The 57,671-nt window shown below is 70.0% G+C and carries 46 protein-coding genes (1 of these 46 running past the window's edge); 27 read left to right on the top strand and 19 right to left on the bottom strand.

Translation table 11 applies throughout. The features are described 5' to 3' along the window. From ACIRA5_RS23225 to ACIRA5_RS23205, 5 genes are all read left to right on the top strand, one after another. Positions 1-14, top strand: the final stretch of a protein-coding gene (locus ACIRA5_RS23225) for a M50 family metallopeptidase (RefSeq protein ID WP_403693418.1). The gene continues 1,291 nt to the left of window position 1, outside the view; 14 of the gene's 1,305 nt are visible here — the last part of the coding sequence; the start codon falls outside the window, past its left edge; its stop codon occupies positions 12-14. Between the two features lie 174 nt (positions 15-188). Beyond that, entirely contained in the window at positions 189-1,346 is a 1,158-nt protein-coding gene (ispG, locus tag ACIRA5_RS23220) for a flavodoxin-dependent (E)-4-hydroxy-3-methylbut-2-enyl-diphosphate synthase (RefSeq protein ID WP_403693417.1), read from the top strand. A gap of 245 nt (positions 1,347-1,591) precedes the next feature. Next, positions 1,592-2,440 (top strand): GNAT family N-acetyltransferase, encoded by an 849-nt coding sequence (locus tag ACIRA5_RS23215; RefSeq protein WP_075031337.1) that lies wholly within the window; start codon positions 1,592-1,594, stop codon positions 2,438-2,440. 154 nt (positions 2,441-2,594) lie between these two features. Continuing rightward, the gene (locus ACIRA5_RS23210) at positions 2,595-3,164 is read left to right on the top strand and encodes a GNAT family N-acetyltransferase (protein ID WP_403693415.1); all 570 of its coding nucleotides are present in this window, start codon (positions 2,595-2,597) and stop codon (positions 3,162-3,164) included. A gap of 104 nt (positions 3,165-3,268) precedes the next feature. After that, positions 3,269-4,966, top strand: coding sequence for a proline--tRNA ligase (locus tag ACIRA5_RS23205; RefSeq protein ID WP_403693413.1), 1,698 nt, complete (start codon positions 3,269-3,271; stop codon positions 4,964-4,966). Positions 4,967-5,018: 52 nt separating this feature from the next. Here the strand turns inward: ACIRA5_RS23205 and ACIRA5_RS23200 are convergent, their stop codons facing one another. Continuing rightward, positions 5,019-5,465 (bottom strand): hypothetical protein, encoded by a 447-nt coding sequence (locus ACIRA5_RS23200; protein WP_403693411.1) that lies wholly within the window; start codon positions 5,463-5,465, stop codon positions 5,019-5,021. A gap of 33 nt (positions 5,466-5,498) precedes the next feature. On the opposite strand from ACIRA5_RS23200, the gene ACIRA5_RS23195 reads away from it, so the two are divergent. Genes ACIRA5_RS23195 through ACIRA5_RS23180 form a run of 4 tightly spaced genes read left to right on the top strand, consistent with a single transcriptional unit; the run spans position 5,499 to position 8,587 of the window. Next, a complete protein-coding gene (locus tag ACIRA5_RS23195; protein ID WP_403693410.1) occupies positions 5,499-6,479 on the top strand; it encodes an FAD:protein FMN transferase in 981 nt (326 codons plus the stop codon). Beyond that, on the top strand, positions 6,476-7,075 hold the full coding sequence (locus ACIRA5_RS23190; RefSeq protein WP_403693408.1) for a ferric reductase-like transmembrane domain-containing protein: 600 nt from the start codon (positions 6,476-6,478) through the stop codon (positions 7,073-7,075). The genes ACIRA5_RS23195 and ACIRA5_RS23190 overlap by 4 nt, the downstream gene beginning before the upstream one ends. After that, a complete protein-coding gene (locus ACIRA5_RS23185; RefSeq protein ID WP_403693406.1) occupies positions 7,072-8,349 on the top strand; it encodes an NADH-ubiquinone oxidoreductase-F iron-sulfur binding region domain-containing protein in 1,278 nt (425 codons plus the stop codon). Before ACIRA5_RS23190 ends, ACIRA5_RS23185 begins: the two co-directional genes overlap by 4 nt. Before the next feature lies 1 nt (position 8,350). Next, on the top strand, positions 8,351-8,587 hold the full coding sequence (locus ACIRA5_RS23180) for a ferredoxin (protein ID WP_403693404.1): 237 nt from the start codon (positions 8,351-8,353) through the stop codon (positions 8,585-8,587). A gap of 12 nt (positions 8,588-8,599) precedes the next feature. Here ACIRA5_RS23180 and ACIRA5_RS23175 read toward each other — a convergent pair whose 3' ends face one another. From ACIRA5_RS23175 to ACIRA5_RS23165, 3 genes are all read right to left on the bottom strand, one after another. Further along, positions 8,600-9,541, bottom strand: coding sequence for an aminoglycoside phosphotransferase family protein (locus ACIRA5_RS23175; protein WP_403693859.1), 942 nt, complete (start codon positions 9,539-9,541; stop codon positions 8,600-8,602). 90 nt (positions 9,542-9,631) lie between these two features. Then, positions 9,632-10,132 carry a ferritin-like domain-containing protein gene (locus tag ACIRA5_RS23170; protein WP_403693402.1) on the bottom strand — a complete coding sequence of 167 codons (501 nt, stop codon included), beginning with the start codon at positions 10,130-10,132 and terminating at the stop codon, positions 9,632-9,634. Beyond that, entirely contained in the window at positions 10,129-10,713 is a 585-nt protein-coding gene (locus ACIRA5_RS23165) for a hypothetical protein (RefSeq protein ID WP_403693400.1), read from the bottom strand. Before ACIRA5_RS23165 ends, ACIRA5_RS23170 begins: the two co-directional genes overlap by 4 nt. Before the next feature lie 262 nt (positions 10,714-10,975). On the opposite strand from ACIRA5_RS23165, the gene rimP reads away from it, so the two are divergent. From rimP to ACIRA5_RS23120, 9 genes are all read left to right on the top strand, one after another. After that, positions 10,976-11,482 (top strand): ribosome maturation factor RimP, encoded by a 507-nt coding sequence (gene rimP, locus ACIRA5_RS23160; RefSeq protein ID WP_067371250.1) that lies wholly within the window; start codon positions 10,976-10,978, stop codon positions 11,480-11,482. 2 nt (positions 11,483-11,484) lie between these two features. Then, positions 11,485-12,507, top strand: a complete 1,023-nt coding sequence (nusA, locus tag ACIRA5_RS23155) for a transcription termination factor NusA (protein ID WP_067371251.1) — start codon at positions 11,485-11,487, stop codon at positions 12,505-12,507. Positions 12,508-12,597: 90 nt separating this feature from the next. Beyond that, the gene (locus ACIRA5_RS23150) at positions 12,598-12,876 is read left to right on the top strand and encodes a YlxR family protein (RefSeq protein ID WP_403693398.1); all 279 of its coding nucleotides are present in this window, start codon (positions 12,598-12,600) and stop codon (positions 12,874-12,876) included. Between the two features lie 147 nt (positions 12,877-13,023). Then, positions 13,024-16,173, top strand: coding sequence for a translation initiation factor IF-2 (gene infB / locus ACIRA5_RS23145; RefSeq protein WP_403693396.1), 3,150 nt, complete (start codon positions 13,024-13,026; stop codon positions 16,171-16,173). A 236-nt stretch (positions 16,174-16,409) separates the two neighbouring features. Continuing rightward, positions 16,410-16,703, top strand: a complete 294-nt coding sequence (locus tag ACIRA5_RS23140) for a DUF503 domain-containing protein (RefSeq protein WP_099920380.1) — start codon at positions 16,410-16,412, stop codon at positions 16,701-16,703. 33 nt (positions 16,704-16,736) lie between these two features. After that, positions 16,737-17,192, top strand: coding sequence for a 30S ribosome-binding factor RbfA (gene rbfA / locus ACIRA5_RS23135; protein WP_054232827.1), 456 nt, complete (start codon positions 16,737-16,739; stop codon positions 17,190-17,192). After that, on the top strand, positions 17,189-18,094 hold the full coding sequence (gene truB, locus ACIRA5_RS23130) for a tRNA pseudouridine(55) synthase TruB (RefSeq protein ID WP_403693393.1): 906 nt from the start codon (positions 17,189-17,191) through the stop codon (positions 18,092-18,094). The genes rbfA and truB overlap by 4 nt, the downstream gene beginning before the upstream one ends. Positions 18,095-18,365: 271 nt before the next feature. Continuing rightward, entirely contained in the window at positions 18,366-22,040 is a 3,675-nt protein-coding gene (locus tag ACIRA5_RS23125; protein WP_403693391.1) for a trypsin-like peptidase domain-containing protein, read from the top strand. Between the two features lie 116 nt (positions 22,041-22,156). After that, positions 22,157-23,110 carry a bifunctional riboflavin kinase/FAD synthetase gene (locus tag ACIRA5_RS23120; RefSeq protein ID WP_403693389.1) on the top strand — a complete coding sequence of 318 codons (954 nt, stop codon included), beginning with the start codon at positions 22,157-22,159 and terminating at the stop codon, positions 23,108-23,110. A 111-nt stretch (positions 23,111-23,221) separates the two neighbouring features. Here the strand turns inward: ACIRA5_RS23120 and ACIRA5_RS23115 are convergent, their stop codons facing one another. The 8 genes from ACIRA5_RS23115 to eccE all read right to left on the bottom strand — a co-directional run bounded on the left by ACIRA5_RS23115 (position 23,222) and on the right by eccE (position 35,349). Beyond that, on the bottom strand, positions 23,222-24,232 hold the full coding sequence (locus tag ACIRA5_RS23115; RefSeq protein WP_403693388.1) for an ABC transporter ATP-binding protein: 1,011 nt from the start codon (positions 24,230-24,232) through the stop codon (positions 23,222-23,224). Beyond that, positions 24,229-25,248, bottom strand: a complete 1,020-nt coding sequence (locus ACIRA5_RS23110; protein WP_403693387.1) for an ABC transporter ATP-binding protein — start codon at positions 25,246-25,248, stop codon at positions 24,229-24,231. The genes ACIRA5_RS23115 and ACIRA5_RS23110 overlap by 4 nt, the downstream gene beginning before the upstream one ends. Next, entirely contained in the window at positions 25,245-26,168 is a 924-nt protein-coding gene (locus ACIRA5_RS23105; RefSeq protein WP_403693386.1) for an ABC transporter permease, read from the bottom strand. The genes ACIRA5_RS23110 and ACIRA5_RS23105 overlap by 4 nt, the downstream gene beginning before the upstream one ends. A 23-nt stretch (positions 26,169-26,191) precedes the next feature. Further along, positions 26,192-27,259 (bottom strand): ABC transporter permease, encoded by a 1,068-nt coding sequence (locus tag ACIRA5_RS23100; protein ID WP_403693384.1) that lies wholly within the window; start codon positions 27,257-27,259, stop codon positions 26,192-26,194. An 80-nt stretch (positions 27,260-27,339) separates the two neighbouring features. Then, positions 27,340-29,211: an ABC transporter substrate-binding protein gene (locus tag ACIRA5_RS23095; protein WP_403693382.1), complete on the bottom strand. Its 1,872-nt coding sequence runs from the start codon at positions 29,209-29,211 to the stop codon at positions 27,340-27,342. Positions 29,212-29,568: 357 nt separating this feature from the next. After that, positions 29,569-32,790 (bottom strand): SCO5717 family growth-regulating ATPase, encoded by a 3,222-nt coding sequence (locus ACIRA5_RS23090; RefSeq protein WP_403693380.1) that lies wholly within the window; start codon positions 32,788-32,790, stop codon positions 29,569-29,571. Between the two features lie 358 nt (positions 32,791-33,148). Further along, positions 33,149-34,015: a hypothetical protein gene (locus ACIRA5_RS23085; RefSeq protein WP_403693378.1), complete on the bottom strand. Its 867-nt coding sequence runs from the start codon at positions 34,013-34,015 to the stop codon at positions 33,149-33,151. A gap of 5 nt (positions 34,016-34,020) precedes the next feature. Continuing rightward, positions 34,021-35,349 carry a type VII secretion protein EccE gene (gene eccE / locus ACIRA5_RS23080; RefSeq protein ID WP_403693376.1) on the bottom strand — a complete coding sequence of 443 codons (1,329 nt, stop codon included), beginning with the start codon at positions 35,347-35,349 and terminating at the stop codon, positions 34,021-34,023. Between the two features lie 197 nt (positions 35,350-35,546). On the opposite strand from eccE, the gene eccB reads away from it, so the two are divergent. The 8 genes from eccB to ACIRA5_RS23040 all read left to right on the top strand — a co-directional run bounded on the left by eccB (position 35,547) and on the right by ACIRA5_RS23040 (position 44,621). Then, positions 35,547-37,076 carry a type VII secretion protein EccB gene (eccB, locus tag ACIRA5_RS23075; RefSeq protein WP_403693375.1) on the top strand — a complete coding sequence of 510 codons (1,530 nt, stop codon included), beginning with the start codon at positions 35,547-35,549 and terminating at the stop codon, positions 37,074-37,076. A 53-nt stretch (positions 37,077-37,129) separates the two neighbouring features. Further along, complete coding sequence (gene mycP, locus ACIRA5_RS23070; protein WP_403693373.1) at positions 37,130-38,344, top strand: type VII secretion-associated serine protease mycosin; 1,215 nt, start codon at positions 37,130-37,132, stop codon at positions 38,342-38,344. Positions 38,345-38,491: 147 nt separating this feature from the next. Next, entirely contained in the window at positions 38,492-39,922 is a 1,431-nt protein-coding gene (locus ACIRA5_RS23065; RefSeq protein ID WP_403693371.1) for a PQQ-binding-like beta-propeller repeat protein, read from the top strand. A gap of 298 nt (positions 39,923-40,220) precedes the next feature. Next, on the top strand, positions 40,221-40,691 hold the full coding sequence (locus ACIRA5_RS23060; protein WP_403693369.1) for a hypothetical protein: 471 nt from the start codon (positions 40,221-40,223) through the stop codon (positions 40,689-40,691). Beyond that, positions 40,691-42,502, top strand: coding sequence for a WXG100 family type VII secretion target (locus ACIRA5_RS23055; RefSeq protein ID WP_403693368.1), 1,812 nt, complete (start codon positions 40,691-40,693; stop codon positions 42,500-42,502). The genes ACIRA5_RS23060 and ACIRA5_RS23055 overlap by 1 nt, the downstream gene beginning before the upstream one ends. Positions 42,503-42,595: 93 nt before the next feature. After that, positions 42,596-43,801, top strand: coding sequence for a S8 family serine peptidase (locus tag ACIRA5_RS23050; protein WP_403693366.1), 1,206 nt, complete (start codon positions 42,596-42,598; stop codon positions 43,799-43,801). A gap of 109 nt (positions 43,802-43,910) precedes the next feature. Continuing rightward, on the top strand, positions 43,911-44,252 hold the full coding sequence (locus ACIRA5_RS23045) for a WXG100 family type VII secretion target (RefSeq protein ID WP_075031308.1): 342 nt from the start codon (positions 43,911-43,913) through the stop codon (positions 44,250-44,252). Positions 44,253-44,318: 66 nt separating this feature from the next. Continuing rightward, positions 44,319-44,621: a WXG100 family type VII secretion target gene (locus ACIRA5_RS23040; protein WP_075031309.1), complete on the top strand. Its 303-nt coding sequence runs from the start codon at positions 44,319-44,321 to the stop codon at positions 44,619-44,621. An 84-nt stretch (positions 44,622-44,705) separates the two neighbouring features. Here ACIRA5_RS23040 and ACIRA5_RS23035 read toward each other — a convergent pair whose 3' ends face one another. The 7 genes from ACIRA5_RS23035 to eccCa all read right to left on the bottom strand — a co-directional run bounded on the left by ACIRA5_RS23035 (position 44,706) and on the right by eccCa (position 55,636). Further along, positions 44,706-45,185, bottom strand: a complete 480-nt coding sequence (locus ACIRA5_RS23035; protein WP_403693365.1) for a hypothetical protein — start codon at positions 45,183-45,185, stop codon at positions 44,706-44,708. A gap of 145 nt (positions 45,186-45,330) precedes the next feature. Continuing rightward, on the bottom strand, positions 45,331-47,583 hold the full coding sequence (locus ACIRA5_RS23030; RefSeq protein WP_403693363.1) for a hypothetical protein: 2,253 nt from the start codon (positions 47,581-47,583) through the stop codon (positions 45,331-45,333). Further along, positions 47,583-48,101 carry a hypothetical protein gene (locus ACIRA5_RS23025; RefSeq protein ID WP_075031312.1) on the bottom strand — a complete coding sequence of 173 codons (519 nt, stop codon included), beginning with the start codon at positions 48,099-48,101 and terminating at the stop codon, positions 47,583-47,585. Before ACIRA5_RS23025 ends, ACIRA5_RS23030 begins: the two co-directional genes overlap by 1 nt. 314 nt (positions 48,102-48,415) lie before the next feature. Next, positions 48,416-48,730 carry a hypothetical protein gene (locus ACIRA5_RS23020; RefSeq protein ID WP_403693361.1) on the bottom strand — a complete coding sequence of 105 codons (315 nt, stop codon included), beginning with the start codon at positions 48,728-48,730 and terminating at the stop codon, positions 48,416-48,418. A 296-nt stretch (positions 48,731-49,026) separates the two neighbouring features. After that, complete coding sequence (locus tag ACIRA5_RS23015) at positions 49,027-51,024, bottom strand: hypothetical protein (RefSeq protein ID WP_403693359.1); 1,998 nt, start codon at positions 51,022-51,024, stop codon at positions 49,027-49,029. A gap of 71 nt (positions 51,025-51,095) precedes the next feature. Beyond that, positions 51,096-51,545, bottom strand: coding sequence for a hypothetical protein (locus tag ACIRA5_RS23010; RefSeq protein ID WP_403693358.1), 450 nt, complete (start codon positions 51,543-51,545; stop codon positions 51,096-51,098). Between the two features lie 131 nt (positions 51,546-51,676). Then, positions 51,677-55,636 (bottom strand): type VII secretion protein EccCa, encoded by a 3,960-nt coding sequence (gene eccCa / locus ACIRA5_RS23005; protein WP_403693356.1) that lies wholly within the window; start codon positions 55,634-55,636, stop codon positions 51,677-51,679. A 410-nt stretch (positions 55,637-56,046) separates the two neighbouring features. Here eccCa and eccD point away from each other — a divergent pair, with 410 nt between their 5' ends. Continuing rightward, on the top strand, positions 56,047-57,555 hold the full coding sequence (gene eccD / locus ACIRA5_RS23000; RefSeq protein WP_403693857.1) for a type VII secretion integral membrane protein EccD: 1,509 nt from the start codon (positions 56,047-56,049) through the stop codon (positions 57,553-57,555). Positions 57,556-57,671: the final 116 nt, after the last annotated feature.

The following is a 57,671-nucleotide window of genomic DNA, read 5'->3' as shown; positions in this document are numbered from 1 at the left end:
TGAAAATCTCCTAGACGGTCTCTTGGCGGGACACCGTTCGTGGCGGCCGGGCACCTTGGGTGTCCGGCCGCCATCCGTTGGGTGGGTTTAGGGGCGTGATGTGCTCGGGCGTGCGCCGGTGCCGTAATCTCGGAGCCTGGAGCCCACGATTCCGGGACCTTGATCCACAACTTGGGGTTGCACAGCAGATGACTGCGATTTCTCTCGGCATGCCGTCCGTTCCGACCAAGCTCGCCGAGCGTCGGAAGAGCCGGCAGATCCAGGTCGGAACCGTGGCCGTGGGTGGAGACGCACCCGTCTCGGTGCAGTCGATGACGACCACGCGTACGTCGGACATCGGCGCCACGCTGCAGCAGATCGCCGAGCTGACGGCCTCCGGTTGCCAGATCGTGCGGGTGGCGTGCCCGACCCAGGACGACGCCGACGCGCTCGCCACGATCGCCCGAAAGTCCCAGATCCCGGTCATCGCGGACATCCACTTCCAGCCGAAGTACGTCTTCGCGGCGATCAACGCGGGCTGCGCGGCCGTCCGTGTGAACCCCGGCAACATCAAGCAGTTCGACGACCAGGTCAAGGAGATCGCGCGGGCCGCGAAGGACACCGGCACCCCGATCCGGATCGGCGTCAACGCGGGCTCGCTCGACAAGCGGCTCCTCCAGAAGTACGGCAAGGCGACCCCCGAGGCGCTCGTGGAGTCCGCCCTCTGGGAGGCGTCCCTCTTCGAGGAGCACGACTTCCGGGACATCAAGATCTCGGTCAAGCACAACGACCCGGTGGTCATGGTCAACGCGTACCGCCAGCTGGCGGCGGCGTGCGACTACCCCCTGCACCTCGGTGTGACGGAGGCGGGCCCCGCCTTCCAGGGCACGATCAAGTCGGCGGTGGCGTTCGGAGCGCTGCTCTCCGAGGGCATCGGCGACACGATCCGGGTGTCCCTGTCGGCGCCGCCCGCCGAGGAGGTCAAGGTCGGTCTCCAGATCCTGGAGTCGCTGAACCTCAAGCAGCGGGGCCTGGAGATCGTCTCCTGCCCGTCCTGCGGGCGTGCCCAGGTCGACGTGTACAAGCTGGCGGAAGAGGTCACCGCCGGTCTCACCGGCATGGAGGTCCCCCTCCGCGTTGCCGTCATGGGCTGCGTCGTGAACGGTCCGGGCGAGGCCCGCGAGGCCGACCTCGGCGTCGCCTCCGGCAACGGCAAGGGGCAGATCTTCGTCAAGGGCGAGGTCATCAAGACGGTCCCCGAGTCGAAGATCGTCGAGACGCTCATCGAGGAAGCGATGAAGCTCGCCGAGCAGATGGAGGCCGCCGGCATCGCCTCCGGCGAGCCCTCGGTATCGGTGACGGACTGACCCACCTTGTGACGCAAGGGACCCGGGTGCCCCTCCGGAGGTGGCGCCCGGGTCCCTGCGTGCGGTGCTGCTTGGTATCTCCGGCTAAAGTACGGAGATCAGCAGACCGTGTGACTCCGCCCCGGGGGCTTCTCGCAGTGATGCGACGGTCAAGCCCTGACCGGTGCCCACAACGAGCACACGACGACGCTAACAGGGTGCGCGACGCGCTGTCGTTGCCCGCAAGGAGTGATGGAGTCGTCCCGTTGTTGACCCAGACCACCACCAGGGTCCTCGAACCGAGTGACCTGGACGCCGCGCTCGCCGTCCTCGACCGCGACCCGGTCGCGAACGCATTTGTCGCGTCCCGGGTGCAGGTCGCGGGCCTCGACCCCTGGCGGCTCGGCGGCGAGATGTGGGGCTGGTACGAGGACGGCATGCTGCGGTCCCTCTGCTACGCGGGCGCCAACCTGGTCCCGATCTGCGCCACCCCCCGTGCCGTCCGCGGCTTCGCGGACCGGGCGCGAAGGGCCGGCCGCCGCTGCTCCTCGATCGTCGGCCCCGTCGAGGCCACCGCCCAGCTGTGGCGGCTGCTCGAACCCAGCTGGGGCCCGGCCCGCGAGGTCCGCGCCCACCAGCCGCTGATGGTCACCGACCGCCTCCCCGCCGACATCGCCCCGGATCCGTACGTCCGCCGCATCCGCAAGGACGAGATGGAAACGATCATGCCGGCGTGCGTGGCGATGTTCACCGAGGAGGTGGGCGTCTCACCGCTCGCCGGTGACGGCGGCCTGCTCTACCAGGCGCGGGTGGCCGAACTCGTCGGCACCGGCCGTTCGTTCGCCCGTCTCGACCAGAACGGCAAGGTCGTCTTCAAGGCCGAGATCGGCGCCGCCACCCGGCAGGCCTGCCAGGTCCAGGGGGTGTGGGTCGCCCCCGAGTACCGGGGACAGGGTCTGGCGGCCCCAGGCATGGCGGCCGTCATGCGCTACGCCCTCGCCGACGTCGCCCCGCTCGTCAGCCTCTACGTCAACGACTTCAACACCCCGGCCCGGGCGACGTACCACCGCGTCGGCTTCCAGGAGATCGGCGCGTTCATGAGCGTGCTGTTCTAGGGCCTGTCCGGCGGATCATGCCGCGGACGCGGGGTGGGGAACTCCTCGACCGGCCTCAGGCCGACTCCCGATCGGCCCCCGGCCCACCCGCACCCGACCCAACGCCCCGTAGTCCCGGCGCAATCCGGCGAAGCGCCCGGGTAGTCTCCCCGGCATGCTGCGCTTTCCCGGTCAGGGCCCCCGCAACCCCGACGACGTGGTCGTCGGCCCGCTGGATCTCGCGGCGCGCGTCGACGAGGCGCTCGCCGTGCAGGCCCTGGCCTTCGGGCTCGGCGCCGACGAGGTCGCCGTACGCCGGCAGATCGTGCTGCGTCACCTCACCTACCCGGGAGCCCGCGCACTCGGCGCGACGACGGTCGAAGGACGGCTCGTCGGCTTCGTCTACGGCATGCCCAACGACCGCACCCACTGGTGGTCCACCGTCGTGGAACCGTATCTGCGCGCCCAGGGACGCGACGCCTGGCTCGACCACTCCTTCGTGATCACCGAACTGCACGTCCACCCGCACTACCAGAACCACGGCGTGGGCCGGTCCCTGATCACCGGCATCACGGACAGCGCCACCGAACCCCGCTCGATCCTCTCCGCCATCGACACCGACAGCCCGGCCCGCGGCCTCTACCACTCGCTCGGGTACGAGGACCTCGCGCGGCAGGTCCTCTTCCCCAGCGCACCCAAGCCGTACGCCGTCATGGGCGCCCCACTGCCCCTCCGCAGGCGCTGAGCGCCTGGGTCTGCCCTCCGGCCGGGCGCTAACCGATTTCCACCGGGATGGGCCGCCCGGCTAACCTCCTAGCCATCACCCTTACGCAGCAGGAGTCGAGAATCATGGCCCAGGTCCAGCGCATGTCCCGTTTGATGGTCAAGACACTGCGTGACGACCCGGCGGACGCCGAGACGCTCAACCACAAGCTGCTCGTCCGCGCCGGTTACGTGCGCCGCAACTCCGCCGGCATCTGGACCTGGCTGCCGCTCGGCAAGAAGGTCCTCGACAACATCTCCCGCGTCGTACGCGAGGAGATGGACGCCATCGGGGCGCAGGAGGTCCTCCTGCCGGCTCTGCTGCCCAAGGAGCCCTACGAGGCCTCGTCCCGCTGGGAGGAGTACGGCGACCTCCTCTTCCGTCTGAAGGACCGCAAGGGCGGCGAGTACCTGCTCGGCCCGACCCACGAGGAGATCTTCACGCTCATCGTGAAGGACCAGGTCGCGTCCTACAAGGACCTGCCGGTCATGCTGTACCAGATCCAGGCGAAGTACCGTGACGAGGCCCGCCCGCGCTCCGGGGTGCTGCGCGGCCGCGAGTTCCAGATGAAGGACTCGTACTCCTTCGACACGACGGACGAGGGCCTCGCGGAGTCGTACGCGCTGCACCGCGCCGCCTACCAGAAGATCTTCGCCCGTCTGGGCCTGGACTACCGCATCGTGTCGGCCGTCTCGGGCGCCATGGGCGGCTCGGCGTCGGAGGAGTTCCTCGCCCCCGCCGCGGCCGGTGAGGACACGTTCGTGGACTGCCCGTCCTGCGACTACGCGGCCAACACGGAGGCCGTCACCTTCGCCCTGAAGCCGGTGGACGGTTCAGGCGTCGGCCCGGTCGAGGAGCTGGACACCCCCGACACCCCCACCATCGAGACGCTCGCCGCGCACCTCGGTGTCCCCGCCTCCGCCACCCTCAAGAACCTCCTGGTCAAGGTCGACGGCGAGATCGTCGCCGTAGGCGTCCCCGGCAACCGCGAGGTCGACCTCGGCAAGCTGGGCGAGCACCTCGCCCCCGCCGTCGTCGAACTCGTCACCGCCGAGGACTTCGAGGGCCGCGGCGACCTCGTGCGCGGCTACGTCGGCCCGCAGGGCCTGGAGAAGGTCCGCTACATCGCCGACCCGCGGGTGGCCCCCGGCACCGCCTGGGTCACCGGCGCCAACAAGGTCAACACGCACGCGAAGAACGTCGTCGCCGGCCGCGACTTCGAGGTCGACGACTACCTGGACGTCGTCGTGGTGGAAGAGGGCGACCCGTGCCCCAAGTGCGGCACCGGCCTCAAGCTGGACCGCGCCATCGAGATCGGCCACATCTTCCAGCTCGGCCGCAAGTACGCAGACACCTTCCAGCTCGACGTCCTCGGCCAGCAGGGCAAGCCGGTCCGCGTGACCATGGGCTCGTACGGCATCGGTGTCTCCCGCGCGGTCGCGGCGCTCGCCGAGCAGTCGGCCGACGAGCAGGGGCTGTGCTGGCCCAAGGAGATCGCTCCCGCCGACGTCCACGTCGTCGCCGCCGGCAAGGCCCTGCAGACCGAGCTGGCCCTCGACGTGTCGGAGAAGCTCGGCGCGGCGGGCGTACGCGTCCTCGTGGACGACCGCGCCGGGGTCTCCCCGGGCGTGAAGTTCACGGACGCCGAGCTCATCGGCGTACCGAAGATCCTGGTGGCCGGGCGCCGCTCGGCCGAGGGCGTCCTCGAGCTGAAGGACCGCCGCACCGGCGAGCGCGAGGAACTGACCGTGGACGAGGCGATCGCCCGCCTGGCGGCCGAGTAGCAGAACCGGCCGAGTAGCCAAACTGCTTGAAGTCTGAAATCAAAGACGTCTCTCAGAGACTTCTTCCGAGGCGTAGGGCTGCCTCACAGACTTCTCTCAGGCTGCTCCCCGACCGTAGGACGTGACAGAGCGTCATTCGGAGGGGAGCAGCCATGACAGGCAGCGAGCGGGGGGCCGCCGCGGCGGTCCGCAGAGGAGCACGGCGTACGGCGGCCGCCGCGGCGGCGGTCACGCTGGCAGCGGCGGCCGGGGTCTTCGCCCTGGTCGGCACGATGCACGCGGACGCGGACACTACGGCGAGCGGCAGTGCGACGGGAACGGGTTCGTCGAGTTCGAGCAGCGGCACGGACTCCTCGGCGACCACCTCATCCACCTCATCCACGTCATCCACTTCGGCATCGACGTCATCGACGTCATCGACGTCATCCACTTCGTCTGCGTCGAGTTCCTCCTCGGACTCGACCCTCAAGTCGCCGTCCGCCGATCCCACGACCTCCAACGGTGGCTCCGCCGACTCCACTTCGGGGGCGTCGTGACGGCCACGGCGACCCACCGCACCACGGCCGCCGCCGACTGGCGCGCCCTCGGCACCAGCGTCCGCCTGGTCACCACCGACCCGGTCCTGCTGGACTCCTGCAACCTGCTGCTCGCCCGGCACCTCGCCGAGGTCGACGCCGCGTGCAGCCGGTTCCGTCCGGACTCGGAGCTGGTGGCCCTCGACCAGGCGCGGGGCCGCCCGGTCAGGGTCAGCCCGCTGCTCGCCGAGGCACTGGCCGTCGCCCTGCGCGCCGCCGCCGCGACCGACGGGGCCGTCGATCCCACGGTCGGCTCGGCCATCGCCGCCCTCGGCTACGACCGTGACTTCCGGCTGGTCCAGGACGACGGCCGTCCGATCCGGCTCACCGTCCGCCCGGTCCCGGGCTGGCGCGCGGTGACCCTGGACCGCGCGACCGACACGGTCACCGTTCCGGCCGGGGTCCGCCTCGACCTGGGCGCCACGGCCAAGGCCTGGGCCGCCGACAAGGCCGCCGACCTGCTCGCCGAGGCGGCGGGCTGCGGAGTCCTGGTGAGCCTCGGCGGCGACACGGCCGTGGCCGGCGAACCCCCGGCGGGCGGCTGGCGCATCCGCGTCCAGGACGCCACGGGCCCGGTCGACGAGACACCCGCGCCGGGCACGTACGCCACGGTCGCCATCCGGAGCGGCGGCCTCGCGACCTCAGGCACGACGGCCCGGCGCTGGCGCCGGGGCGTCCACGACCTCCACCACATCGTCGACCCGTACACCGGCCTGCCCGCCGAGACCCCCTGGCGCACGGTCTCCGTGGCCGCCGCGACCTGCGCGGACGCCAACGCGGCCGGCACGGCGGCCCTGGTCAAGGGCGAGGGCGCGCAACGGTGGCTGGCAGGGCTCGGCCTGCCCGCACGTCTGGTGGCGAACGACGGCACCGTGGTGACGACACCGGGCTGGCCGGCTTCCGCCCCGGCCTGGTCCGGACCCGAGGCCGCCGCATGAGCGACTCCTCCCTCCTCTGGTACGCCAACAGAGCGACCGGCGCGGTCAGCCTGGTCCTGTTCACCGTCGTCGTGCTCCTGGGCATCGCCGTACGCCTGCGCGGCAGACTCCCCGGCCTCCCGAGGTTCGGGACGGTCCAACTGCACCGCACCCTCTCCCTCTCCGCCCTCGTCTTCCTGGTCCTGCACGTCACGGCCGCGGTCGTCGACAGCTATGTGAGCATCAGCCCCCTCGACGTCCTCGTCCCGTTCGCCTCCACCTACCGACCCCTCTGGCTGGGCCTCGGCACGGTGGCCCTCGATCTGATGCTCGCGGTACTGATCACCAGCCTGCTCCGCGCGCGCATCGGGCACCGCGCCTGGCGCGCCGTCCACTGGCTGGCCTGGGCCTCCTGGCCGATCGCGCTCATCCACGGCATCGGCATCGGCACGGACACCGGCGCCGGCTGGATGCTGTGGCTGACGATCTCCTGTGTGGCCGCGGTCCTCACGGCCTTCGGCATCCGCGTCGCCCACGCGGCCCGCGCCTCCGGGCGAACCCCGTCCACCCTGCTCCGTACGGCCGAAGCCCGTACGCCCGAAGGAGCCCGCCCATGACCGCGACCACGACCACGACCACGACTGCGACCGTGACTGCGACTGGGACGACGGCCATGGCCGGCACCTTCGCGGACATCTACATGCCACCGCGCCTGCTCGCCCCCGGCGGCGCCCCGGCCGGCTTCACCACCCACGAGCAGCGCTACGGCCCCGTGGCGCACGGCGACCCGGCCCCACTGCTGCGCACGCTCGCCGAGTCCGGGCTCACCGGCCGCGGCGGCGCCGCCTTCCCCACGTACCGCAAGCTGGTCTCGGTCGCCGAGGCGGGCCGCCGCACCGGTCGCACCCCGGTCGTCGTCGCCAACGGCGCGGAGGGCGAGCCCGCGAGCGCGAAAGACAAGACCCTGCTGCGACTGTCGCCCCATCTCGTCCTGGACGGGCTGCAGTTGGTGGCCGAGGCGGTCGGCGCGGGGGAGGCGTACCTCGCGGTCGAGGACCACGCCACGCCCCTCGAAGCGGCGCTCGCCGAGCGACGTGACCCGCTACGGGTGCGCACCGTACGCGTCCCCAAGCGCTTCCTGTCCGGCCAGTCCTCGGCCCTCACCCAGTACGTCTCCGGACACGCGGCCCTGCCGCGCCACCAGCGGCCCCCGGTGCGCGAGCAGGGCGCGCACCGCGCGCCGACGCTCGTCCAGAACGTCGAGACGCTCGCCCACCTCGCCCTGATCGCCCGCTACGGCGCCGACTGGTTCCGCTCGGTGGGCACCCCGGCCGAACCGGGCAGCGCCCTGTGCACGGTGCATGTGCCAGGCCGCGAGGTACGGGTCGTCGAAGCCCCCTTCGGCATGCCGCTGCGCCGTCTCCTTCCGCTCGACGGCATGGGCGCGGTCCTGGTCGGCGGCTACCACGGCACCTGGCTCCCGGCCGCCGAGGCCGCGACCCGCACGCTGACCGTCGCCGACCTCGGCGCGGGCGTCCTCGCCGCGCTGCCCCTGAACCGCTGCGGTCTCGCCGAGACCGCCCGTGTGCTGCGCTACCTGGCCCTCGAATCGGCGGGCCAGTGCGGACCCTGCCTCAACGGTCTGCCCCGTATCGCCGCCGCTTTCCAGACCCTGGCCGCACCCGGCCCGCAGGGCGGCACCCGCGAGGACATCGCCCGTTGGGCCGGACTCGTCGAGGGCCGCGGCGCCTGCCACCACCCCGACGGCACGGTCCGCCTGGTGCGCAGCGCACTTGCGACCTTCGCCGCCGAACTCGACGCGCACGCCGCGGGCCACTGCACGGCGAGTGACCACTCCCCGCTGCTGCCCGTCCCCGCGAACAGGAACTGACATGGCCCGCCACGCCCACCGCACCGACCGCACGCACCGCCTGGATGTCGACTGGACCGCCTGCCAGGGCCACGGCCTGTGCGCGGAACTCCTCCCCGAACACATCACGCTCGACGAGTGGGGCTACCCGCTCCTGGGCGAGGCCCCCCTTCCGCCCACCACCCTGAAACGCGCCCGCAGAGCTGCCGCCGACTGCCCGCTACTGGCCCTCAAACTCACCACCGCACAGGGAGGTTAGGGGTCCGGGCGGTCAGAGCCAGCTCGCGAACTCCAGCAACAGCTCCGCGTCCTGCGGCCGCCCGACCCGCCCCGCCCGTACGCCGGACTCGACCGCCCGGAACAACGTCCAGCCCCGCAGCCGCTCCTGGTCCACCTCCAGGGACTCGGCGAGCCGCTTCACCCGTCGCCGTGTGATCGACGACCCCGAAGGGGACGCGATCAGGTCCTCCACCCGGTCCCGGACCAGCCGGGCCAGGTCGAAGGCGCACTCGCCGACCACCGGGTCCGGGCCCACGGCCAGCCAGGGCATGCGCTCACCGGCAAGCACCTTGCTCTGCCGGAAGGTGCCGTGCAGCAGCCGTTCCTCGGGCGGTCCGGCGAGGAGTTCCTCGCGGGCCGCGAGCGCCGCGTCGACCAGTGGCGCGACCTCGGTGTCGACGCTCGCCGCCGCCCGCATCGCCTCGGCCTGCCGCCCGGTCCGCTCGGCCACGGTCTCGAAGACATGGGTGGCGGGCGGTTCGACCCACAGCCGCCGCAGCGTCCCGGCGGCCTCCAGCAGAGCCTTCGCCTCCGGCAGCGAACGCACGGACAGATCGGGACGCAAGCGCTCCAACAGCAGTACGCCGTGGGTGTCGCCCTGCGCGTCCGCGGGGTTGAGGAGCTGTACGGCGCCCCGCCCGTCCCAGTGGGCGAGCGCGGCCCGCTCGCTCTCCGGACGGGCCCGTGGCGGCGCCAGCTTCAGCACGGCGGGCGTCCCGTCGGCCTGCCTGACGAGCAGGACAAGGCTGCTGCGACCGCCGGGTGCCTGCACCCGCTCCACGGTCAACTCGCGTAGATCGACCGCCTGTTGCGCCAGCACGGGCAGCGTGTCCAGCCACTCGCCCGTCCCGTTGGACCCGCCGGATCCGTTGGACCCGCTCCGCTGCGTCTCGCCGAGTGCCCGTACCAGGCGCCGCGGCGGTTCGAAGGCCATGCGCGAGTCCATTGCGCGAAGTGTTCCTTTCCAGCTGGTCCAAGTCGTCCAGGTCGTCCGGGTCGTCTCGTCCGGGCCGTCAGGGGCGCGTCACGAGGGCGACGGCGTCGCCGCGGCAAGGGTGGCCGAGGGGGCCGCACGCTCGGCGAGACCAGGGAAGGCTACGCTCTCGCCGCGCCAGCGCACCGCCCGCACTGCCGCCTCCCGCAGCGCCTCGGCGGCCGAGCGCCGCCGATCGCCCGTGGAGGCTCGTACGAGGTCGGAGTACACCCCGGCCACGCGTTCCTCCAGATCGGCAGCGAGCTGGACGGCCGCGACGGAGTCCTTCACGTCGAACGGCAGCGCGTACGCCGCCGCGGAGACCGCCGGCCTGCCGCCCAGGTCCCGTACGGCGCGCGCGAGTTCGTCGCGCCGCGCCCGATGGGCGTCGTACGCCGACCGGGCCTCGCCCCGGCGTGCCTCGTCGATCCTGCCGCCGACGACTCCGTACCCGTAGACGGCGGCGTGCTCGGCGGCGAGCGCGGCCTGCAACGCGCCGAGCTCGGCCTGCTCGGCGTCCTTGGTGCTTTTCGTGTCCTTGGTTGTGCTCACTTGGCACCCTCCGTCAGCAGGAACGCGTGTGCGGCTCCGGCCGCGGCCACCGAGGCGAGCAGCCTGGCCAGCTCGCCCGGGACCGTCAGCAGGTCCTTCGTCCGCTGGTCGGCCAGGGTGCGCTCGGCGGTCGCGAGGTCGGCGAGGGCGTCCTTCTCCCGGGCGGCCACGGTGGGGGAGGGGCTGGGGTGCGCAGAAGCAGAAGCAGAAGCAGAAGCCGAGGCCGAGGCCGAGGCCGAGGCCGAGGCCGAGGCCGAGGCCGAGCCGGAGGGCCGGCTGCCGGCGGTGCCGCTGCCCCCGAACGCCTGCATGTGCCGTACGACCTCCGCCCGCAGTGGCCTCAGCCGGGCCGCCAGCGGGGGATGGGCGGTGATCACGGCGGCGTAGCGTGCCGCGAGCGACTCGCTGTCGCGGGCCGCACGTGCGCGTGCGCGGTCCGCGGCCGAGGGGCTCTGGACCGTGGTGTCGGTGGACGGCTCGGGGGCGGAACAGCCCACGAGCACGAGGGCGCCCGCGGCGGAGGCGAGCAGGCTCCTTCGGCGCGGCCCCGAGGGGGTGCGCGGCGGCAGGGTGAACGGCACGGCAGACGTCCTCGGAAGGCTCGTACGAAAGGGAGGGCGGCACGCCCGTGATCACGGTACCCGTGCCCCACGCGATCGGCCCCCATGGGCTCGCCACCGCCGCTCGGCCCCGGACTCGTCGGGTGCGCGGTTCCCCGCGCGTCTTGGGAGAACCCCGTCGGGGGACGGGGAAGGTGGACGGCAACACCCTCCGCGACCGGATACCCTTTGACCAGACACACGACCAACCCACAACAGCACACGCGGCCGAGGAGTCACCCGGATGAGCACCACCCAGAGCGAGAGGCTGCGAGTACTGCTGGAACCGCTCGTCAGCTCTCAGGGACTCGACCTCGAAGAGGTCGAAGTGGACTCGGTCGGACGCAAGCGTGTGCTGCGTGTAGTCGTCGATTCGGACGAAGGTGCCGATCTGGACGCGATCGCCGATGTGAGCCGCGCGCTCTCGGCGAAGCTCGACGAGACGGACGCGATGGGCGAGGGCGAGTACACCCTCGAGGTCGGAACCCCCGGTGCCGAGCGCGAGCTCAAGGAGCACCGTCACTATGTACGCGCCACGGACCGCCTGGTGAAGTTCCAGCTCGGAGACGGCGGCGAGTTGGTCGCGAGAATCCTCGACGTGGACGAAGAGGGAGTCGATGTCGAGGTGCCGGGCGTGAAGGGGCGCAAGCCCACCGCCAAGCGACTCGTCTTCCAGGACATCGCCAAGGCCCGCGTCCAGGTCGAGTTCAACCGTAAGAACAAGAACGAAGAGAACGCAGAGGAGGCGTAGCCGTGGACATCGACATGAGTGCCCTGCGGGGCTTGGTACGGGAGAAGGAGATCTCCTTCGACCTGCTGGTCGAGGCGATCGAGTCGGCCCTCCTCATCGCCTACCACCGCACCGAGGGAAGCCGCCGACACGCGCGCGTCAAGCTCGACCGGGAGACCGGCCATGTGACCGTGTGGGCGAAGGAGGACCCCGAGGACCTGGAGGAGGGGCAGGAGGCACGCGAGTTCGACGACACCCCGTCGGGGTTCGGCCGGATCGCCGCGACCACCGCCAAGCAGGTCATCCTGCAGCGCCTGCGGGACGCCGAGGACGACGCGACGCTCGGTGAGTACGCCGGGCGTGAGGGCGACATCGTCACGGGTGTCGTGCAGCAGGGGCGCGACCCCAAGAACGTGCTCGTCGACATCGGCAAGCTGGAGGCCATCCTGCCGGTGCAGGAGCAGGTCCCAGGAGAGACGTATCAGCACGGGCTGCGGCTGCGCTCGTACGTCGTTCGGGTGGCGAAGGGCGTACGAGGTCCGTCCGTCACCCTGTCGCGCACGCACCCCAATCTGGTGAAGAAGCTCTTCGCGCTGGAGGTTCCGGAGATCGCCGACGGGTCCGTCGAGATCTCCGCGATCGCACGCGAGGCCGGTCACCGTACGAAGATCGCCGTCCGGTCCACCCGTTCGGGTCTGAACGCCAAGGGTGCCTGCATCGGCCCCATGGGCGGCCGGGTGCGCAACGTGATGGCCGAGCTGAACGGCGAGAAGATCGACATCGTCGACTGGTCGGACGACCCGGCCGAGATGGTGGCGAACGCGCTCTCCCCGGCCCGCGTCTCCAAGGTCGAGGTCGTGGACCTCGCGGCCCGCTCCGCGCGCGTGACCGTCCCGGACTACCAGCTGTCGCTGGCGATCGGCAAGGAGGGCCAGAACGCCCGCCTCGCGGCCCGCCTCACCGGCTGGCGCATCGACATCCGTCCGGACACCGAGCAGCCGTCCGACGAGACCGCTCGGCGCGGCGCGGACCAGCACCGGGAATAGTTCTGAGCCGTAGGTGGCTTAGATCACGACAACGACCGTTCGATTCTTGCCCCAAAGGGGTGAGGTCGGTGCGGGGAGGTAGACTTAAGAGTGTCTGGCCGGACGCGAGCCCGCGCATGCCCTGAACGCACCTGTGTGGGGTGCCGGGAGCGAGCGGCCAAGACTGATCTGCTGCGGACCGTGGCGGTCGAGGGCGAATGCGTCCCCGATCATCGCGGTACGCTGCCCGGCCGGGGCGCTTATGTGCACCCCGCCCTGGTCTGTTTCGACCTGGCGGTACGCCGCCGGGCGTTCCCAAGGGCGCTGCGTGCCCCGGGACCGCTCGACACAGCGGCGTTGCGCCTCTGTGTCGAGCAGGCAACACCGTAAGGAGCGTCGTACGGAACCCCCGTGCGGCCCTGGTACCCCGCGAGTTGGAAGTAGGTCGAGATTGCGATGAGCACTCGATGAGCACGCGATGAGTACGCCCATGAAGTAGCGACGGTCCGGACGCAACCCGGACCTAAAAGGAGCGAAGTGGCTAAGGTCCGGGTATACGAACTCGCCAAGGAGTTCGGGGTTGAGAGCAAGGTCGTCATGGCCAAGCTCCAAGAGCTCGGTGAATTCGTCCGTTCGGCGTCCTCGACGATCGAGGCGCCCGTTGTACGCAAACTGACTGACGCCCTGCAGCAGGGCAGCGGTGGCGGCAAGCCCGCCCCCGCACGTAAGGCTGCCCCGGCGAAGCCGGGTGCCCCCTCTCCGGCGCAGGCTGCCCGTCCGGCCGCCCCGCGCCCGCCGGCCCCGAAGCCGGCCGTGGCCGAGCGCCCCGCCGCTGCTCCGGCAGCTCCGGCGGCTCCCGTCACTCCGGCTGCTGCGGGTCCGCGCCCGACCCCGGGTCCCAAGCCCGCCCCGAAGCCCGCTCCGGCGGCTCCGGCTCCGGTCGCGGCCGAGTTCACCGCGCCCCCGTCGGCTCCCGCGGCTCCCGCCGCAGGTCCCCGTCCGGGCGCCCCGCGTCCCGCCGGCCAGGCTCCGCGTCCCGGCGGTGCCCGTCCGGCCGGTGGTCCCGGCCAGGGTGGTCAGGGTCGCGGCGACCGTCCCGAGCGCGGCGACCGTCAGGGCGCCCCGCGTCCCGGCGGCCAGGCCCCGCGTCCCGGCGCTCGTCCGGCCGGCCCGCGTCCGGGCAACAACCCGTTCACCTCTGGTGGCTCCACCGGCATGGCGCGCCCGCAGGCGCCCCGTCCGGGCGGTGCCCCGCGTCCCGGTGGTGACCGTCCCGGCGGCGCTCCGCGTCCGCAGGGCGCGGGTCAGGACCGTGGTCCCCGTCCCCAGGGCGGTCCCGGCGGCGCTCCGCGCCCGCAGGGCGGTCCGGGCGGTGCCCGTCCGACTCCGGGCGGCATGCCTCGTCCGCAGGGCGGCGCTCCGCGTCCCGGCGGTGGCCCCGCCGGTAACCGTCCCAACCCCGGCATGATGCCGCAGCGTCCCGCTGCGGGCAGTCCGCGTCCCGGCGGTGGCCCCGGTGGCCGCGGTCCCGGTGGCGGCGGCGGTCGTCCCGGTGGTCCCGGTGGCGGCGGCGGTCGTCCGGGTGGCGGCGGCTCCGCCGGTCGTCCCGGTGGCGGCGGTGGCGGTTTCGCCGGTCGTCCGGCCGGTCCCGGCGGTGGCGGCGGTGGCGGTTTCGCCGGTCGTCCCGGTGGTCCCGGCGGTGGCGGCGGTGGCCGTCCCGGCTTCGGCGGTCGTCCGGGTGGTCCCGGTGGCCGTGGTGGCACGCAGGGTGCGTTCGGCCGTCCCGGCGGTCCGGCGCGTCGTGGTCGCAAGTCGAAGCGGCAGAGGCGCCAGGAGTACGAGGCCATGCAGGCCCCGTCGGTCGGCGGCGTGATGCTGCCTCGCGGCAACGGACAGTCCGTCCGCCTGTCGCGCGGTGCGTCCCTCACCGACTTCGCGGAGAAGATCGGCGCCAACCCGGCGTCGCTCGTCGGCGTGATGATGAACCTCGGCGAGATGGTCACTGCCACGCAGTCCGTCTCCGACGAGACGCTGAAGCTCCTCGCGGACGAGATGAACTTCGTCCTCGAGATCGTCAGCCCCGAGGAGGAGGACCGCGAGCTGCTCGAGTCCTTCGACATCGAGTTCGGCGAGGACGAGGGTGGCGAGGAGTTCCTCGTCGCGCGTCCGCCGGTCGTGACCGTCATGGGTCACGTCGACCACGGTAAGACCCGCCTTCTCGACACCATCCGCAAGACGAACGTCGTCGCGGGCGAGGCCGGCGGTATCACCCAGCACATCGGTGCGTACCAGGTCACGACTCAGGTCAACGACGAAGAGCGCAAGATCACCTTCATCGACACCCCGGGTCACGAGGCGTTCACCGCCATGCGTGCCCGTGGTGCGAAGTCGACCGACATCGCGATCCTCGTGGTGGCGGCCAACGACGGTGTGATGCCCCAGACGATCGAGGCGCTGAACCACGCCAAGGCGGCCGACGTGCCGATCGTGGTCGCGGTCAACAAGATCGACGTCGAGGGTGCCGACCCGACCAAGGTGCGCGGTCAGCTCACCGAGTTCGGTCTGGTGGCCGAGGAGTACGGCGGCGACACGATGTTCGTCGACATCTCCGCCAAGCAGGGCCTCAACATCGAGGAGCTGCTGGAGGCCGTGGTCCTGACCGCGGACGCCTCGCTCGACCTGCGGGCCAACCCGGAGCAGGACGCGCAGGGCATCGCGATCGAGTCCCACCTCGACCGTGGCCGCGGCGCCGTCTCGACGGTCCTGGTCCAGCGCGGCACGCTGCGCATCGGCGACACGATGGTCGTCGGCGACGCGTACGGCCGTGTCCGGGCGATGCTCGACGACAACGGCAACAACGTCGAGGAAGCGACTCCGTCGACTCCCGTCCTGGTCCTGGGTCTCACCAACGTCCCGGGCGCCGGCGACAACTTCCTGGTTGTCGACGAGGACCGCACGGCGCGTCAGATCGCCGAGAAGCGCGCGGCGCGTGAGCGCAACGCCAACTTCGCCCGCCGGGGTGTCCGGTTCTCCCTGGAGAACCTGGACGAGGCCCTCAAGGCCGGTCTGGTGCAGGAACTCAACCTCATCATCAAGGGCGACGCGTCCGGTTCGGTGGAGGCTCTCGAGTCCTCGCTGCTCCAGCTCGACGTCGGCGACGAGGTCGACATCCGTGTCCTGCACCGCGGTGTGGGTGCGGTCACCGAGTCGGACATCAACCTGGCGACCGGCTCCGACGCGATCGTCATCGGCTTCAACGTCCGCGCTGCGGGCCGCGCGGCGCAGATGGCGGAGCGCGAGGGCGTCGACGTCCGGTACTACTCGGTGATCTACCAGGCCATCGAGGAGATCGAGGCGGCCCTCAAGGGCATGCTCAAGCCGGAGTACGAGGAGGTCGAGCTCGGCACGGCGGAGATCCGCGAGGTCTTCAAGTCGTCCAAGCTGGGCAACATCGCCGGTGTCCTGGTCCGCTCGGGCGAGGTCAAGCGCAACACCAAGGCGCGCCTCGTCCGCGACGGCAAGGTCATCGCGGAGAACCTCAACATCTCCGGTCTGCGTCGCTTCAAGGACGACGTCACCGAGATCCGCGAAGGCTTCGAGGGTGGTATCAACCTCGGAAACTTCAACGACATCAAGGTCGACGACGTCATCGCGACGTACGAGATGCGCGAGAAGCCGCGGGCGTAACGCAGTGGCTCGAGCTGGCCGACGGTGATTACTCATCGTCGGCCAGCTTGCCGTTTAAAAGATCGCGCAGTTCCCCGCGCCCCTTTCAGGGACGCGGGGAACTGCGTGAACGGCCCTCGCCGGTGCGGGGGCGAAACTCCGTCGAGCGAGCCAGGGGTTCGTTGTACGGTTCTGATGTCCCTGCCAAGCGCATTGGCAGGCCATCTATCCCGTACCGGCGGGACATCCGGTTACACATGTATGTGGGGACGCTGTCCTTCGATCTGCTCCTCGGCGATGTGCACTCGCTCAAGGAGAAACGCTCTCTCGTCCGGCCGATCGTCGCTGAACTCCAGCGGAAGTACGCGGTGAGCGTGGCGGAGACGGACAACCAGGACCTTCATCGCAGGGCCGAGATCGGCCTGGCGGTGGTCTCCGGAGACACCGAGCACCTCACCGACGTACTGGACCGGTGCGAGCGGTTCGTCGCGGCGCGACCGGAGGTGGAGCTGCTGTCGGTACGGCGCAGACTTCATACAGACGAAGACTGACGGAACAAGCAAGGCGAAGAAGGAGACGGACCAGTGGCCGACAACGCGCGTGCCAAGAGGCTGGCGGACCTCATCCGAGAGGTGGTGGCCCAGAAGCTGCAGCGTGGGATCAAGGACCCGCGGCTCGGCACCCATGTCACCATCACGGACACCCGGGTCACCGGGGACCTCCGGGAGGCGACCGTCTTCTACACGGTCTACGGGGACGACGAGGAGCGCGCGGCCGCGGCCGCGGGCCTGGAGAGCGCCAAGGGCGTGCTCCGCTCGGCGGTCGGCGCGGCGGCGGGCGTGAAGTTCACACCGACGCTGACCTTCGTCGCGGACGCCCTGCCGGACACCGCCAAGACGATCGAGGACCTGCTCGACAAGGCGCGGGCCTCGGACGCGAAGGTGCGCGAGGTCTCGGCCGGTGCCACCTTCGCCGGTGACGCGGACCCGTACAAGAAGCCGGGCGAGGACGACGAGACGGACGGCGACGCCGCGGAATGACGCAGAAGACCAAGACGCCCGACGGGCTTGTCATCGTCGACAAGCCGTCGGGCTTCACTTCGCACGACGTGGTCGCCAAGATGCGCGGGATCGCCAGGACCCGCCGCGTCGGACATGCCGGCACCCTCGACCCCATGGCGACGGGCGTGCTCGTCCTCGGTGTCGAGAAGGCGACCAAGCTCCTCGGGCACCTCGCGCTCACCGAGAAGGAGTATCTGGGGACCATCCGGCTCGGCCAGGACACGCTGACGGACGACGCCGAGGGCGACATCACTTCGTCCACCGACGCCTCTCGGGTGACCCGGGAGGCCATCGACGCCGGGGTCGCCAAGCTCACCGGCCGGATCATGCAGGTGCCGTCCAAGGTCAGCGCCATCAAGATCGACGGGGTGCGCTCGTACAAGCGGGCACGCGAGGGAGAGGACTTCGAGATCCCGGCCCGCCCGGTGACGGTCTCCTCCTTCGCGGTGTACGACATCCGGGACGCCGTGGCCGAGGACGGCACGCCGGTGCTCGACCTGGTCGTCTCCGTGGTCTGCTCGTCCGGGACGTACATCCGGGCGCTCGCCCGGGACCTGGGCGCGGACCTGGGCGTCGGCGGTCACCTCACCGCTCTGCGCCGCACCCGCGTCGGCCCGTACAAGCTCGACTCCGCGCGGACCCTCGACCAGCTCCAGGAGGAGCTGACCGTGATGCCGATCGCCGAGGCCGCCGCGGCCGCGTTCCCGCGCTGGGACGTGGACGCCAAGCGGGCCCGGCTGCTGCTCAACGGCGTACGCCTGGAGATCCCCGAGGAGTACGCGGGGGCCGGCGCGGTGGCCGTGTTCGACGCCGAGGGCCGGTTCCTCGCGCTGGTGGAGGAAGAGAAGGGCAAGGCGAAGAGCCTCGCCGTGTTCGGCTGAGGACGAGGCTGAGGCTCAGGCCGAAGCCCCTTCATGCTCGGGCGCCTGCCCGTGGAGCGGCGGTCACGGGGTTTCGTGCCCGCCGCTCCACGGTCCCCCCTCGGTTCCCCCACCCAAGGGTGTATCCATCCGCCCTGCCCTATTCACCCCTTCGGGCAGGCGCTCGGAGTGAACCGAGGGAGCAGAAGGGGGCGCGTTTCTCGCGTGATCTGTCCCGCTGATCATTTGGCGCCTACCGTCGGAAGAAAGAGCACGGCGGGGAGGTTCGAGCATGGCGGGACGGGGCCCGCGGACCGGGCACGAGCAGACACCGGACGACGCCCGCCGCGCGCGGGACGAGATTCTGGTGCGCGTCTGCGACCTGGCCGGACGTCCGCGCGGCACGGGTTTCGTCGCCGACCACCACGGCACGGTGATCACCAGCCACGAGGCCGTCGACGGTCTGGCCCGCCTCGTGCTGCACGCGCCCGGCGACCGCAGCTGTGTGGTGACCGCGGACGCCGTGACCCCGCTCCCCGAAACCGATCTGGCGCTCGTACGCACCGAGGGCCTCGGCCTCGACCCGCTCCCCGTCACCGTGCGCGAGCGGGTCGAGACCGGCACGTATGTCCGCATCCCCGCGGGCGGCTGGCGCGAGGCCCGGGTGCTGGGCAGCACGACTGTGACGTACACGGCGACCGATCGCTGCCATCTCCTCGACGAGGCACTGGAGTTGGCGATCGGCACGGCCGGCGCGGACGCGCTCCGGCTGGGCGGCGGGGCGGCCGGGGGGCCGGTCCTCGACGCCGCGACCAGAGCGGTCGTCGGAGTGCTCGGCACCGCGCTGCACACCGAGCACCGGGCCGCGGGTTTCGCGGTCCTCCTGCGCACTCCCGGCGTCACGGGTCCGCTCGCCGAACTCCTCGACCGCAACGCCACCACCGTCCCCGCGTACGGGGCCGATCTCAATCCGGCAGGCGTACTCGAACTCACGGCGACCTCGGTGGGCTCGGACGGCCCCGGAGCCGCGACCTCCCCGGGCATCGACGGCGCGTCACCCGCCACCGTCGAACGGGCCGCCGTCGTAAGGGAGTTCGCGGCCTTCGAGAGCGGCCCGGCCGCCGTCCTCGGACTCGTCGGCCCACCCGGCAGCGGCCGTACGACGGAGCTCGCGGCGCTCGCCGCCCGCCGCGCCCGCAGCGCCGAGCCGGCCCCCACACTCTGGCTGCGCGGAGCCGACCTCCTCGCCACGGACACCTCCGTCGCCGACGCGGCCACCCGGGCGCTGGAGCGGGCGGGGCGGATCGTGGCGGCCCCGGAGGAGGGGGCGCACCGGGAGCCGGGGGTGCTGCCCCCCGGCGGGTACGACGGAGAGCTCGGCGACATCGGTCCCGACCGGCTGGCCCGGCTGGCAGGGGCCGTCGGACGGCCCCTGCTGCTCCTGCTCGACGGACCTGAGGAGATGCCGCCCGACCTCGCCCACCGCCTGCCCGAGTGGACCGCGGGCACGGCCGAGTGGCTGCGGGCGAGCGGGGCGCGGCTCGTCGTCGCCTGCCGCGCCGAGTACTGGGAGCAGGCGGGGACCCGGTTCCCGGCGGAGTCGCTGCACCGGGCCGACGCCGACCCGGAGCCGTCGCTTCCGCCCTGCGTCCGGCTGGGCGAGCTGACCGAGGAGGAGGCGCGGCGGCTGCGGTCGCGGGCCGGGATCCCCGCCGACGCGCTGGTGGCCGCCGACGCGCGGCATCCGCTGACGCTGCGGCTGCTGGCGGAGGTGAGCGCCGCACTGCCGGACCCGCCGCCCCGACCACTCGACCGGGACGAGGTCTTCGCCGCCCATCTGGACCTGATGTGCCTGCGCGTCGCGGTCCGGCTCGCGGCGGCGAACGGACTGCGCGGCACGGCCGTACGAAGGCTCGCAGCCCAGGTCTCCGGCCAGGTGCACGAGGCCGCGCGGCGCTGTCTTGGGCCCGGCCAGGGCCAGCTGGACCGCGTGTCCTTCGAGGCCGTCTTCCCCTGGGGCCCTGCCCCGGGGGGCCGCCCTGGGCGTATCTCCGGCTGGGCCTCCGCCGTCCTCACCGAGGGCCTCCTGATCCCCGCCGGGAGCGGCTACCGGTTCGCCCACGAGGAGCTCGCCGACTGGATCCAGGGCACCCACCTGGACCTGGATCCGGCCCTGCACGCCCTGGTCCACCGGCGCCGCGAAGCCTGGCGTTGCGAACGGGTACCGTCCCAGCGCACGCCCTTACGCCCATCCGCCCAGAGCCGATCCGTGCCCGTCCCGCGCCACCGCATCGGCCCTGTCGTGCAGGCCCTCCTCCTGCTGGCCCGGCACCAGGGCGCCGGTGCGCTGTCCCGCCACCTCGAAGACCTGGTCGAGGCCGTCGAGGACCTGCAGGCGGAGGAGTCCGCCCCGACCGAGGACGGTGGCCCGGCCGAGGACGGTGGCCCGGCCGGGGACGGCACCTGGTGGGCCACCCACCTCCTCGCCGACGTCCTGGTGCGCGTGCCCGACGCGACCCCGTACACCCGGGTGCTGAGGCTGCTCGCCGAGCGGATCGTGGCGTGGCGGACCGAAGGCCGGGGTGTGCCGGCGGAGTTCGGGCCCTCCTTCTGGGAGGCGCTGCCGTTGCCGGAGGCGGAGCGGTTCGACCTGCTCAGGCGCCTGGTCGTGGTGGACGGGGCGCCGCGACAGGCGGGCCCGGCCGCGGGGTCCCGCACCACCTCCGGCGCCCACCGCCGCCGTCCCCCGCAGGCCCCGCGCTACCTGGACGCCGTCGCCCGGCTCCTCGCCGCCGACCCCACCGCCGTACAGCCCCACCTCACCCCCTGGTTCGACGACGACCGGCCGCTGCCCGCGACGCCCCACGCGACCGTGGCGACCGCCGCGCAGGCCCTGCTGTACGCGCACCGGCGGCGCGCCCTGGACGACCTCGCGGAGGCCCTGGTCGACCGCGCCCACCGGCGCGGGGACGAGCTGCTGGCCGCGCTCGCCGAGGAGGAGCCCTCGGCCGTCTGCCGGGCGGTGGACCGGTGGGCGCACGACGAGCGCCCGGCCCGGCGGGTGGCGGCGATGGCGTACGGGCTGCGCGCCGCGCCGCATGTGCGCACCGAGGCCGACCGCGAGCTGCTGCGGTACGCGGCGCTGACCCTGCTCGCCCGCCCCGCCGACTGCACGCTGCACGGCGGCGCGCTCGCCCTGCTCGTACGGGACCCGTGGACGCGGGCCCGGTACCTGCCGCAGGCGCTGGAGCGCTTCGCCGCGGGCGATCCGCGGCTGCCCGCCAGTGCGCTGGTCGCGGCCCTGAACACGCATCCCGACCCGGTGCTCGAAGCCTTCCGGGTCCGGCTGCGACAGCCGGGCGCGGACACCTCGGAGGCGCTGCGCACGCTCGCCGACGTCACCACGCCCGCGCTCGCCCGCCGCGTTGGTGTGCTGGTCAGGGAGGTGGTGGAGCTGTGTCCCGAGGCCGCCACGCACGTGGCCGCGTATGTCGACCGGCGCCTCGAACACGGTTCCGCGGCACGATCCGTCCTCTTCCCGCTGGTCACCGGTCTGCTGGTCGGCTGCCCGGCTCCGGTGCGGGCGGCCCTCGCGGCCGTCCTGGCGGCGCCGGGCAGCCGGGAGTGCGGCCCGTTGCGGCGCGAGCTGCTGGACCTGCTGCTCGCACACGAGCAGGACCCTGCCGTTCTCGACACCCTGCTGCGGGCCGCCGCGGACGGCGCGGCCCGTCGGGGCGAGGAACCCACCCGGGAGCTGGTGTACCGCACGGGCCTGCTCCTCGTCCGCACCCCGGCCGGAGCCACCGGATTCGACCGCTGTCTGGTCGAGCTGGCCCGTCGGGTTCCCGGCTTCGCGACCCTGGTGGCGCGCTGGCTGACCACCTCTCCCGACGAGTGGGCCGGGGTGGTCGGCCCGAGCACCCGCCGCATGATCGAGAACCTCGCCGGGCCACGGGTTCCGGCCTGAACCGTGCGCGATGCGTCACACCCCGATGCCGATGCGAACCGAGCGCACTCGGCATGGCACCCTTAGAGCTGCGAATGAGGCAATCACGGACACGGGTTCGACAAGGAGCGGTCACAGTGCAGCGCTGGCGTGGCTTGGAGGACATCCCCGAGGACTGGGGGCGCAGCGTCGTCACCATCGGTTCCTACGACGGGGTGCACCGCGGACACCAGCTGATCATCAAGCATGCCGTGGACCGCGCCCGTGAGCTGGGCGTTCCCTCCGTCGTGGTGACCTTCGACCCGCACCCGAGCGAGGTCGTGCGCCCCGGCAGCCACCCCCCGCTGCTCGCCCCGCACCACCGGCGCGCCGAGCTGTGCGCCGATCTGGGTGTGGACGCGCTGCTCATCCTCCCCTTCACCACCGAGTTCTCGAAGCTGTCGCCCGCCGACTTCGTGGCCAAGGTGCTCGTCGACAAGCTGCACGCCAAGGCCGTCGTCGAGGGCCCGAACTTCCGTTTCGGCCACAAGGCGGCCGGCAATGTCGACTTCCTGCGCGAGCAGGGCAAGACGTACGACTTCGACGTCGAGGTGGTGGAGCTGTACGTGAGCGGTTCCGCCGGGGGCGGTCAGCCGTTCTCCTCGACCCTGACCCGGCGGCTGGTGGCCGAGGGCGATGTGGAGGGCGCGCGCGAGATCCTGGGCCGCCCGCACCGCGTCGAGGGGATCGTCGTCCGCGGCGCCCAGCGCGGCCGCGAGCTCGGCTTCCCCACGGCCAACGTCGAGACCCTCCCGCACACCGCGATCCCCGCCGACGGCGTCTACGCCGGCTGGCTGCACGTCGAGGGCGAGGCGATGCCCGCCGCGATCTCCGTCGGCACGAACCCGCAGTTCGACGGGACCGAGCGCACCGTCGAGGCGTACGCCATCGACCGCGTCGGCCTCGACCTGTACGGCCTGCACGTCGCCGTCGACTTCCTCGCCTACGTCCGCGGCATGGCCAAGTTCGAATCCATCGAGGCGCTGCTGGAAGCCATCGCCGACGATGTGAAGCGCTCGCGCGAGCTGATCGAGGCGTACGACGGGGAGTGACCCGTCGTACGGGACAGGGGCGCCGGTGCTCTCCAAGGCACCGGGCGCCCCTTTTCGCGTACTGAGCGTCCGTCTTTCACGTACTGAGCGTCCGTCCCCGCGCCGCCCGCTTCACGTATCGAGCCGTGCCCAGTGGCACGCCACCTGTGCCTCGCCGCTGCCGTTCAGTACCTCCAGGTCCTCGCCTCGGCACGCGTCCGCGACGCCCGCCCGTTCGGCCTCTCCGCTCGCCAGGATCTGGCAGCGCGCGTGGAAGCGGCAGCCGACGGGGATGCGGGAGGGGTCCGGGGGTTCGCCGGTGAGGACCACGGGGTCGCCCGGGGCCTCCGGGAGGACGGACAACAGGGCCTGCGTGTACGGGTGCCGGGGCGCGGTCAGGACCTTCTCCACCTCGCCGGTCTCCACGATCCGGCCCAGATACATCACCGCGACCCGGTCGGCGATGTTCCACGCGAGCCCCAGGTCGTGGGTCACCACCAGGGCGGACAGGCCGAGTTCGGTGCGCAGCCGCAGCAGCAGGGCGAGGATCTCGCCGCGTACCGACGCGTCGAGGGAGGCCACCGGCTCGTCGGCGACGATGAGTTCGGGCTCCAGGACCAGTGCGCCCGCGATGACGACGCGCTGACGCTGGCCGCCGGACAGCTCGTGCGGGTAACGCAGGAAGAAGCGCTCCGGCGGGCGCAGACCGGCCCGGGAGAGGGCTTCGGCGACCGCCGCCCGCTCGTCGCCGCCGTACTTGTGGATGCGCAGCCCCTCGGCCACCGCGTCGTACACCGTGTGCCGGGGGTTGAGCGAGCCGCTGGGATCCTGCAGGACCAGCTGCACACGCTTGCGATAGGCCTTGAGAGCGCGTGCGGAGTAGTCGAGCGGCGCCCCGTCGAAGGTGACGCGGCCGTCGGTCGGCGGGACCAGACCGAGCAGGGAGCGGGCCAGCGTCGTCTTGCCGCAGCCGGACTCGCCGACCAGGGCGACGATCTCCCCGGGGCGGATATCGAGGTCGACCCCGTCGACGGCACGCGCGCGGGCGGCGCCGTGACGTCCGGGGAAGGCGATGTGCAGGCCCTCGGCCCGGAGCAGGGGAGCCGCGGTGACGGGGGGCGAGGTCACAGGGGTGGTGGTCATGGGGCGCTGCTCCTGGCTTCTTCCGCCGGGGTGCCCGGCTCGTGGACGGTCACGCCGGCGTGCACACAGGCGGCCCACCGCCCCGCACCCGCCTCCCGCAGTGCCTGATCCTCGGTGGCGCAGCTGTCCAGGGCCACCGCACAGCGGGGATGGAACGTACAGCCGGACGGCAGCGCCGACGGGTCCGGTGGATCGCCCGGCAGCCCGCGCGGCGCGAACCGCGAGGCGGCGTCGCCGATGCGCGGGAACGCCGCCGACAGCGCCTGGCCGTACGGGTGCCGGGCCGCCTCGTACACCTGCCGGGCCGGGCCCTCCTCGACGACACGGCCCGCGTACATCACCGCGAGCCGGTCGCAGGTGTCGGCGAGCACGGCGAGGTCGTGGCTGATCATGATCAGGCCCAACTCCTGCTCGGCGACGAGCTGTTCGATCAGGCGCAGGATCTGGGCCTGGATCATCACGTCGAGGGCCGTGGTCGGTTCGTCGGCGATGACGAGCCGGGGGTCGCAGGCCAGGGCCATGGCGATCATGACGCGTTGGCGCTGCCCGCCGGACAGCTCGTGCGGGTAGGCGTTCGCGCGGGCGGCGGGCAGACCCACGTGTTCCAGCAGCTCGCCGGTCTTCTTCTTCGCGCCCGTCGGGGTCGCCTTCTTGTGGAGCAGGATCGGCTCGGCGATCTGGTCGCCGATGCGGTGCACGGCGTTGAGGGAGTGCATCGCGCCCTGGAAGACGATCGAGGCGCCCGCCCAGCGGACCGCCCGCACCCGGCCCCACTTCATGGTCAGTACGTCCTCGCCGTCGAGCAGGATCTCCCCGCTCGTATGGGTGCCCGTGGGCAGCAGCCGCAGCAGCGCGAGCGCCAGCGTGGACTTGCCACAGCCGGACTCGCCCGCGATACCGAGCTTCTGGCCCGCGTCGAGGGAGAGGTCCACGCCGCGCACGGCGGCCGCGCCGCCCGCGTACGTCACCTCGAGGTTCCTGACCTCCAGCAGACGCCGCTTCGCCGGAGTGCTCATCGGGTCACCCCCAGCTTGGGGTTGAGGACCGACTCGACCGCGCGTCCGCACAGCGTGAACGCCAGCGCCACCAGCGCGATCGCGATCCCCGGCGGCACCAGGTACCACCACTTGCCCGCGCTGACCGCGCCCGCCTCCCGCGCGTCCTGGAGCAGTCCGCCCCAGGACACGACCGTCGGATCACCGAGGCCGAGGAAGGCGAGGGTCGCCTCGGCGAGGATCGCGGAGGAGATGATCAGGGTGGTCTGCGCCAGCACCAGCGGCATCACATTGGGCAGCACGTGCCGGGACATGATGTGCCAGTGCCCGCCGCCGAGCGCCTTCGCCCGCTCGATGTAGGGCCGTGACTCCACGGCGAGGGTCTGCGCCCGCACCAGCCGGGCCGTCGTCGGCCAGGTGGTGACGCCGATCGCCAGGATGATCGTGCCGATCGAACGCGACATCACGGTCATCAGCGCGATCGCGAGCACCAGCGTCGGCATCACCAGGAACCAGTCCGTGATCCGCATGATCACGGTCGCGTACCAGCCGCGGAAATGGCCCGCGGTGATCCCGATGAGCGCGCCGATCGCGACGGAGAGCACGGCCGCGAGCAGCCCGACGAGCAGTGAGACCCGGGCACCCCACACCACGAGCCCGAGCAGATTGCGCCCGAACTGGTCGGTGCCGAGCGGGAATCGGGCGCTGGGGCTCTCCATCGGGCCGCCCGGCGCGTCGGTCACGCTCTGCACGTCGGAGCCGACGGTCAGCGGCGCGGAAAGGGCGATCAGGGCGAAGAGGGAGAGGGCGGCCAGTCCGAAGACGCCCGCCCGGTGGGTGCGGTACTGCCGCCAGAAGCGGACGGCGGAGTGGCGGCGCCGCTGCCAGGCGAGGGTGCGCGGGCCGACTGCGGCCACCTGCGGGGTTGCTTCGGTTGTCATCGGCCCGTCCGACTCGGTCGTGGTCATCGGCCCACCCGTGGGTCCAGCAGCGGATAGATCAGATCGGCCAGGGTGTTCATCACGATCACCGCCGAGGCGAAGACGAAGAACAGCCCCTGGACCAGTGGCAGATCGGGCACGCTCAGCGCCTGGTAGAAGAGCCCGCCCAGGCCCGGCCAGGAGAAGACGGTCTCGACGAGGATCACTCCCGCGACCGTCCGGCCGAGGTTGATGAAGATGAGGGTGACGGTCGGCAGCAGCGCGTTCGGCACGGCATGCCGACGGCGGACGAGATCGTCCCGAAGGCCCTTCGCGCGCGCCGTCGTCAGATAGTCGCTGCCCATCTCGTCGAGCAGCGCCGAGCGTGTGACCAGCAGGGTCTGCCCGTACTCGACGGCGACCAGCGTCACCACCGGCAGGATCAGATGGTGGGCGACATCGAGGACGTACGTGAAGCCCTCCTTGCCCCCCGACTCCATGCCGCCGGTCGGGAACAGGCCCGGGATCGGCCCCATGCCCACCGAGAAGACGATGATGAGCAGCAGACCGAGCCAGAAGGACGGGATCGAGTACAGCGTCAGGGCCAGACCGGTGTTGAGGCGGTCGCTCCTGCCGCCGTTGCGCCAGGCGGAGCGGGTGCCGAGGAAGATGCCGAGCGCGGTGTACAGGACGAACGCCGTGCCGGTGAGCAGGAGGGTGTTCGGCAGCGCTTCGGAGATCTTGTCGATGACGGGGGCCCGGAACTGGTACGAGGTGCCCAGGTCGCCGGTGAGGGCCTTGCCGCAGTAGTCGGTGAACTGCTGCCACAGCGGCAGGTCGAGCCCGAACTCCTCGCGGTAGTGGGCGAGTTGCCCGGCGGAGACCTGACGGCCGCCCGTCATGTACTTCACCGGATCGCCGGGGATGAGCCGGAAGAGGAAGAAGCTGGTGACGAGGACGGCCAGCAGCGAGACGGCCGCGCCGCCCAACTTGCCCGCCACATACCGCAGATACGCGGTGGTGGTGCGCGCCCGTGGTCCGCGGACCGACGGCCCGGCCTGGGCCGGACCGTCGGTCGCCTCGACCAGCGAGGGTGTTGCCTCAGCGGTCATGAACTACTCATTCGCTCGTACGTTCATGGGGTCCCCGTGGGTGTCGGGCGACGGGATACGGGGACGGCGGACGGGGAGGTCTACTCGCGGTCCTCGGCCGTGGCGCGGCGTCGCATCGCGAAGAACGCCCCGACGCCCACGAGAACGACGACGCCCGCGACGATGCCGATGATGACGCCCGTCGAGCTCGAACCGTCGGAGGACGCACCGGAGGCGTCGGCCGGAACCGCCGACCACCAGCTCCAGTAACCGTCCTGGCCGTAGATGTTGCCCGCGGCCTTCGGCATCGTCTCGATCGACTTGATCTGGTCGGTGCGGTAGGCCTCGACCGCGTTCGGGTACGCCATGACGTTCATGTACCCGGTGTCGTAGAGCCGCGACTCCATCTGCTTGACGATGTCCGCCCGCTTGGCGGTGTCGTACTCGGCCAGCTGCTGGTCGTACAGCTCGTCGTACTTCTTGTCGCAGATGAAGTTGTCCGTCGCGCCCGTGTCCTTGGGGGTGGCGGGCAGCGCCCCGCAGGTGTGGATGGACAGCACGAAGTCCGGGTCCGGGTTGACGGACCAGCCGTCGAAGGCCAGGTCGTACGTGCCGGCCAGCCAGGGGTCGGTCACGTTGTCGAGGCAGTTGAGAGTGACGCCGATGCCGAGCTTGCCGAACCACTCCTTCACGTACTGCCCGACCGCCTTGTCGTTCGGGTCGGTGGCGTGGCAGAGGATCCGGTAATTGATCGGCTTGCCGTTCTTCTCGACGCGCTTGCCGTCGGCGTTCTTCTTGTAGCCCGCCGCGTCGAGGAGCTGGGCCGCCTTGGCCGGGTCGTACACGAGCTCCTGGCTCGCCGACGGCTTCCAGTAGTACGTGGAGAAGCGCGGCGGGATGTATCCCTCGCCCTCGACGGCGTGGCCCTGGAAGACCTTGTCGATGATGGTCTTCCGGTCGATCGCCATGAAGAGCGCCTGGCGCACCTTCTGGTTCAGCAGCGACTCGGCGCCGTCACCGAAGTGCTTGCCGTCCTTGGACTGGGCGCCGGGGTTGGTGGCGAGGGCGTAGAAGCGACGGCCCGGAGCGTCGTTGACCTTGATGTTCGGCTCGCCCTTGAGGGACGCCGCCTGGGCGGGGGTCAGCGCGGGGGAGCCCGCGACGAAGGAGACCTCGCCCTTGCGCAGGGCGGCCACCGCGGCGTCCTGGTCCTTGAAGTACTTGAAGACCAGCTCGTCGAACTTGGGGGCGCCGCGCCAGAAGGTCTTGTTCGGCTTCAGCCGTGCATAGCTGTCGGGCTTGTAGTCGGTCAGGACGAACGGCCCGTTGCCGACGATCGGGAAGCTCTGGTCGTTGTTGAACTTCGAGAAGTCCTTGACCTTCTCCCAGATGTGCTGGGGGACGATCGGCACATCGAGCGCGCCCATCGTGGCCTGCGGCTTCTTCAGCTCGATGACGAGCTGGGTGGGGCTCGGGGCGGTGACCTTCCTGAAGTTGGTGACGAAACTGCCGTTGGCGGTGGCCGCGCCCTGGTCCGTCATCATCTTGTTGAACGTCCATGCCGCGTCCGCGGCGGTGGCCTGCCGGCCGTCCGACCACTTGGAGTTCGAGCGGATCGTGTAGGTCCAGGTGAGCTTGTCGGCGGACGGCTCCCACTTGGTGGCAAGGCCCGGGACGGTGTGGTTGTCCGCGGGGTCGTAGTTGGTCAGGTACTCGTACATGAGCCGGTGGATGCTCGTACTGAGCAGGCGTGAGGCCAGGAAGGGGCTCAGCGAGTCGACGCTCTGCGCGACCGCGACGGTGAGGACCTTCTTGCCCTCCTCGGCCTGCCGGCTCCCCTTGGCCTGGGCCTGTTGAGGGGCCGGGTTGAGCGGGGTCGCGAGACCGGCGGTGACGGTGAGCGCGGCGGCGGCTGCGGCGGCGAGGAGCCGGGGGCGCAGACGTCCTCTGTTGGGCTGATCGTGTCTGTTCATGGGTCGGTGACCTCGCGTCATCGCTCGCACAGGGATGGCTGGTTGACCTACTGGATCAGGGTGATCGGGGGACGCCGGCGGGATTGATGTGTGTGTCTATCAGCGGCGGTCTCGGCGCGTCAACGGCGCGTGAACCCCGTGTGGCCTGCGGAAATAACGAGTTGGCGCGGATTTTTCGCTCATTGGTTCAGACCGGTGAAGCCCTCCTGGCCAGGGGGTGACGCCCTGTTTCGTGCCTGGACACGCGAAGGCCCGCACCCTGGGGGCAGGGCGCGGGCCTCGGCGAGAAACGGTGCCCCTGAAGGGCCCGATCGGGTTATTGATGTCCGGTTGTCGACGTCCGGCGTCGATGTCCGGTTACTGCTGTGGGGGTGCGGGCGGGGGAGGGGTCTGAGGGGGCTGGCCCTGGTACGGCGGATAGGGCTGACCCGGCTGCCCCATCTGACCCGGCTGACCGGGCTGGCCCGGGTGGAACTGCTGGCCCGGCTGCGGAGGCTGGGGAGGCCCCGGATGGTGCTGGCCGGGCTGCGGGGGCCCGGCATACGGCCGGCCCGGCTGCTGGGGATGGGGCTGCTGCCCCGGCATCGGTGCTCCTGGCACGCCCTGGCCCTGCGGGTAGAGGTACTGACCCGGCATCGGCGGGGCGGCCACCGGCGGCGGGTTGCCGTCGTTCGTCCACAGCCCGTGCGACTGCTGGTGCCGCACGATGTCCTCGGCGACCATCGCGGACAGGTTGAAGTACGCCTCCCGCACCTTGGGCCGCATCATGTCGAGGTCGACCTCGGCGCCCGCGGCCAGATGCTCGTCGAACGGCACGACCACGACACCGCGGCAGCGCGTCTCGAAGTGGCTGACAATGTCCTCCACCTTGATCATCTTGCCGGTCTCGCGCACCCCGGAGATGACGGTGAGGGACCGCGAGACCAGATCCGCGTACCCGTGCGCCGACAGCCAGTCCAGTGTCGTACTGGCACTGCTGGCACCGTCGACGGACGGCGTGGAGATGATGATGAGCTGGTCGGCGAGGTCGAGCACCCCGCGCATGGCGCTGTACAGCAGACCGGTGCCCGAGTCGGTCAGGATGATCGGGTACTGCTTGCCCAGCACGTCGATCGCGCGCCGGTAGTCCTCGTCGTTGAAGGTCGTGGAGACGGCCGGGTCGACGTCGTTGGCGATGATCTCCAGACCGGAGGCGGCCTGTGAGGTGAACCGCCTGATGTCCATGTACGAGTTCAGGTACGGGATCGCCTGCACGAGGTCGCGGATGGTGGCCCCGGTCTCGCGGCGCACCCGGCGCCCGAGCGTGCCCGCGTCCGGGTTGGCGTCGATCGCCAGGATCTTGTCCTGTCGCTCGGTGGCCAGCGTGGAGCCGAGCGCGGTGGTGGTCGTCGTCTTGCCGACACCGCCCTTGAGGCTGATGACGGCGATCCGGTAGCACGACAGCACCGGCGTCCGGATCAGCTCCAACTTCCGCTGCCGCTCGGCCTCTTCCTTCTTCCCGCCGAACTTGAACCGCGAGGAGCCGCCGGAGGGGCGACCGCTCTTGGCCTTCTGCTTCTTGTTGTTGAGCAGCCGGTCGGAGGACAACTCCACCGCGGCCGTGTACCCGAGCGGGGCGGCGGCCGGGTTGGTGGGCTGACGCTGGTCGTGCTGGATGGGCTGCGGCCAAGCCGCGCCGGTACGGGGGTCCACCGGCGGCTGGGGCTGCGCCTGCTGCGCGTCCGGCTGCGGTCCCGGGTGGGGCTGCTGCGGGAAGCCGTAGCCGCCCTCCTGGGGAGCGTGGGGAGCCGGAGGCTGGGGGAAGCCGTAGCCCGACTGCGGGCCGGGGGCCTGCGGCGCGGGGGGCTGGGGCGCGTTGGCCTGCGGTGGGGCCGGCTGGGGAGCGGGCGCGCCCGTCTGCGGGAAGCCGTAGCCGCTCTGCTGCGGTCCCGGCTGGGACGGGATGGGGGCGCTCGGCTGCGGGAACCCGTAACCGGTCGGCGGGGCCGGGGGGTTGGGCGTGACGGGAGCCGGAATCCCGGGGTGCGGGAAGCCGTAACCGTCCTGCGGTGCGGGCGGCGCGGGTACGGGAGCGTGGGCGACCGGAGGGGCCACGGGGCCCGGCGCGGGCGGCGTGCCCTGCGGATGCCACGCGGCGGGCGCGGGTTGCGGAGCCTGCGGCTGGAACGGCGGCTGCGGCTGGGCGACCGGCTGCTGCGGCGGGACCGTCGGCTGGGCGGGCGGCGGCCCTGGGTAGGGCTGCTGCTGGGGCTGCTGATGGGGAAAGCCGTAGCCACCCTGCTGGGGCGGCAGGGGCGGCTGTCGCTGCGCGGCGGTCGGCTGCGGCGGGATGGTCGGCTGTCCCTGCGCGGCCGAGGGCTGCGGCGGGACGGGTACCTGGCCCTGGGCGGGCGCCGGTTGCGGCTGCTGAGGGGGCCCGGGCTGCGATGGCACGACCGGCTGGGGGGAGGGCCACTGGGCTGCCGGGGCCGGGGCTGCGGGCTGGTAGGCGGGCGGCAGCGGCGGTAGTCCGCCCTGCGGCATCGGCGGGGGAGCCCAGGCGGGAGCGGCCGTCTGCGCGTCCTGCGGTACGTCGGTCCCGGCGTCCGGCGAGGTGTCCGGCGCGATGTTCTGGGGCCAGTCGTCGAAGTCATCGGCTTCTTGCGCCGCCGCGTCCTGGGACACGGGGGCGTCGGGAGCCGTCGCGGCGGCAACGGGCCGCTCTCCCTCCGCGTCGGCGGCATCCTCGGCGCTCTCGACGTCGCTGGCAGGGGTACCCGCGGGCTCCTCGAAACCACCATCGGCTGCGGCTGCGGCTGCGGCTGTGGCGTCCTCGGAGTCGTCGTCGCCCGCGTCGGCCGGAACCTGCGACGCCTCGACCTCGCCGTGCGGGCCGTCTTCACCACCGGTCGGGTCCGTCACGTCGGCCCCGACGTCCGCGGGCTCCTGTCCGTGTCCCGCGGCGGAGTGGGCGGCGTCGGTGGCGTCGCCCGCAGTCGCGGCGCCGGTGCCGTCGTGCTCGCTCGTGCCCGCGTTCGCGTCTTCCGCCGGCGAGGGCGCTTCCGCGCCCGCCGCGGCCTCACCGGAGGCCTCGGCGGACTGCTGCTCCCCGGCCGGCACGGCGGGTGCGCTCAGCTCGAAGTCACCGCCGGTCTTGTCCTCGCCGTCCGGTCCGTCACCGACCGGCGCGCCCTCGGCGACAGCGGCGTCCCCGGCCGGGCCTGTGGATGTTTCCTCGGCGGCTCGGGCCGCGGCCTCCCGCTCCGCGAACTCACGCTTGAGCGCGGCGGCGGAGAACCGCATGGTCGCGCCGCTCTCGATGTCACCGTTCCCGGGACCCGCCTCGTCGGCCGGTACGGTCGGCGGAACGTGCGCGGCCGGGTCGAACGACACCGGCGGAGCGGACGGCGCGGGGGGAGCCGGGGGAGGTGGGGTCGGCGAGGCCTGGGCCGAATGGCCCGACGCGTTCTGCGTGTACCAGGCGGGCGGCGCGTAGTCGATGGTGAACTCGCCCGTCGCCTCGACGGCGGACTCCGCGTCGGACTGGTCATCGCCGGGTGTGGCCCAGCCCCCGCGGATCCCGTCCCGATCGCTGTTCACAATTCCTCCTGGTGTGGTCAAGCACCCTCAATGCCGTGCTGGCGCGACCGTTCGCTTCGCGTCCGTCTTCGCGTCTCTTCGTGCGAAGCGCGGGCGGGTCCGTCGACGGGTGGGTCGAGGGATACGGGTCGCGCCCGGTCCCAGCCTAATCACCACGAGCGCCACGACGGCAGGCCCGTCCGCCCCTCCGCACGGGTCCGCTCCGTCACACCGTGCCCAGAAGCGGAGTACGCACGCGTCAAGGGAGTTAACAAACCGGGCAATCGTGGTGAACAAGCTGGGCGCGACAAGGGGGAAATCATTCCCAAAGGTCGAATTACGGACCGATGTTGAGTCGGCGATGCCCGAGGACGCTCGGTCAGTCCATCCTGCGCGGCGTACCGAACAATCCGGTCTCGGCGTCCGTGGGCTGAGTCATCACGTACTGCCGGTCGCGGTCGGCGCACCAGAGCGTGACCCCGTCGGCGAGCGTGGGCAGTGAGTCCACATCGCCTCGGGGCAGCGTCAACGCCCGCCCGATTTCGGCGGCTTCGTCCGGCGAGACACGCTGCACGCCGACGAGCCGCGCCTGCCGCAGCAACCGGGGAGCCACCGGGCTGAGATACGGCAGCAGCGTCAGCACCGACTGCCAGGGGCCGGAGACCACACGCCCGCGCGGTGGCCGCATCCCGCAGTCACGCACCACCAGCACCGGGTTGCCGGCCGAGGAGCCCTGCGGCGGTACCCGCCCCACGTCGTGCACGCTCATGCCGTTCTGCCCGCCGCCCATGGCGTGCACCATCTGCATCCAGGCCGGCGCGCGCCCCGTCTCCACGGCCACGCGCGCCCCGGTGGCCGCCGCTCGCAGCGCGAGCACCTGCGCGGTCCAGAGACCGCCGATCAGGACGACGTCGTACGCCGTCGGCCGGTTGAGGCCCAGCACGGCGGGCTGCCCCTCGGCGTCCACCCCGATGACGACCCCGTCGTCCCCGATGGGCAGCGCGAGCGAGTCGATCTGCTCCACGGACAGCGAGTGCCGTCCGTGCCGAGGCCCGAGCAGCCCGAACCCGCTGCGCAGACGCCCACGCCCCGGCTCCGGGACCGGGCCGGGGGAGCCGGCCGATCCGGCGCCCGAAGCTCCACGAGCTCCCGGATCCCCCGAAGCGCCGTACGGGCCCGAGGCCCCGAACCCACCCGGATTCCCGTTCCCGTACGCCCCCGAGGCGGTGGCTCCACCTGTGGTCATGGCCATCAGCGAACACCCCCGAGAGGCAGCGTGGCGAGCACACCGGGCAGCTGCTCGCGATCGAGCCGGGCCAGCCCCGTGCCGGCCTGGCGGGCGGCGTGCTCCAACGAGCGGCGCGCCGCGACCAGTTCGTCGTCGCTGCGGCCGGTCACGCGCATGTGCCCGCACAGCGACACCTCTTGGCGCTCTCCGCGCCGCAGCGTCAGGCTGAAGGTGGTGGCCAGTGCGGGCACGGCCGTGAGCAGCGCGACGAGTTGGGGCAGGGAGGGCCCGCCGCCACCGCCCAGTTGGGGCCAGCGCCGCACCCAGTACGTCGTGTGTCTGCGGTTGTCGCAGCGCCAGCTGCGGCCGGACTCCTCGGTCCGCCGCGCGGGCAGGTCGGTGCGTCCCGCCTCGGCCGTCACCAGAGGGTTGGCACACGCCGAGGTCGCCACCGCGGCCGTCAACTCCTCCTCATTGAGCACCGTGGTACGAAAACCCGCCCCCGTGAGCCGACTTGCGAGGTGGTCCGCGGCGCGCACGACGCACTTCTGCGCGCCGACGAGTCCACCCCCGCGTGCGGCCACCGCCTCCGGGCACAGCTCCGGATCGAGCTTCAACGCGATCCAGGTGATGCGCACGGCGGGTGCACCGGTCTGCTCCTGGAGCGGCGCGTAGTTGCTGACGGCCACGGACTGCTGTGGCAGGTGCAGCGCGGGCGCGGGCTGCGTGTGCAGCACGATCTGCGCCGACTCCAGATGGATGTCGTCCACGTCCAGCGTGTCCCGCACCAGCCTCAGGGGGAGCGGCTGCCGGCTCCGCTCGGCGCGCAGCGCGGTCGCGTCGGCCTCCACCTGAAGGACGGCGGTCACGAACGTACCGTCCCCGATCACGCCGACGGGCCGTCGGTCCCGTGCGCTGTACGCGGAGGTCCGCAGGCCCGGATCGCACTCCACGGCCGGGGCGAGACCGGGCTCCGTCCCGGGCGGTATCGGCGTACTCGCGGCGCGGCGCTGCCGCGCCCGCAACGCCCGTGCCGTGGCGAGCCATTCGGGCAACGAGCGGCCCCGGCGTCGCACGAAGGCGAGGAGGACGAGTGCGACCGCGACGACAGCGGCCGGCATCAGCGCGAACGGACCGACGATCCACCCGACGAGCAGCGCGGCGGCGGCGATTTCCAACAGAACGATCCGTTGCAACCGGAACGACCCCGACTGCCCGGGACGCACCTTGAGATGCAGCGCCCCCGTCTGTCCCTGCGCCCGCGCGGGCGGCGCGGACCGCTGCGACCGGGGTGCCGAGGAGCCCTGCTCCCGCGACCGGTCACGCGACCGGAACCGCGTTCCGGAAGCCATCACTGCATCCCCCCGTTTTCCTCACAACTCATGGGAACAACGCCACCACACAGGGCCCTTGAAGGCCCCGATACCCTACCCGCTCCACAAGACCGATCCCTTACCAGGCATAGTAGGGGGCCGGTCTGACAACGGAGGGCGGGGGACGGTGTACCCCCCAGCGTCGCCAGGCGATACACGGGGAGAAACAGGCACACATGGCATCTCGGCGGGACCAGCTCAACGCCTACACCTTCGCGAAGCGGCGCATGCTCGCGTCCTTCGTCCAGTCGTCTCCCGACGGTTCGGAGGAAGGGGCGCCGCGCCCGTTGCGTGCCGTGCTGCCGGGCACTCTCGTCGGCGTGATCATCATGGCCGCGTTCGGGGCGTGGGGGATGTTCAAACCGACCGCGCCGCAAGGCTGGAACGCCGTCGGCGAGAAGGTGATCATCGCCAGCAAGTCCACCACCCGTTACGTGGTCCTCAAGACCGACGGCAAGGTCCAACTGCACCCGGTCCTCAACATGGCGTCCGCGAAGCTCCTGCTCAAGACGGGCAAGGGTGACGTCGTCACCGTCGACGAGTCCATCCTCGACAGGGGCACCATCCCGCGCGGGGTCACCATCGGCATCCCCTACGCCCCCGACCGGCTTCCCGCCGCGTCCGAGGCGGGCTCCGCGAAGCGCTGGGCCGTCTGCGAACGCCCGAGCGCGGGCGGCAGGTCCATCCAGAAGGCCGCGTTCGTCCTGGCCGCACGCGACATGGGCAAGACCGAAGGCAGCAAGCAGAAGCTGGGGGGCGGCGAACTGCTGTACGTCGCGGGCCCGGACAAGACCCGCTACATCGTCGACGCGAGCGGAACGTCGTACGAGGTCGACAAGAACGACGAGTTGCTGCTGCGCACGCTGGTCGGCTCCGGCCGCGAACCACAGCGGGTGTCCAAGGAGTGGCTGGAGACCCTGCACCCGGGCGACCCCATCACCTTCCCGAAGGTCGAGGGGCAGATCGGCACCGCCGCCGGTGTCCAGGGCAGCCTGTCCGCCGAAGCGAACAAGGTCGGCATGGTGCTCAAGGCGCCCAACGGCGCGACCGAGCAGTACTACCTCGTCGAGCAGGGCAAGGTGGCTCCTGTCTCGGACTTCACCGCCAAGCTGCTTCTGAACAGCAGCGACCTGGTCGGCCTCGGCCAGGCCGGCACGGCTCTCGACGTCAGCGCCGGAGCCTTCGTGCCCAGTACGGCCGGGTTCGCCGCGGACCACACCTGGCCGAGCCGCATGCCCGTTCCCGTCAACGAGGCGGACGCGTCGGACGGGCACCGCAACACCGTCTGCAACGTCCTGCGCGACGTCGACAAGGGCAAGGGCGGGACGACGCTCAGCACTTGGGCGGGGACGGATTTCCCGGCCACCCTCCCGACCGGGTCCTCCAGCGCGTACGTCACGCCTGGCTCCGGGCAGCTCTACCGCCAGTTCCAGGGCGAGGAGACCTCGGCGGGCGGTGTCTTCCTGGTCACCGACACCGGACTGCGCTATGCGATGCAGTCCAACGACGACAGCGCCTCGAACGACGCGGGCATCGGCACCACGGCCAAGGAGCGCAAGCAACTCGAGCAGGAGGCCCATCTGGCCCAGATCAGCCTGGGCTACTCCGACGTGGACCCGGCGCCCATCCCTGCCGCCTGGTCCAAGTTCCTGCCCACGGGCCCCCGTCTGTCGACTTCGGCGGCACGCCAGCCGCAGGGCTCGTAAGGGGGGCCATGTCGTACGCACCGGCCGCAAGGCCTCTTCGTACCGCGGTCGTCATGGCCGCGACGCTGCTCGCTTCCACTGCCGGCGTCGCCCTCGCACCGCTCGCGGCGGCGGACACCTCCACGGACCAGTGCACCTTCCCGAACAAGAAGTACGCGGGCCGCCCTTGGGCGCTGCAACGTGTCCTGCTGGACGAGCTGTGGAGCCAGTCAAAAGGCAAGGGCGTACGGGTGGCTGTGATCGACACGGGTGTGGATGTGAAGAACCCGCAGCTCACTCACGCCGTGGACACGGCGGCCGGTCTCAACCTCCTCCCGAAGAAACTGAAGGACGACAACGGAGACCCGATCGCACGCGGCAAGGAGAACGGCACGACGGACACCGTCGGCCATGGCACGCGCGTGGCGGGCATCATCGCGGCCCGGCCCCTGTCCGGCACCGGATTCGTGGGCCTGGCTCCCGAGTCGACGATCATCCCCATCCAGCAGAACGACGCCGAGGGCCACGGCACGGCGGAAACGCTCGCCACGGCCATCCGGGACGCGATCCGGGCCAAGGCCAACGTCATCAACATCTCCCAGGACACCTCGAACGCGGTGAAACCGGCCCCGGACCTGAAACGGGCGGTGGACGAGGCGCTGGCCGCCGGCATCGTGGTCGTGGCCTCGGCGGGCAACGACGGCCTGGGCGGCAACGACAAGGACACCTATCCGGCCTCGTACCCCGGCGTCCTGGCGGTCGCCGCCTCGGACCGCAACAACGAACGCGCCTCCTTCTCGCAGTCCGGCGACTTCGTGGACGTGGCGGCCCCCGGCGTGGACATGATCTCCACCGTCCCCGACGGCGGCCACTGCTCCGACAACGGGACCAGCTTCTCGGCCCCGTACGTCGCCGGAGTCGCCGCTCTGATCAAGGCGAAGCACCACGACTGGACCCAACAGCAGATCGTGGCCCAGATCGAACAGACCGCCGAACGCTCGGTGGCGGGCCATGACCGTCTGGTCGGCTGGGGAGTGGTCGACCCGGTCCGCGCCCTGACGGAGGACGACCATCCCATCGAGTCCCCCGACCCTCACGAGGGCCTCTCGAAGGCCGAGGCCCCGACCCCGGCAAAACTGCAACTGGGCGAAACGCCGGACGAACGGAACGCTCGACTGGCTACGTATGTGGCTGTGGGGGCGGCGGTTTTGCTGGCGGGGCTCAGCGGGACGGCGGTGGCGGTGCGGGACGCGCGGCGGAGGAAGCGGCGGGTGGCGGGGGCGGAGTGACGGCCCGGCACATGGCTGTTCTCCACATCTCCGTTGCCTGGTCGCTGACTTGACAGACATGTATCGCGGTCATCGAAAGGACCTTTCCGCGTGAGCTTCGGCCCACCTCCTTCCATGTACACACAGTCCGCTCTGACAGCGGACGGCATGCAAAAGAAGCGCCGCCTGAAACTGTTCGGTGGCGTGGCAGCCCTCCTGATCGTCGCGCTGTGCGTGGGCAGTTGGCTCCTCTGGCACGACGACGACTCGGCCGTGGCAGCCGCCAAGCAGGCGGTCCCCGCGGAACAAGGTCCCCTGGACATCAGGGAGACGGTCGAGAAGCGACCCGCGAAGGTAGCTGGACGCATGGCCTTCAGGTTCTCCGCCGACGACATGCAGGCCGGCGAGTCGTACGCGATGCCGGGCATGTGGGCGACGGACAAGATCCTTGCCAAAGGCATCAACAGAACCCTCGTGGGTTTCAAGATCGGTGCGGATGCCCGCGCGGGCGACGAGGTCTGGAGCATCAGGTTCGCCGGACCGATCTGCGGCACGACGCGTCATGTGACTGCGGGGGACCGCACGGCGGTCCTCTTCCGGTCCGGTACCGGCAGCGACGCGGTGTGCGACCGTGTGGCCTTCGTCGGCCTCGACACGGGCAAGAAGCTCTGGGAGGCCCGGTTCTCCACGCAGCAGACCGCCTCCGCGGACGTCACTCCGAGTGTGACCATGTCGCGAGCGACGGTGGCCGTGGCGTGGGGCGGAGGCACGGGGGCGTACGACATGAACCAGGGGAAGAGCCTCTGGACGAACACCCCCGCTGATGGGTGCAGGGACAGGGGACTGGCAGGCGGGCGCGCCCTGCTCGTCCGGACCGACTGCTTCGACGCGAAGACCACCACCACCACCTATCGGATCCGGAAGGTCGACCCCCGTACAGGCAAGGTGAGTTGGACGTACCAGGTCGCCAAGGGCGTCAAGGACGTCAACCTGGTGTCCGCCGAACCCGCCGTCCTCGCCGTGGCGGCCGGCGACGTCGAGATCACCGACCTGATCTCCCTCGACGAACAGGGCAAGTACCGCGCCACGATTCGCGTCGAAGGTGGCCACTACGTCGCCAAGTGTGTCGATGAAGTGGACTACGGGGCGGTGGACGACTGCCCGTCGATGGTGGTCGGAGACGGCCAGGTCTTCCTGATGAGCAGGGAGGACCCCGATGGAACCATCGTGAACAACTCCAACTGGATCATCGGATTCGATCTGGCGACGGGGAAGACGGTCAAGAAGTTCGAGTCGGGCAAGGACCAACTGCTGTATCCCCTGCGGATGAGCGGCGATCAGCTCCTCGCCCTCCGCGAGAGCAGCGATCACATCGCGCCCATGGCGCTCGTCAGCCTGAACCCGCGGACCGGCAAGGAGACCCCGTACCTCTACTTCGATCTGCCCTCCGAAGCCTGGACGCTCACAGACCAGGAACTGAACGACATCGTCGTGCAGAACGGGCGGATCTTCTTCGGCGCGAAGCAGGCGAACGGGCCGGCCAATGCCAAGGAGAAGGTCTGGGAGTGGCTGGTCCTCGGGGTGGGGAGCGCGGGATAGGTCGTCAGGCGGCAGCCGTCTCTTGTGAGTTCGCAATGGCTACACAGCAACGCCGAATGAGTAGGAGTACTCAGGTCCGTCGCGCTGTGGGCCACGTAGTGTCGAGTGGCGGCACGGGCCCAGGCGAGCGCGAGGGCGCGGTGAAGAAGCGGTGAAGCTTCGCTGGGCGGTAGCACAGCTGTTGCATATAGCAGTTGGGGCCGTCATAGGAAGCGACTAGAGTGATGTCGTTGCGGATATGAACGCTTGAGGGGTGCAGTCGCCCGGAGCGGGCGACAAAACGGGGAGGGAAGGCGTCATGCTTCCTGCGGACATGACAGGTGGGGCGTCGCCCGGCACAGCTGCGGACCTGAAGGTCGGCGCCGGCGTGCTGATGACGTTCAAGCAGCGCATCGACAAGCTCTTGTCCGAGTTCGAGGACTCGGCGGGCAGCGCTTCCAAGGTGGGTGCGCACCGCGTCTCGCGGACCTCCCTCAGTGGGCACGGCACCCCTTTCCATGAGGCGGACGCCCTGTTCGCTCAGTACGAGCAGGTTCACGAGCACATAACGCAGCTCTCCAAGACGCTGGGTCTCCAGATCGAGGCCATGGGCATCGCGACGCAGGGCGCGCAGAACGGTTTCGACAACCTCGACGATGACCAGCGACGCCGTTTCTGGGAGATCCAGGTCGAGACCGACCGCCTGTACAGCGAAGCCCGGCAGGAGAAGTCCGGCGAGGGTGAGAAGAAGCTGAGCGACGCCAAGAAGTCCACGAAGGGACTCCAGTAGTGAGCGGGGACGACAAGGCGCCGAAGGAGCTCACTGACCAGCAGCGCGTCGACGCTCAGGTCGGCCAGGTCGACGCGGTGTCCGGGGTGTCGAACGTGATGCACGACGCGTTCGGATTCAGGCGCGTCCGCCTGCTGACGTACGGGAAGGTCACGGACTTCGAGGACCACAAGCTCAACGCCATGATCGACCTGGTCCATCAGGCGAACCCCGCCGATCTGGAGCATGCCGGCGAGACGTTGGCGAAGGCGAGCAAGGCGATCAGCGACGCCGCCGTGGAGCTCAGGCGTCACCTCAAGCACGCGGGTGAGGACTGGCAGGGCGTGGCCGGCGAGGCGTTCCAGAAGTGGGGAGAGAAGCTCGCCACGCACACCGAGGGCCTGGCCACGTACGCCGATGGCGCCGGGGTGCAGGTCACGGCTGCCGCGACGGGGCTCGCATCCGTGCGCAGCTCCCTGCCGCCCCGGGACTCCCGCCCTGCCCTCGACCAGAAGAAGCCGGGGCAGCTTCCGGTACTCCAGCAGTTCGAAGGCAACAAGCAGTATGCCGAGGCGGTCCAGGTCGAGAAGGACCGGCAAGAGGCGATCAACCAGATGAATCGCCTCGCCTCCTTTTACTCGGTGTCCGGGTCCCAACTGGCGAACCTGGAGAAGCAGGCCCCGCCGGCTTTTGAGGCGATGCCGGATGTGGGCATGCCGCCGGCGTACGAGGCACCGAGCGGAGGTACCCATGGTTCCACGCATCACTCCAACCTGAGCTCAGTCCACCCAACGGTTGCCGTTGCGAGCGAAGCCAGCCATGCGTCCCACAGCGATTCCGGGAACGGCCGTCTTCCCTCTACGCATCCGGCCGTGGACACGAACGTCGATCTGCATCGCCCCCCCACTGTCGGTACGGAGATCAACAGCGTGGGTACGCTGCCGCCGGAAACCACGAAGCCGGCGCCCACGTTCCCCCCTTCCACGGCAACGGGACCTGGCGCACCCTCTGGGGGAACGCTCCCCCCCTTGGGGACGGGCGCGGTACCTCCTGCCTTCGGAGGGCCGGTCGGGCGCGCTGTCGGACTTGGTGGAGGAGCGGGCGGCAGGACACCGGGATCGGCTCAAGGGCGGGTCACCGCCTCTGAGGGAACCACTGCCGGAGGCCGCACGGGACGCGGTCCCGCGGGACCGATGGGCCGCGCTTCGGCGGTTGGCCAGCAGGCTGCCCGTGGGCCCGCGTCCGCGACGGGCAGGTCATCCATGGCGCGCGGCGTCACCGGTGGCATGCCCAGAAACGCGGGCACGACGAGTTCACGGACCGGCGGTGGGCCTGGCGGGCGAGTCGGCGGCGTGCCCGGTCAGCCTGCGGCACGGACCGGCCCGGGAGCCACGGGTGCTGCGCGTACGGGTGGCGTGGTCGGTGGCAGGCCCGCTTCTGAAGCCGGCCCGCGTGCGACGGGTGCCAGGGTTCCGCGTGGCACGGTCATCGGTGGCGAGGGTGCGACCGGCGCTCGTGCGACGGGTGAAAAGCCGGGGCAGCGCGGGGTGATCGGTGCGAAGAGCCCGGTGCCGGGCACGGGGCAGGGACAGTCTCAGCGCCGCTCTCCAGGTAATGCGGACGGTGTGGTCGGTGCGCCCGCGGGGCGGCCCGGCGCCAGGGGCAACGGAGCCGTGTCTGGCGGCTCTGGTCTGGTGTCCGGCTCTGCGGAGGCCCACAGCCCCGATCGTGCCGCCGGCGGGAGAACGCAGCGTCAACAGCGCCCTGCCGAGGACAAGAAGCGTGCGCGTGATGATGCGCGCCGGGGCGATACGCCGTCGGCGACCGACTGACCGAAACGACCGAGGACGTACACAAGCATGAAGTCAGGGACTGGCGTACGCCGTTCGCGCGCCGCGCTGTGGGCGAGGCATGCCCGGAGACATGTGACCACCGTGGGCGCGACGCTCGGTACTTTGGCCGTCATGTCTGTTGGGCTGGCCCCTGCCTCGTCTGCCGACGACATCCAGTCACAGCAGTGGTACTTGGACGCGATGAACGCCCAGGGGCTGTGGAAAGTCAGCACAGGCAAGGGTATTTCGGTCGCGGTGGTCGACACGGGCGTGAACCCGGACACGCATTCCTTGAAGGGCCAGGTGCTACCTGGAGTCGACGCCACGGGAACCACAGGTGACGAAACGGACGACTACGCCGGCCATGGCACGTCGATGGCCGAGCTGATCGCGGGGACCGGCCGTGGTGGCGGGCTCAAGGGAGTGGCACCCGGAGCCAAGATCATCCCCATCCGCACGGTGCTCCTCGGAATCGGCAAGAAGGGTGAGGAGCAGGGCGATACCTCAGCGAAGGCCATCCGAGCCGCTGCCGACTCCGACGCAAAGATCATCAATATGTCGTTCGGTACGTATTCCGAGGACGAGGGTGAACTTGAAGCCGTGCAGTACGCGCAGAGCAAGGGGAAGCTGCTCATTGCCGCTGTGGGTAACGCTGCCGATATCGCCAAGAACTACATCGGCTATCCCGCCAAATACCCCGGCGTGGTCGGAGTCTCGGCGATCAACGAAAACGGCGAGGTAGCCAAGTTCTCGCAGGATGGCGCGTATGTGGATCTGGCCTCGCCTGGCGTCGACGTACCGACCTGGTGTGACAAGGCCTTGAAGTCCTACTGCGCGCAGAGCAATGGCACCAGTCAAGCAGCCGCCATCACCTCCGGCGCCGCCGCTCTCATCTGGGCCGCCCACCCCAAGTGGACTGCCAACCAGGTCCTCCGCGTGATGATCGACACCGCCGGCCGGGACTGGCCGAAGAGCACCCCGAGCCGGTACCTCGGCTATGGAACGATCCGGCCGGCGCAGGTTCTCCTGAAGGGCAAGGGAGATCCCGGACCCGCCGACGTCGATCCCGTCAGCAACAAGAAGACACCCGGCGTCTCCGCAGGCACCGGTACCTCGCCCTCCGCATCAACCTCGTCACAGCCCCCGAAATCCAGTTCAGGTGGCCTGACTTCAGCGGCAGGATCAAGCTCGACGTCGTCCGGCGACAACACGCTGTGGGTGGTTCTCGGAGCAGCGGCGGCGGTGGTGGTGATCGGAGGCGGCGGCTTCGCCGTGTTCCGTGCGCGCCGCGGCAATTGAGGGCTCCCTGCACGGTTCGACCAATTTTCAGGCCAGGTTCCGCTTCCCACCTTGTGGCGATGCGTAACTCGGCAAGTTGCAATGACAGTCCAGGAAGGGAAGCTCAGTCATGGCAGACGGTCAGCGGCTATCAGACGCCCAAGTAGTCAAGCTCGAAAAGGACATCCTTATCAAGTTCGAGTCGATCAAGGGGCAGGTTCACCGCCTTCAGGGCACCATCGACAGCCTTGAGTCCGGGCAGTGGAAGGGCATCGGTGCCGGTGCCTTCAACACCAAGCAGTACGAGATCAACACGTCCCTGGTGCGGATCGGCAACGTCCTCACCAAGTTCCTGGAGGCGATGACCGCCACCCGGAAGATCAAGGACGGTACGGAGGACGAAGTCCGTTCGGCCGTGCAGAGCATCAACGTGTTTGACGGTGCCCCGAAGTCGAGCCTCAGCGGGTTCTGAGTCCGACTTGTCCGAGCTCGCAGGTCGGGCTCGGTGAGACGACATCACGAATGAAATGGAGTAGGCATGGCCGGCAACAGCCACGATGAACTCGTAGTCAAGTACGGGGCCCTTGACGCCGCGGCCACCGAAATCGGTAACCAGGCCAAGCAGCTTGAGCAGGACCTGGAAGAGATCAAGAAGATGGTCGCCAGCGTGGCGTCGGGCTGGGAAGGCGAAGCCCACAACATGTACAAGCAGCAGCAGGCCGTGTGGGACAAGGAAGCGCGCGACATCCACCAGGCTCTGGTGGCCATCGCGCAGGTGGTCGGCCGCGCCGGCGGCGACTACCACGGCGGCGACAAGAAGGCCGCCAGCTACTACCTGTAGGACAGGTCGATACGGGTCGACAGGGTGGGCACGCACGGGAGGTGCCCACCCTGTTGTGCGTCCTCACCCCTATCGGAGCTCATATCAGACGCACTTGTTCTTCTCCTGGATCTGCTTGGTGTAGTCGACGATCAGACGCTTCATCGTGGCGGCGTCATCGAGATCGGGCGCGAACACCTGCATGACGGTGAACAAATACTGATCCGGATGGGTCGAATCACTGCAGCCTTCGGCTTTACCGACCGCACCGGTTCCTGAGTAAAGATACCTTTTGTCGTCCGTCACGGTCCCGGGGGTGACCTCTGCATGCACGGCAGCAACGTCCATGAGGGTGCCCTCTTTCTCCCACCACAACTGACCCGCGATCATGGCGACTTTGCCATCGACGCTGATCTTGCACCGCTCGGTTCCACCGTTGGGCGACTCTTGTTGCGTGGAAATTTTCTTTCCAGGCGGCAAGAAGGGCGATACCAGGTCGGATTTCACGGAGACGCCGCACAGGGATTTTGGCAGCGCATACTCCCGCACCTCTTCTGTCGAGCAGCCGGACAGCGCGATTCCCATGGCGACGGCCGTCGCCAGGAAAGCGACTCTCCTGGGTGCCGGTGAGAATCGGAGACGAGAGTACTTCAAGGTCGCATGCCTCTCTGGACAGGGTGAATGTTGCTCGAGGTCCGAGACGGATGTCTGACGGCTCGACGGCTCGACGTCAGACATCCGTCTTGAGGTCCGGTGCCATGGCGATGACATTCGTCCCGGACGCGTTGAATCCGCGTTGCGCGCCATCGCGCGCCCATTCCCCGACGTCCGGGAGATCGGACCGGTTGTTGTTCTTCGCCGCGGCCTCGGCGGCCTTCTCGGTGTACTTGCTGTTGCTGTCCAGGCCGGACTCCCAGTGCTCGCCCATCACAGGGCCGGCATCGTCCTTGGCCTTCCCCTCGGCGTCCTTGAAGAGTTCCTCCAGGACCATGCTCGTCGCGGTGCCCGCGATTCCGCCGGCCGCCGCCCCTCCGGCGGGGCTGGTGATGAAGGTCGTACCGACGCCGGTGATGGTGCCGACGGTTCCGGAGATCGCGTTCTTCCACTGAGCCACCGAGTGCTCGTAGGCCTTGTCCTTCTCATCGGCCTCACCCGCGACGACTTCCGCGCGGCCTTGTGCAAGGGTTCCCGAGACTTCACCGGACCCCTTCGCGATCTGCTCGACCACGAATTGCGGGTCTTTGGCGTAGCGCTGGTCCTCGGGGAGATCGGGATTCAAGTGATATTCCATCAGGTTGGCCATGTAGGCCTTCTGGCCCACTTCGACCGCTGCGTACCCTTCGGGATTCTGTCCGACGGTGAACAGGAACCGTGTCACGTCCCGGTGATTGAACTCGGCCTCGGAGCCCGCGATCGGGAAGAGTCGATCGGTGTCGTCGTCTCCGTCATCGGTCATGGCTCGGTTGAGGTCCGGAAGGTACTCCGACGCGATCTGCCCGATGCTGTCGCCCATGAACCCATGCTTGGTGACGCGCTCGTTGTCGTCGGAAATGGAGGCGACGAGGCTCTCCATCAGCTTTGTCTGCTCCGGGTTGTGGGAAGGGGTGTCGAGCGTCGGCAGCTCACCCGCCGGATGCCCCGTGGTCGCGGCTTCCAGAGCCAGCGCCAGGTTGTTCCGGCCCGTGTTGCTGGCATCGCCCTTGTCGTCCTGGTCCTGCGGCCAGTCACGCTCCTCGAAGAGGTAGTCGAAGTTGGACAGGGCCTTCTTGTGGTCCTCGTCCTTGCCGATGAACTGGTCGTTGAAGAACTCGGTGGCCGCGTCGGGGCTGTTCGACAGTGCTTTCAGATAGCCGGTCATCGGGTCGTAGCCGCCGTCGGTCCCCGTACGGTTGAGGTCCGGGTCGAAGCCCATCTGCTGCCAGGCGACGTGCTGACCGTTCTGCGTCAGCTTCCGCTCCGTGTCCATCAGTTTCTTGCCGTAGTCGCCAAGAAACTGGTCGTCGTAGTCGCCCCAGCGCATGAAATTGCTCATGACCTGGACGCCGAACGGGAACCCACCACCCCTGCCGACGGGCTTGTCGCCGAGGTCCACCATCTGGCGCTTCCACTCCGTCATGGCCGCGGTGTCGCTCTGGGTGGCGGTGGCGAGGGTGAGGCCGATGTGCTGCTGCAGATCGTCGAGTTGCTCGCGCCTCGCACGGTACAGCTCAGGGTTCGTGGTCGGCTCGGTGAGCTTCGTCCAGAACTCGAGCGTCCCCTTGGCGCCGAGTCTGGTGGCGAAGCGCTCCGCGAACAGGTCGTCGTTCGCGTACTTCTTCAGGCCGGCATTGAGCCTGTCGAACTCCTCGACGGTGAGGTCCTTCGGATCCTTCCGTGCCAGCTTGGCGAGTTCATCGGCTTCCTTGACGGCGTCAGCCGCCGAGTCCCGGTCCGCATAGCTGGAGTCGGAGAAGCCGAGCCGGCTCTGGTCGACGAGGGCCTGCAGCACCGTATTGGCCGAGTTGTCGCTCTCCGTCGCGGCATTGAGGATCTTCTGGACCTCGTCCCGCAGGGCGGTGACATCACTCGCGTCGTGTTCGGGAACGGTCGTCCCCTTCGCGGCCCGGTCCGGGTGGATGTTCATCGTGACCGTGAATGCGCCACCCGTGGTGGACACCACCGTCAAGTTCTTCTTCAGGCCTCGGTCTATGGCCGCGTTGAGCTTCTTCCGATAGTCCTTCAGCTCGCCGAGCGTGTCCCTCAGGATGTTGCGGATGGATGTCGCCTGGGTGTGGGCATCCGCGAACTCGCCGGACGTCTTGCCGATGAACTCCTTGGAGACGGTGGCGTTGACGCCCGCCCAGTTAGCCTTGTTGGCCGCGCCCCTGAGGCCCTTGTCGGCGGACTCCTTCAGGTCGTCGAGGTCACGGATCATCGTCGTCCAGTCCTCCACGGCGTCGTCGAGGAGTGCGAAGTCGGCGAATCGAAGGGCTTCGAGGTCCATCAGTTCTTGTCCTTCTTCTCACCCGAGTCGCCGTACACCGGGTTCTTCTTGCCGGGGTCACCCACACGCTCGTCGAAGCCTGCGTCCAGCACGTCGATGCTGCTCATCTGCCGCCGGATGTAGTGGTCGTCGCCCGCGTGCAGCTTCTTGGTGACCTGCATGTGGTTCGAGATGTGCGCGCACGCGTCCCTGAGGGACGACAGCTGTTCGTCCCAGCGGGTCGACACGTGCTGGAGTCCGCCACCCAGCGCGAAGCCTTGTGTGGAGAGGTTTCCGGCCGCCTTGTCGCTGCTGGGGACCGCCCTGCGTCCCTTGCTCCACAGGTCGTTGTACAGCGTGAACGCGTGGTCGCCGATCTTCGCCAGATCACCCTCGCGCACTGTGAGATCGCCGTACTGACTGGGATCCGCGGTGTTGCCCCCGCCGCCCGCGCCGGGCTCCACCTGGTTCAGCTGCATCTGTGCCGACTGGCGTTCCGCCGCCTGTGACTTCAGCTGTTCCCACTCGTCCCACGCCATGCCTTTGGATCACTTCCCCGTGTCCCCGTGAAGCCCGTCCTCCGGACGGGACCGCTACCTCGAATCCGTCGAACTACAAACTGGCCGGATCCGTGAGCTTGAGTCAAGGAAGTCTAAATAGCTCACCATGATCTCCACAACATGGCGCATGTCTCTGGAGGGCGACGGTGACCGGGCTCATGCCCTTCGCTTGTGCGCTGCGGGCTTCTGCCGGGTCGGCCGGGACGAAGTCGACGCGGGGCAGTCGAGGGCGTCGCTCGACCCCGCTCCGGACGGGTTGACGACGTCCGGAGGCCAACGCGTACCGCGTGGTGTTACTGGCAGCCCTGCTTCTCCATGGCCTTCGGGAAATAAGAACGGAGGAAGGAGCGGAGGGCATCGCGCCGTTCCGAAACCTTCTCAGGAACGTTCTTCTGCAGCTGAACCAGCACGGCGAACTTTTGCTGCTTTCCCTTGTAGGTGCAGTCGGCGACCGCCATTGCTCCACGGTCGGCGATCACGGCGTCGTCGCCGATGTCGGCAGCGGCGGGACTCCCCAGGCGTACGAGTGCCCGATCCTGGACCTTGATGGGATCGGTGTCGCCGGCAACGACATCTCCCGAAAGATAGACGACCAGCTTCTGGTCCACCAGCAGACGGCACCGTGGACTCTCCGGGCCGGCGTCGTACGACTTCTCGGTGAGTTTCTTCCCGTTCGGAAGGAGGGGAGACAGAGAGTCGGAGTCGACGGTCACACCGCATGCCTTGTCCGGGACCGCGTAGTCGCGAGACTCCGAACAAGCTGTCGCCGTCAGAAGGATCACGCTCGCAGCAGCAACAGCGGCGGAGACACTTCGCGTACAGCGCTGAGATCCTCCCGTACGCAGCGCGGTACGTACCGCCGTACGCACCGCGGGCCGACCCGGAAGCGGAGAAGTACCGTTGTTCACTGATCACCTGCCAGTCCCTGAGCACGGCCATTGCCGTCGAAGGCGGCGCCGTTGATCTCGGATGTAATCGTGTACCTGTTGTTGCCGTGGTTCGGGTTGGCGTCCATCCACAGGTCGGCCAGCTTCTGCAGTTGGTTCTCCCGCGCGGTGAAGACTTCGCCGTTCTGCCGGGCGGTCTCCTCGTTGATGCGTGCTTGCTCGTCCAATTGCCATTGGTAGGCGAGGGCGTCGACGCCTCGCTGCGCGGCATCACCGACCACCGGGATGAAGTTCGCGGCACCACCGAAGCCGTGATACAGCCACTTGGCGTCCCATGAAGGGTCGTGCTTGTCCGTCTTCAGCGCCTGATAGCGGGCCTCTTCGAGGAAGCCGACGGTGTGGCCTGCCCGGAGCAGCGTTTCCTTCGGGTCGCTCGGATGGTCCGTGTAGATGTCGCGCACCATCTCCCGGTTCAGGCCGTCGTTGAGTATTCCGTAGGCGTTCTGATCGCGTGACACCTGCTTCGTCACTTCCAACAACTGATGGCGATCGAGCTGTCTCGGGTCGCCGTGATCATCCGCGAGGGAACTTGCGGTGTGATTGACCTCGTCGCCATAGTTCACCAGCACTTTGGCCATGTCATCGCGCATCTCGGGAGCGAAGTCGTCGCCCACACCCGAGATGATCTGCAGAGAGCGATCGAGGACGTGCCGGTTCTCGGCCGTGTGCTCCACGGGAACGGCGTGGGGGTCGTTGGGATTGACGCCCGTGGCCGCGGCGACGAGAGCATTCCCTGTCGCGTCACGCGACTGGTTTGCATCGTCGCTGTTCAGGGGGGTGTCGTCGAAGGTGGGGCGATCCTTGAGGACCCACTCGGCGTTGTCCTGGGGATCAGTGCTGTTGAAGAAGTCGGTGGCAGCGTCGGGGCTGTTCGAGAGAGCTGTCATGAATCCGGTCATCGGATCCCGGCCGAACTCGTCGCCCATGAAGTTCATCTTGGGCATGGCAGGTCCGCCCACGCCACCGTTCCAGTAGTGGTCCGGCAGCTTCATCTTCTTCTCGGTCGACACCAGGGCGTCACCGTACTTGTTCAAGAACGCGTCGTTGTAATCCCCGACTCGCATGAGGTTGCTCATCAGCTGGAAACCGTAGACCCGTGTTCCACGGGTCTTGATGGGATCGTCACCCAGCTGGACCATGTCGTTCTCCCAGTTCCGCATCGCGGGGGAATCCGACTGTGTCGCTCCTGCGAGAGTGAGGCTGAGATTCTTTTGGAAGTCGCCGAGTTGATCGAGGCGTGCCCGCTGCAGATCGCCGCCGTCCGAGGGATCGGAGAGGTCGGCCCAGAAATCCAATGTCCCCTTCGGGCCGAGGGTGGTGGCGAACTTCTCCTGAAAGAGCGGGTCGTTCTTGTAGCCGGCGAGATTCCGGTTGAGTTCATCAAACTCCTGGGGAGACATCGAATCTCCCTTGTTCTTGATGAGATTCGCGTACTTCTCGGCGTCCTCCAGGGCCTTGGTCGCCGAATCCCGGTCACCGTACGAGGCGCCGGAGAACCCGTACTCGGCTTGCTCGACGATTGCGCGAAGCGCCTCCGACGCGGTCTCGTCGCTGTGCGTGGCTCTGCCGAGAATGCGCTGGACGTCATCGCGCAGCTCGGTCACATCCTGTTCGCTGTGATCAGGGACCGTGGTTCCCTTGGCCGCACGATCGGGATGGATGTTCATCGTGACGGTGAAGGAGCCGTTGCCGGTGTCCATCACCGTGAGGTTCTTCTTGAGCCCGCGCGATATCGCCTCGTTGAGTTGCTCGTGGTAGCTGACGAGCTCCTCGTGAGTGTCCTTGAGGATGTTACGGATGGTGCTGGCCTCGGTGTGGGCGTCAGTGAACTCGCCCGCCGTCTTGGTGATGAACTCGCGCGAGACAGTGGCGTTCACGCCGACCCAATTGGCCTTGTCCGCCAGGCCTTTGAGTCCTTCACGGGCGTTCTTCTCAAGGGTCTCCAGGTTCCCCACAACCCGAGTCCAGTCATCTATGGCAGTACCGAGCGACGCGAAGTTCCCACAACGGAGCGTATCCAGATCCATCAGTGCCCCTTCCCACCGTCGAAGCCCTTGTCGAGAGTGGAGATGCTGCTGACCTGGCCGGCGATGTAGTACTCGTCGCCCTGATGGGCCTTCTTCGTGAAGTCCATATGGTTGGAGATATGGGCACACGCGTCGAGGAGCGACGTCAGTTGTTCTTCCCAGCGGCTCTGCACGCGGTCGACTGCCCCACCCAGTGTGAAGCCCTGGGTCTTGAGATCCGACGCCGCTGTCTGGCTGCTGGACCAGGCGTCACGCCCATACCGGCCCAAGTCTTCCCACAGCTTGAATGCCCGGTCGCCGATCGCGGCGAGATCCTTTTGGTCAACGGTCAGATCACCTTGCGGGGTGCTGCCACCGCCACCGTCGGCCGGCAACTGATTGAGTTGCATGCGCGCGGATTGCTTGTGCGCTGCCTGGTTCTTCAGCTGCTCCCATTCGTCCCAAGCCACGTCTGAATCCTCCCCGTTGTTCCCGTGAGCGCGGCCGTCGGACCGACGGCCGCCGGGCTACTTCAACGTACCAATGGAGCAGATCTGTCGCGTCAGAGCTGTCGAGTGCGAAGACTTTCGCGTGTGCTTCATCAGTACTCCACACTCATCAACCCGGTCTGAACCAAGGGCTTTCCCCGCCTACGAGAGACAAAGACGCCCCGCCCCGCGGGCATCGCCCGAGGCCGCACTCCGCCCAGGATGTCTCCCTCGCCCGGATCACCGGCGAGCACCACACCCTGCGCACCCAGTTCCCTCATCCGCTGCATGAACGGCTCGTACGCGGCGCGCCCCGCACCGGCGGTCGACCGGGCGATGATGAACCGCACGCCCACATCCCGTGCGAACGGGAGCAGTTCCGTCAGACCGCCCAGCGGGTTCCCGCTCGACGTGGACACGAGGTCGTAGTCGTCGACCACGACGTACACCGTCGGGCCGCGCCACCAGCTCCGCTCCCGCAGCTGCTGTGCGGTCACGTCTGCCGTGGGTGTCCGGCGTTGCATCAGCTCCGCCAGCGCGCTCATGTGGTGGTCCATGGCATTGGACATGGGGATGTACTCGGCGAGGTGCGTGGACGGGGTGACGTCCAGCAGTGAGCGCCGGTTGTCGACCACGAACAGCTTGCAGTCGTCGCCCGAGTACCGCTCGGTCAGCTGCTTGATCAGCAGGCGCAGCAGGTTCGACTTGCCCGACTCGCTCTCTCCGAAAACGAGGAAGAACGGGTCCTGCTCGAAGTCGACGAAGACGGGTTCGAGGTTGTCCTCGTCGAGGGCGAAGGCCACGCCGCGCTGCGGGGAGTGGTCACCCGGAGGCAGCTGCAGCGCCGGGAACTCGCGGGGCAGCAGCCGGACTTCGGGGGCGCCGGGCGCCTGCCAGTGGCGGGACACCTCCGTCGCCAGCGCCGCTGTCGCGTCGGCGAGGTCCGTGTCCGACGTCAGACCGTCGATGCGCGGAACGGCACCCATGAAGTGCAGCTTCCCCGGCGCCTGGCCGCGGCCGGGCACGCCCGTGGGGACGTTCACGGCCACCTTGCGGTCCAGCTCCGAGTCCATCGTGTCGCCGAGGCGCAGCTCCAGGCGGTTCATCAGGTGGTCCTTGAGGTTCGCCCGGACCTCCATCGACCTGGACGCGGTCAGGACGAGGTGGATGCCGTAGCCGAGACCCCGTGCGGCGATGTCCAGGACGACGCCCTCCACGGCCTCGTAGTCCGCGCGGAAGTTCCCCCAGCCGTCGATGACCAGGAAGACATCACCCCACGGCTGGTCGGTCAGGGAGATCTGGCCGCGCGCCCGCTTCGTGCGGAACTCGGCGATCGACGAGATGCCGGAGGAGCGGAAGTACTCCTCGCGGCGCGTCATGACGCCGTACACCTCGGCGACCGTACGCCGCACCTTCTCCGGGTCGAGGCGCGAGGCCACCCCGCCGACGTGCGGCAGTCCGGCCACGGCCGACATGCCGCCACCGCCGAAGTCGAGGCCGTAGAACTGCACCTCGTGCGGGGTGTGGGTGAGGGCGAACGAGGCGATCAGGCTGCGCAGCAGCGTCGACTTGCCGGACTGCGGACCGCCGACGATCTGCATATGGCCGGCCGCGCCCGAGAAGTCGACCCACAGCGGGTCGCGGCGCTGCTCGTACGGCTTGTCGACGAGACCGACGGGCACGACGAGCCGTCCCGCCCCCTCGTAGCCGGGCTGAGTGAGCCCGCGCCCCTGCACCGCGGCCAGTCCCGGGAGCAGCCCGTCCAGTGACGGCGGGCTGTCCAGCGGCGGCAGCCACACCTGGTGGGCCGCCGGCCCCTGCGCCTCCAGACGGCGCACGATCACATCGAGCACCGTGTCGGCCAGGGCGTCGTCCGTCTCCGACGTCTCCTCACGCTGCTGGGGCACGGCGGCGTACCGCACCGGCACCTCCGCCGCGGTGAACAGCACCGGCCGCCGGTCCACCGGCAGCGCGCCACCGAGCGCGGACCGGGTCGGACCCGTGCGGTACACCCCGGAGACGTACGCCGCCTTGAAACGCACCATCTCGTCCGTGCCGAACTTCAGGAAGCCGGAACCGGGCACGTTCGGCAGTTCGTAGGCGTCGGGGACGCCCAGCGCCGCACGCGACTCGGCGGCGGAGAACGTCCGCAGGCCGATCCGGTACGAGAGGTACGTCTCCAGACCGCGGAGGCGGCCCTCCTCCAAGCGCTGCGAGGCCAGCAGCAGATGCACGCCCAGCGAACGGCCGATGCGGCCGATCTGCACGAACATCTCGATGAAGTCCGGCTTGGCGGTCAGCAGCTCGCTGAACTCGTCGATCACCAGGACGAGGGACGGGATCGGCTGGAGCGGCGCCCCGGCCGCCCGCGCCTTCTCGTAGTCGTGGATGTTCGCGTAGTTGCCCGCGTCGCGCAGCATCTCCTGGCGGCGGTTGAGCTCACCGCGGATGGAGTCGCCCATGCGGTCGACCAGCGTCAGGTCGTCCGCCAGGTTGGTGATGACGGCGGCCACGTGCGGCATCTGCGCCATCCCGGCGAAGGTGGCACCACCCTTGAAGTCCGCGAGGACGAAGTTCAGCGTCTCCGACGAGTGCGTCACCGCCAGACCCAGCACCAGCGTGCGCAGCAGCTCCGACTTGCCCGAACCCGTCGCGCCCACGCACAGCCCGTGCGGGCCCATGCCCTCCTGCGCGGCCTCCTTGAGGTCCAGCATCACGGGCCGCCCGTCCTCGCCGACACCGATCGGCACGCGCAGCCGCTCGGCGAGCGAACGCGCCCGCCAGGTGCGCTTGGTGTCCACCGAGGCCGCGTCTCCGAGGTTCAGCAGATCCGTGAACTCCAGGTTCGCGAGCAGCGGTTCGTCGTCGTCCCCGCCCGAGGCCATGCGCAGCGGCGCCAGCTGCCGCGCCAGCGCCTCCGCGGACTCGTACGAGAGGGCGTCCGGTGTGCCCTCGTAGACGATGCCGTGCCCGGACTCCAGGTGCAGCGCGTGCGGCTGCACGACGATGGAGAGGTCACCGCGGGCTCCGGACAAGTCCTCGGGGACGACCTCGACGACCGTCACCCCCTGCAGTCCCTCGGGGGCGGCCAGGACGGAGTCCGGTGGTAGCGACAGGCCATCGAGTACGACGACGATGTGCGGTTCGTCCGGGAGCGGGGTGGCGTTCGGGTGGAAGCGTGGGCGCCCCGTCAGCCGGGTGACCAGCAGTTGTTCCAGCTCGCGAGAGTCGCTGCCGATCAGCCGGCGGCTGCCCGCGCCGTCCGCCGTGTCGGGGAGCTGCACGTGCGGCAGCCACTTGGCCCACTCCCAGTGCGAGAGCTCCTCACGCCCGGCCGCGACCACGATCACCAGGTCCTCGGGCGAGTGCAGCGAGGCCAGCGAACCGGCCAGAGCACGCGCGGAGGCACGTACGGACTGCGGATCGCCGCTGACCGTGACGTGGTAGAAGGCGCGCAGCGAGACGGCCATCGGCAGCGCGTCCAGGACGCCGTGGGTGGCCACGAAACGCTGCATCGCGCCCGCGGTCAGCGGCTCCAGCTGGTCGACCGGACCTGTCTCGGGGGAGACCAGCGGGGTGGCCAGCGACTGCGGACCGAGGCCGATGCGCACCTGGGCGAAGTCCTCGTCCCCAGGCCGCCGTTCCCACACCCGGCTGCCCTCGGCGACCAGCGCCCACAACTGCTCGGGAGAAGGGTGCAGGTAGTACTGGGCGTCGCGCTGCGCCTTCCCCGTGTCCAGGGCCGTGCGTCGGGTCTGCGACAGATAGCTCAGATAGTCGCGGCGCATGTCCGCGAGCTGGCCCTGGGAGCCGCGACGGAAGCGGACGATCATCGCGACGGACATGGCCACCGTCGACGCGATCATCACCATGCCCATGATCTTCATGAACGGTTGCCCGTTCGTGAAGAAGAAGACCACCGAGCCGCCCATGCCGAGCGTCGGCAGCAACTGCATGAGGACGCTCTCCTGGTGCCCGCGCGGAAGCTCCGGCGGCGGCTGCAGGACGACCTCTTCCGTGGGCACTTCGGACGGCAGCGCCCGAGGTGGGCGCTTGACGATGATTTGGCTCACTGCTCACCAATTCCCTTGCCGGCCCCAGGGTCTTCCGCCCGCCGCCCCGTGTCAGGCGGACGCAGGCCGCCGCGTGATCCTACTGACTTACTACCGACTTCATGGGGGACGGGTGGGCGGTAGGGTGCCGGATGTTCGCGTGAGCACACGCGAACGAGGCCGGAAAAACAGGGCATTCCGCGCGATGTGGTGGTGTGCGGAACCCAAGAACCGGCCGCACGGACCTCTTTCCGCCGCCTTGCCGCACCGTCGGCCGGGTGGTCCGGACAAAGAGACGCAGGACCTTCACATCGTGGCCGCGGAACCACCGCAGCCGCGGCGTCATCACGTCCGCGCAACCGACGCAGACGCACGAGCATGACCGAGATCGCAGACGCAGGACCATCATTGAGGGGGAGCAGCAGGTGAGCATGACGGCCTCCGCGACAACCACCGGAGCCGGAGGGCCGGGACCCGGAGCCCCTCACGGGGCAGACACGGGCCTCGGCTTCTGCCGGGTCACCATCGTCGCGCCCGACAGCCGGATCGACGTGGCGCTGCCCGACGACATCCCGGTCGCCGACATCTATCCGGAGATCCTCAGGCTTTCTCAGCAGAGTCCCGCCCAGGGCGCTCCGGTCGGTTACCACCTCGTACGCCGCGACGGCGCTGTCCTCGACAGCTCGCGCTCCTTCGCCGCGCAGCGGATTCTCGACGGCGAACTCCTCACCCTGCGCCCTTTCTCCGAGTCGCTGCCCCCCGCCGTCTTCGACGACGTGTCAGAGGCGGTCGCATCCGCGGTCACCCGTGAACGCACCCTGTGGAGTGGCGACCTGACGCGCGCCGCGGGGCTCGTCGGCGGCGGCGTCCTGCCGACGCTGCTCGCCTTCGTCGCCTGGACCGCCGATCCGCGCCACGACATGCACAGCCTTCCCGGCATCCTCGCGGGCGTCACCGGTGTACTTCTTGTCGTCCTCGCCGCGATCCGCGCACGGATCTACGACGACCGGGCCTCCGCCGTCGCGCTGGGACTCGGCGCGCTCCCGAACGTGGGCGTGGCGGGCTCCGGGCTGCTTTCACTGGCGGGCGGTGAGGGCATCGGCAAGCTGCAGTTCCTGCTCGCCTGCGCCGCGGTGCTGGTGGCCTCGGTGGTGCTCACCCTGTGCTCGCGGCGCGGTGACGGCCCGTTCGTCGCCTTCGTGTTCGCCTCTGCCGTCGCCCTGGTCGTGGTGTTCGTGGCACTGCTCGTGCACTGGACACCCACCGAGATCGCCGCGCTGTGCGCGCCCGTCGCCGTGGGGGCACTGGCGTTCCTGCCGGGCATGTCCATGCGCTTCGCCCGCCTGCCGATCGGCTTCGACCCGCCGAACGCCGCTCCGCGCAGCGCGTACTCCGCCGATCCCGCCCCGCCGGAGCCGGTCGACGCCGAACGCATCGAGGCGCAGGCCCGCCGCGGCCACGAACTCCTCGTCGGGCTCGTGGGCGGCTGCGCGCTGCTCGCCGTCGGCGCCTCGGTGGTGCTCGGCTTCTCCGACAACGTCTGGGGACAGCTGCTCGCCTTCGCCACCGGCGTCGCCATGCTGATGCGCGCCCACCTCTTCCGCTACACCACGCAGGTCGCGCCCGTCCTGGCCGCGGGCCTCGGTGCTCTCGTCCTGCTCGGCCTCGGTCTGGCGCTCAACCCGCCGCACGCTCTGATGCGCGACGCCCTCACCGGCGACCGTGCGGACCTCGACATCCGCACGATCTGGCTCGTCGCGGCGATCGGGGCGGCGGCAGCGCTGGTCACCGCACTCGGCCTGATCCTGCCGCGCGGCGGCCTCACCCCGTTCTGGGGCCGCTTCCTGGAAGTCGCCGAAGGCTTCGTACTGCTCACCCTGATTCCGCTGGCCCTCGCGGTCTTCGACGTGTACGGCGCGGCCCGGTCCATGACCAGCTGATCACCGAGCCGAGAACGGGGAGGGGGGGGGGGGGGCCCCCCCCCCCCCCCCCCCCCCCCACCCCCCCCCCCCCCCCCCCCCCCCCCCCCCCCCCCCCCCCGCCGGGGGCGCGGCGC

The sequence above is a fragment of the Streptomyces sp. NPDC096311 genome (assembly GCF_044763085.1).
GTDB lineage: Bacteria > Actinomycetota > Actinomycetes > Streptomycetales > Streptomycetaceae > Streptomyces.
This window is presented reverse-complemented; position numbering and strand designations above follow the sequence as displayed.

Excerpts from the sequence above, each read along its gene's own strand:
- ACIRA5_RS23125 (WP_403693391.1), top strand. The coding sequence starts at position 18,366 with ATGGCGGGACGGGGCCCGCGGACCGGGCACGAGCAGACACCGGACGAC.
- ACIRA5_RS23185 (WP_403693406.1), top strand. The coding sequence starts at position 7,072 with ATGACCGCGACCACGACCACGACCACGACTGCGACCGTGACTGCGACT.
- ACIRA5_RS23085 (WP_403693378.1), bottom strand. The coding sequence starts at position 34,015 with ATGACCACAGGTGGAGCCACCGCCTCGGGGGCGTACGGGAACGGGAAT.
- ACIRA5_RS23030 (WP_403693363.1), bottom strand. The coding sequence starts at position 47,583 with ATGGACCTCGAAGCCCTTCGATTCGCCGACTTCGCACTCCTCGACGAC.
- ACIRA5_RS23110 (WP_403693387.1), bottom strand. The coding sequence starts at position 25,248 with ATGAGCACTCCGGCGAAGCGGCGTCTGCTGGAGGTCAGGAACCTCGAG.
- ACIRA5_RS23025 (WP_075031312.1), bottom strand. The coding sequence starts at position 48,101 with ATGGCGTGGGACGAGTGGGAACAGCTGAAGTCACAGGCGGCGGAACGC.
- ACIRA5_RS23105 (WP_403693386.1), bottom strand. The coding sequence starts at position 26,168 with ATGACAACCGAAGCAACCCCGCAGGTGGCCGCAGTCGGCCCGCGCACC.
- ACIRA5_RS23035 (WP_403693365.1), bottom strand. The coding sequence starts at position 45,185 with ATGGGAATCGCGCTGTCCGGCTGCTCGACAGAAGAGGTGCGGGAGTAT.
- eccB (WP_403693375.1), top strand. The coding sequence starts at position 35,547 with ATGGCATCTCGGCGGGACCAGCTCAACGCCTACACCTTCGCGAAGCGG.
- ACIRA5_RS23140 (WP_099920380.1), top strand. The coding sequence starts at position 16,410 with ATGTATGTGGGGACGCTGTCCTTCGATCTGCTCCTCGGCGATGTGCAC.
- ACIRA5_RS23190 (WP_403693408.1), top strand. The coding sequence starts at position 6,476 with ATGAGCGACTCCTCCCTCCTCTGGTACGCCAACAGAGCGACCGGCGCG.
- ispG (WP_403693417.1), top strand. The coding sequence starts at position 189 with ATGACTGCGATTTCTCTCGGCATGCCGTCCGTTCCGACCAAGCTCGCC.
- ACIRA5_RS23210 (WP_403693415.1), top strand. The coding sequence starts at position 2,595 with ATGCTGCGCTTTCCCGGTCAGGGCCCCCGCAACCCCGACGACGTGGTC.
- ACIRA5_RS23115 (WP_403693388.1), bottom strand. The coding sequence starts at position 24,232 with ATGACCACCACCCCTGTGACCTCGCCCCCCGTCACCGCGGCTCCCCTG.
- ACIRA5_RS23100 (WP_403693384.1), bottom strand. The coding sequence starts at position 27,259 with ATGACCGCTGAGGCAACACCCTCGCTGGTCGAGGCGACCGACGGTCCG.
- ACIRA5_RS23095 (WP_403693382.1), bottom strand. The coding sequence starts at position 29,211 with ATGAACAGACACGATCAGCCCAACAGAGGACGTCTGCGCCCCCGGCTC.
- eccD (WP_403693857.1), top strand. The coding sequence starts at position 56,047 with ATGACGGCCTCCGCGACAACCACCGGAGCCGGAGGGCCGGGACCCGGA.
- mycP (WP_403693373.1), top strand. The coding sequence starts at position 37,130 with ATGGCCGCGACGCTGCTCGCTTCCACTGCCGGCGTCGCCCTCGCACCG.
- eccE (WP_403693376.1), bottom strand. The coding sequence starts at position 35,349 with ATGGCTTCCGGAACGCGGTTCCGGTCGCGTGACCGGTCGCGGGAGCAG.
- ACIRA5_RS23060 (WP_403693369.1), top strand. The coding sequence starts at position 40,221 with ATGCTTCCTGCGGACATGACAGGTGGGGCGTCGCCCGGCACAGCTGCG.
- rimP (WP_067371250.1), top strand. The coding sequence starts at position 10,976 with ATGAGCACCACCCAGAGCGAGAGGCTGCGAGTACTGCTGGAACCGCTC.
- truB (WP_403693393.1), top strand. The coding sequence starts at position 17,189 with ATGACGCAGAAGACCAAGACGCCCGACGGGCTTGTCATCGTCGACAAG.
- ACIRA5_RS23180 (WP_403693404.1), top strand. The coding sequence starts at position 8,351 with ATGGCCCGCCACGCCCACCGCACCGACCGCACGCACCGCCTGGATGTC.
- ACIRA5_RS23040 (WP_075031309.1), top strand. The coding sequence starts at position 44,319 with ATGGCCGGCAACAGCCACGATGAACTCGTAGTCAAGTACGGGGCCCTT.
- ACIRA5_RS23175 (WP_403693859.1), bottom strand. The coding sequence starts at position 9,541 with ATGGCCTTCGAACCGCCGCGGCGCCTGGTACGGGCACTCGGCGAGACG.
- ACIRA5_RS23045 (WP_075031308.1), top strand. The coding sequence starts at position 43,911 with ATGGCAGACGGTCAGCGGCTATCAGACGCCCAAGTAGTCAAGCTCGAA.
- ACIRA5_RS23205 (WP_403693413.1), top strand. The coding sequence starts at position 3,269 with ATGGCCCAGGTCCAGCGCATGTCCCGTTTGATGGTCAAGACACTGCGT.
- ACIRA5_RS23065 (WP_403693371.1), top strand. The coding sequence starts at position 38,492 with ATGCAAAAGAAGCGCCGCCTGAAACTGTTCGGTGGCGTGGCAGCCCTC.